The 56,366-nt window shown below is 62.4% G+C and carries 50 protein-coding genes and 3 tRNA genes (1 of these 53 cut by a window edge); 28 read left to right on the top strand and 25 right to left on the bottom strand.

Going from position 1 to position 56,366, the window contains the following annotated elements; all coding sequences use genetic code 11:
* Positions 1-298: the 5' portion of a peptidylprolyl isomerase gene (locus tag AC6I6U_RS26125; RefSeq protein ID WP_497878878.1), read on the bottom strand. The gene continues 206 nt to the left of window position 1, outside the view; 298 of the gene's 504 nt are visible here — the first part of the coding sequence; it begins with the start codon at positions 296-298; its stop codon lies off the left edge, out of view.
* Positions 299-541: 243 nt separating this feature from the next.
* Here AC6I6U_RS26125 and AC6I6U_RS26120 point away from each other — a divergent pair, with 243 nt between their 5' ends.
* Positions 542-2,239, top strand: coding sequence for a glutamine--tRNA ligase/YqeY domain fusion protein (locus tag AC6I6U_RS26120; RefSeq protein ID WP_497878877.1), 1,698 nt, complete (start codon positions 542-544; stop codon positions 2,237-2,239).
* 18 nt (positions 2,240-2,257) lie between these two features.
* Positions 2,258-3,640, top strand: a complete 1,383-nt coding sequence (gene cysS, locus AC6I6U_RS26115) for a cysteine--tRNA ligase (RefSeq protein ID WP_497878876.1) — start codon at positions 2,258-2,260, stop codon at positions 3,638-3,640.
* Between the two features lie 219 nt (positions 3,641-3,859).
* On the opposite strand, the gene folD is transcribed toward cysS, so the two are convergent.
* Complete coding sequence (gene folD / locus AC6I6U_RS26110) at positions 3,860-4,714, bottom strand: bifunctional methylenetetrahydrofolate dehydrogenase/methenyltetrahydrofolate cyclohydrolase FolD (RefSeq protein WP_497878875.1); 855 nt, start codon at positions 4,712-4,714, stop codon at positions 3,860-3,862.
* 288 nt (positions 4,715-5,002) lie between these two features.
* Between folD and AC6I6U_RS26105 the strand changes: the two genes are divergently transcribed.
* The 9 genes from AC6I6U_RS26105 (at position 5,003) to AC6I6U_RS26065 (ending at position 14,245) form a co-directional block, all read left to right on the top strand.
* A tRNA-Arg gene (locus tag AC6I6U_RS26105) sits at positions 5,003-5,079 on the top strand.
* Between the two features lie 33 nt (positions 5,080-5,112).
* Positions 5,113-5,188 (top strand) — tRNA-His (locus AC6I6U_RS26100).
* A gap of 58 nt (positions 5,189-5,246) precedes the next feature.
* A tRNA-Leu gene (locus tag AC6I6U_RS26095) sits at positions 5,247-5,331 on the top strand.
* A gap of 404 nt (positions 5,332-5,735) precedes the next feature.
* A complete protein-coding gene (tig, locus tag AC6I6U_RS26090; protein WP_497878874.1) occupies positions 5,736-7,046 on the top strand; it encodes a trigger factor in 1,311 nt (436 codons plus the stop codon).
* A gap of 87 nt (positions 7,047-7,133) precedes the next feature.
* Entirely contained in the window at positions 7,134-7,769 is a 636-nt protein-coding gene (gene clpP / locus AC6I6U_RS26085) for an ATP-dependent Clp endopeptidase proteolytic subunit ClpP (protein ID WP_497878873.1), read from the top strand.
* Between the two features lie 112 nt (positions 7,770-7,881).
* Positions 7,882-9,165 carry an ATP-dependent Clp protease ATP-binding subunit ClpX gene (gene clpX / locus AC6I6U_RS26080; RefSeq protein ID WP_497878872.1) on the top strand — a complete coding sequence of 428 codons (1,284 nt, stop codon included), beginning with the start codon at positions 7,882-7,884 and terminating at the stop codon, positions 9,163-9,165.
* Between the two features lie 160 nt (positions 9,166-9,325).
* A complete protein-coding gene (gene lon / locus AC6I6U_RS26075; protein WP_497878871.1) occupies positions 9,326-11,722 on the top strand; it encodes an endopeptidase La in 2,397 nt (798 codons plus the stop codon).
* A 149-nt stretch (positions 11,723-11,871) separates the two neighbouring features.
* Positions 11,872-12,144 carry an HU family DNA-binding protein gene (locus AC6I6U_RS26070; protein ID WP_003183171.1) on the top strand — a complete coding sequence of 91 codons (273 nt, stop codon included), beginning with the start codon at positions 11,872-11,874 and terminating at the stop codon, positions 12,142-12,144.
* Between the two features lie 241 nt (positions 12,145-12,385).
* Entirely contained in the window at positions 12,386-14,245 is a 1,860-nt protein-coding gene (locus AC6I6U_RS26065; protein ID WP_497878870.1) for a SurA N-terminal domain-containing protein, read from the top strand.
* Positions 14,246-14,366: 121 nt separating this feature from the next.
* Here the strand turns inward: AC6I6U_RS26065 and AC6I6U_RS26060 are convergent, their stop codons facing one another.
* The 7 genes from AC6I6U_RS26060 to gloB all read right to left on the bottom strand — a co-directional run bounded on the left by AC6I6U_RS26060 (position 14,367) and on the right by gloB (position 24,321).
* Positions 14,367-15,977, bottom strand: coding sequence for an ABC transporter ATP-binding protein (locus tag AC6I6U_RS26060; protein ID WP_497878869.1), 1,611 nt, complete (start codon positions 15,975-15,977; stop codon positions 14,367-14,369).
* A 1-nt stretch (position 15,978) separates the two neighbouring features.
* Positions 15,979-16,998 carry an ABC transporter permease gene (locus AC6I6U_RS26055; RefSeq protein WP_497878868.1) on the bottom strand — a complete coding sequence of 340 codons (1,020 nt, stop codon included), beginning with the start codon at positions 16,996-16,998 and terminating at the stop codon, positions 15,979-15,981.
* Position 16,999: 1 nt separating this feature from the next.
* Positions 17,000-18,073, bottom strand: coding sequence for a microcin C ABC transporter permease YejB (locus AC6I6U_RS26050; protein WP_497878867.1), 1,074 nt, complete (start codon positions 18,071-18,073; stop codon positions 17,000-17,002).
* 1 nt (position 18,074) lies between these two features.
* Positions 18,075-19,919, bottom strand: coding sequence for an extracellular solute-binding protein (locus AC6I6U_RS26045; RefSeq protein ID WP_497878866.1), 1,845 nt, complete (start codon positions 19,917-19,919; stop codon positions 18,075-18,077).
* Positions 19,916-21,745, bottom strand: a complete 1,830-nt coding sequence (locus tag AC6I6U_RS26040) for an extracellular solute-binding protein (protein ID WP_497878865.1) — start codon at positions 21,743-21,745, stop codon at positions 19,916-19,918. Before AC6I6U_RS26040 ends, AC6I6U_RS26045 begins: the two co-directional genes overlap by 4 nt.
* A 292-nt stretch (positions 21,746-22,037) precedes the next feature.
* Positions 22,038-23,441 carry a transglycosylase SLT domain-containing protein gene (locus AC6I6U_RS26035; RefSeq protein WP_497878864.1) on the bottom strand — a complete coding sequence of 468 codons (1,404 nt, stop codon included), beginning with the start codon at positions 23,439-23,441 and terminating at the stop codon, positions 22,038-22,040.
* 100 nt (positions 23,442-23,541) lie between these two features.
* Positions 23,542-24,321: a hydroxyacylglutathione hydrolase gene (gene gloB, locus AC6I6U_RS26030; protein ID WP_497878863.1), complete on the bottom strand. Its 780-nt coding sequence runs from the start codon at positions 24,319-24,321 to the stop codon at positions 23,542-23,544.
* A gap of 74 nt (positions 24,322-24,395) precedes the next feature.
* Here gloB and AC6I6U_RS26025 point away from each other — a divergent pair, with 74 nt between their 5' ends.
* The 5 genes from AC6I6U_RS26025 (at position 24,396) to AC6I6U_RS26005 (ending at position 29,414) form a co-directional block, all read left to right on the top strand.
* Positions 24,396-25,154: a methyltransferase domain-containing protein gene (locus AC6I6U_RS26025; protein ID WP_497878862.1), complete on the top strand. Its 759-nt coding sequence runs from the start codon at positions 24,396-24,398 to the stop codon at positions 25,152-25,154.
* A gap of 105 nt (positions 25,155-25,259) precedes the next feature.
* A complete protein-coding gene (gene rnhA, locus AC6I6U_RS26020; RefSeq protein WP_497878861.1) occupies positions 25,260-25,712 on the top strand; it encodes a ribonuclease HI in 453 nt (150 codons plus the stop codon).
* A complete protein-coding gene (dnaQ, locus tag AC6I6U_RS26015; RefSeq protein WP_497878860.1) occupies positions 25,705-26,448 on the top strand; it encodes a DNA polymerase III subunit epsilon in 744 nt (247 codons plus the stop codon). Before rnhA ends, dnaQ begins: the two co-directional genes overlap by 8 nt.
* A gap of 118 nt (positions 26,449-26,566) precedes the next feature.
* A complete protein-coding gene (locus tag AC6I6U_RS26010) occupies positions 26,567-28,822 on the top strand; it encodes an Orn/Lys/Arg family decarboxylase (RefSeq protein WP_497878859.1) in 2,256 nt (751 codons plus the stop codon).
* A gap of 31 nt (positions 28,823-28,853) precedes the next feature.
* Positions 28,854-29,414 (top strand): GNAT family N-acetyltransferase, encoded by a 561-nt coding sequence (locus AC6I6U_RS26005; protein WP_497878858.1) that lies wholly within the window; start codon positions 28,854-28,856, stop codon positions 29,412-29,414.
* Positions 29,415-29,417: 3 nt separating this feature from the next.
* On the opposite strand, the gene AC6I6U_RS26000 is transcribed toward AC6I6U_RS26005, so the two are convergent.
* Entirely contained in the window at positions 29,418-30,314 is an 897-nt protein-coding gene (locus AC6I6U_RS26000) for a LysR family transcriptional regulator (RefSeq protein ID WP_497878857.1), read from the bottom strand.
* 96 nt (positions 30,315-30,410) lie between these two features.
* On the bottom strand, positions 30,411-30,644 hold the full coding sequence (locus AC6I6U_RS25995; protein ID WP_497878856.1) for a hypothetical protein: 234 nt from the start codon (positions 30,642-30,644) through the stop codon (positions 30,411-30,413).
* 218 nt (positions 30,645-30,862) lie between these two features.
* Here AC6I6U_RS25995 and AC6I6U_RS25990 point away from each other — a divergent pair, with 218 nt between their 5' ends.
* Positions 30,863-31,420, top strand: a complete 558-nt coding sequence (locus tag AC6I6U_RS25990) for an NADPH-dependent FMN reductase (RefSeq protein WP_497878855.1) — start codon at positions 30,863-30,865, stop codon at positions 31,418-31,420.
* 58 nt (positions 31,421-31,478) lie between these two features.
* Here the strand turns inward: AC6I6U_RS25990 and phnX are convergent, their stop codons facing one another.
* On the bottom strand, positions 31,479-32,306 hold the full coding sequence (gene phnX / locus AC6I6U_RS25985) for a phosphonoacetaldehyde hydrolase (RefSeq protein ID WP_497878854.1): 828 nt from the start codon (positions 32,304-32,306) through the stop codon (positions 31,479-31,481).
* Between the two features lie 10 nt (positions 32,307-32,316).
* Positions 32,317-33,474: a 2-aminoethylphosphonate--pyruvate transaminase gene (locus AC6I6U_RS25980; protein ID WP_497878853.1), complete on the bottom strand. Its 1,158-nt coding sequence runs from the start codon at positions 33,472-33,474 to the stop codon at positions 32,317-32,319.
* A gap of 116 nt (positions 33,475-33,590) precedes the next feature.
* Between AC6I6U_RS25980 and AC6I6U_RS25975 the strand changes: the two genes are divergently transcribed.
* Positions 33,591-34,448, top strand: coding sequence for a LysR substrate-binding domain-containing protein (locus tag AC6I6U_RS25975; protein ID WP_497878852.1), 858 nt, complete (start codon positions 33,591-33,593; stop codon positions 34,446-34,448).
* 3 nt (positions 34,449-34,451) lie between these two features.
* Here the strand turns inward: AC6I6U_RS25975 and AC6I6U_RS25970 are convergent, their stop codons facing one another.
* Positions 34,452-36,302, bottom strand: a complete 1,851-nt coding sequence (locus AC6I6U_RS25970) for a type VI secretion system Vgr family protein (protein ID WP_497878851.1) — start codon at positions 36,300-36,302, stop codon at positions 34,452-34,454.
* A 216-nt stretch (positions 36,303-36,518) separates the two neighbouring features.
* On the opposite strand from AC6I6U_RS25970, the gene AC6I6U_RS25965 reads away from it, so the two are divergent.
* On the top strand, positions 36,519-37,223 hold the full coding sequence (locus AC6I6U_RS25965) for a YebC/PmpR family DNA-binding transcriptional regulator (RefSeq protein WP_497878850.1): 705 nt from the start codon (positions 36,519-36,521) through the stop codon (positions 37,221-37,223).
* 58 nt (positions 37,224-37,281) lie between these two features.
* On the opposite strand, the gene AC6I6U_RS25960 is transcribed toward AC6I6U_RS25965, so the two are convergent.
* Both AC6I6U_RS25960 and zapE read right to left on the bottom strand, forming a co-directional pair.
* Positions 37,282-38,589: a leucine-rich repeat-containing protein kinase family protein gene (locus tag AC6I6U_RS25960; protein ID WP_497878849.1), complete on the bottom strand. Its 1,308-nt coding sequence runs from the start codon at positions 38,587-38,589 to the stop codon at positions 37,282-37,284.
* A gap of 82 nt (positions 38,590-38,671) precedes the next feature.
* Positions 38,672-39,796, bottom strand: coding sequence for a cell division protein ZapE (gene zapE, locus AC6I6U_RS25955; protein ID WP_497878848.1), 1,125 nt, complete (start codon positions 39,794-39,796; stop codon positions 38,672-38,674).
* A gap of 294 nt (positions 39,797-40,090) precedes the next feature.
* On the opposite strand from zapE, the gene AC6I6U_RS25950 reads away from it, so the two are divergent.
* The 8 genes from AC6I6U_RS25950 to AC6I6U_RS25915 all read left to right on the top strand — a co-directional run bounded on the left by AC6I6U_RS25950 (position 40,091) and on the right by AC6I6U_RS25915 (position 47,273).
* Positions 40,091-40,627 carry a Csu type fimbrial protein gene (locus AC6I6U_RS25950; RefSeq protein ID WP_497878847.1) on the top strand — a complete coding sequence of 179 codons (537 nt, stop codon included), beginning with the start codon at positions 40,091-40,093 and terminating at the stop codon, positions 40,625-40,627.
* A gap of 235 nt (positions 40,628-40,862) precedes the next feature.
* Positions 40,863-41,375: a Csu type fimbrial protein gene (locus AC6I6U_RS25945; protein WP_497878846.1), complete on the top strand. Its 513-nt coding sequence runs from the start codon at positions 40,863-40,865 to the stop codon at positions 41,373-41,375.
* Between the two features lie 105 nt (positions 41,376-41,480).
* Complete coding sequence (locus AC6I6U_RS25940) at positions 41,481-42,008, top strand: Csu type fimbrial protein (RefSeq protein ID WP_497878845.1); 528 nt, start codon at positions 41,481-41,483, stop codon at positions 42,006-42,008.
* Positions 42,009-42,027: 19 nt separating this feature from the next.
* On the top strand, positions 42,028-42,564 hold the full coding sequence (locus AC6I6U_RS25935) for a Csu type fimbrial protein (RefSeq protein WP_497878844.1): 537 nt from the start codon (positions 42,028-42,030) through the stop codon (positions 42,562-42,564).
* Between the two features lie 5 nt (positions 42,565-42,569).
* Entirely contained in the window at positions 42,570-43,073 is a 504-nt protein-coding gene (locus tag AC6I6U_RS25930; RefSeq protein WP_497878843.1) for a Csu type fimbrial protein, read from the top strand.
* 35 nt (positions 43,074-43,108) lie between these two features.
* Positions 43,109-43,903 carry a fimbrial biogenesis chaperone gene (locus tag AC6I6U_RS25925; protein WP_497878842.1) on the top strand — a complete coding sequence of 265 codons (795 nt, stop codon included), beginning with the start codon at positions 43,109-43,111 and terminating at the stop codon, positions 43,901-43,903.
* 72 nt (positions 43,904-43,975) lie between these two features.
* Positions 43,976-46,285 carry a fimbria/pilus outer membrane usher protein gene (locus AC6I6U_RS25920; RefSeq protein ID WP_497883105.1) on the top strand — a complete coding sequence of 770 codons (2,310 nt, stop codon included), beginning with the start codon at positions 43,976-43,978 and terminating at the stop codon, positions 46,283-46,285.
* A 22-nt stretch (positions 46,286-46,307) separates the two neighbouring features.
* Complete coding sequence (locus AC6I6U_RS25915; RefSeq protein WP_497883104.1) at positions 46,308-47,273, top strand: Csu type fimbrial protein; 966 nt, start codon at positions 46,308-46,310, stop codon at positions 47,271-47,273.
* 13 nt (positions 47,274-47,286) lie between these two features.
* On the opposite strand, the gene AC6I6U_RS25910 is transcribed toward AC6I6U_RS25915, so the two are convergent.
* From AC6I6U_RS25910 to AC6I6U_RS25880, 7 genes are read right to left on the bottom strand one after another with little or no spacing between them, the layout of a single operon-like run.
* On the bottom strand, positions 47,287-48,339 hold the full coding sequence (locus AC6I6U_RS25910) for an ABC transporter substrate-binding protein (protein WP_497878841.1): 1,053 nt from the start codon (positions 48,337-48,339) through the stop codon (positions 47,287-47,289).
* A gap of 33 nt (positions 48,340-48,372) precedes the next feature.
* Positions 48,373-49,488, bottom strand: a complete 1,116-nt coding sequence (locus AC6I6U_RS25905; RefSeq protein WP_497878840.1) for an NAD(P)/FAD-dependent oxidoreductase — start codon at positions 49,486-49,488, stop codon at positions 48,373-48,375.
* Positions 49,485-50,840: an FAD-dependent oxidoreductase gene (locus AC6I6U_RS25900; protein WP_497878839.1), complete on the bottom strand. Its 1,356-nt coding sequence runs from the start codon at positions 50,838-50,840 to the stop codon at positions 49,485-49,487. The genes AC6I6U_RS25905 and AC6I6U_RS25900 overlap by 4 nt, the downstream gene beginning before the upstream one ends.
* Complete coding sequence (locus AC6I6U_RS25895; protein ID WP_497878838.1) at positions 50,837-51,127, bottom strand: (2Fe-2S)-binding protein; 291 nt, start codon at positions 51,125-51,127, stop codon at positions 50,837-50,839. Before AC6I6U_RS25895 ends, AC6I6U_RS25900 begins: the two co-directional genes overlap by 4 nt.
* Positions 51,128-51,134: 7 nt before the next feature.
* Positions 51,135-51,929 (bottom strand): ABC transporter permease, encoded by a 795-nt coding sequence (locus AC6I6U_RS25890; protein WP_497878837.1) that lies wholly within the window; start codon positions 51,927-51,929, stop codon positions 51,135-51,137.
* Entirely contained in the window at positions 51,930-52,805 is an 876-nt protein-coding gene (locus AC6I6U_RS25885; protein WP_497878836.1) for an ABC transporter permease, read from the bottom strand.
* Complete coding sequence (locus AC6I6U_RS25880; RefSeq protein WP_497878835.1) at positions 52,802-53,830, bottom strand: ABC transporter ATP-binding protein; 1,029 nt, start codon at positions 53,828-53,830, stop codon at positions 52,802-52,804. The genes AC6I6U_RS25885 and AC6I6U_RS25880 overlap by 4 nt, the downstream gene beginning before the upstream one ends.
* 244 nt (positions 53,831-54,074) lie before the next feature.
* Between AC6I6U_RS25880 and AC6I6U_RS25875 the strand changes: the two genes are divergently transcribed.
* A complete protein-coding gene (locus tag AC6I6U_RS25875) occupies positions 54,075-54,911 on the top strand; it encodes an IclR family transcriptional regulator (RefSeq protein ID WP_497878834.1) in 837 nt (278 codons plus the stop codon).
* A gap of 63 nt (positions 54,912-54,974) precedes the next feature.
* Here AC6I6U_RS25875 and AC6I6U_RS25870 read toward each other — a convergent pair whose 3' ends face one another.
* Together AC6I6U_RS25870 and AC6I6U_RS25865 are read right to left on the bottom strand one after the other, a co-directional pair.
* On the bottom strand, positions 54,975-55,724 hold the full coding sequence (locus AC6I6U_RS25870) for an anti-sigma factor family protein (RefSeq protein ID WP_497878833.1): 750 nt from the start codon (positions 55,722-55,724) through the stop codon (positions 54,975-54,977).
* Positions 55,721-56,227, bottom strand: coding sequence for a sigma-70 family RNA polymerase sigma factor (locus AC6I6U_RS25865; protein WP_497878832.1), 507 nt, complete (start codon positions 56,225-56,227; stop codon positions 55,721-55,723). The genes AC6I6U_RS25870 and AC6I6U_RS25865 overlap by 4 nt, the downstream gene beginning before the upstream one ends.
* Between the last annotated feature and the right edge of the window lie 139 nt (positions 56,228-56,366).

Here is a 56,366-nt window from a genome sequence, read left to right as displayed (position 1 = left end):
GCGCCGAAGCCGAATGCGGCTCCATGGTACGGGCCATGGCGATGCTGTACTTCTCGTTCGGCAGGCCGTTATCCGCTTCGTTCTGGATGCTTGGGCGCTTGTCTTTCTTTTCCTTCATGCCTGGCTCGAAACCGCCGCCCTGGATCATGAAGTTGCCGATGACGCGGTGGAACACGGTGTTGCTGTAGTGGCCGGCCTTGACGTATTCAGTGAAGTTGGCAACGGTCAGCGGGGCTTTCTCGGCGTTCAGCTCGAGAACGATTTCGCCGTGGTTGGTAGTCAGTTTGACTTGAGTCATGGTAGCTATCGCTCTGTTCAGGGAATTCGTGGAACTGCGGCTGGCCCTTGCAACGGGCGGCGCCACAACCTGGGCGGGGAGTTTAACGTGCTTGCCGGGCATTTCGAGGGTTTTTATACCGCCGGTATTAAAAGCAGCGGTTTTCCGGCTGGCCCTGTCAGGGGCTTGACAGGTTCGGCTATGATAGGAGTTTTGATTGACCCGGCCTATCCGGGCCACGCACTTGTTACGTCCAAGGATCTTATGAGCAAGCCCACTGTCGACCCTACTTCGAACGCCAAGACCGGCCCGGCTGTCCCGGTCAATTTCCTGCGCCCGATCATTCAGGCCGACCTGGATTCGGGCAAGCACACCCAGATCGTCACGCGTTTCCCGCCTGAGCCCAACGGCTACCTGCACATCGGCCACGCCAAGTCGATCTGCGTGAACTTTGGCCTGGCCCAGGAGTTCGGTGGCGTCACGCACTTGCGTTTCGACGACACCAACCCGGCCAAGGAAGACCAGGAATACATCGACGCCATTGAAAGCGACGTCAAGTGGCTGGGCTTCGAGTGGGCCGGTGAAGTGCGCTATGCCTCGCAGTATTTCGACCAGTTGCACGACTGGGCGGTCGAGCTGATCAAGGCCGGCAAGGCCTATGTCGACGACCTGACCCCGGAGCAGGCCAAGGAATACCGTGGCAGCCTGACCGAGCCTGGTAGGAACAGCCCGTTCCGCGAGCGTTCGGTTGAGGAAAACCTCGACTGGTTCGCCCGCATGAAGGCTGGCGAGTTCAAGGACGGCGAGCGCGTGCTGCGGGCCAAGATCGACATGGCGTCGCCGAACATGAACCTGCGCGACCCGATCCTCTATCGTATCCGCCATGCCCACCACCACCAGACCGGTGACAAGTGGTGCATCTACCCGATCTACGACTTCACCCACGGCCAGTCGGATGCCATCGAGGGCATTACCCACTCGATCTGCACCCTGGAGTTCGAAAGCCATCGTCCGCTGTACGAGTGGTTCCTGGACAACCTGTCGGTGCCATGCAAGCCGCGCCAGTACGAGTTCTCGCGGCTGAACCTGAACTACACCATCACCAGCAAGCGCAAGCTCAAGCAACTGGTGGACGAGAAGCACGTCAACGGTTGGGACGACCCGCGCATGTCGACCCTGTCGGGCTTCCGTCGTCGTGGCTACACGCCGAAATCCATCCGCAACTTCTGCGAGATGGTCGGCACCAACCGTTCCGACGGCGTGGTGGACTTCGGCATGCTCGAATTCAGCATCCGTGACGACCTCGACCAGAGTGCGCCGCGCGCCATGTGCGTGCTGCGTCCGCTGAAGGTGGTGATCACCAACTACCCGGAAGGCCAGGTCGAGAACCTCGAACTGCCGTGCCATCCGAAGGAAGACATGGGCGTGCGCCAGTTGCCGTTCGCCCGCGAGATCTACATCGACCGCGACGACTTCATGGAAGAGCCGCCGAAGGGCTACAAGCGCCTGGAACCAACTGGTGAGGTGCGCCTGCGTGGCAGCTACGTGATCCGTGCCGACGAGGCGATCAAGGATGCCGATGGCAACATCGTCGAACTGCGCTGCTCCTACGACCCGGACACCCTGGGCAAGAACCCCGAGGGTCGCAAGGTCAAGGGCGTGATCCACTGGGTGCCGGCAGCCGCCAGCGTCGAGTGCGAAGTGCGCCTGTACGATCGTCTGTTCCGCTCGCCGAATCCGGAGAAGGCCGAAGACGGCGCGAGCTTCCTGGACAACATCAACCCTGACTCCCTGCAGGTCCTCACTGGTTGTCGTGCCGAACCCTCGTTGGGCAACGCACAGCCGGAAGACCGTTTCCAGTTCGAGCGCGAAGGCTACTTCTGCGCGGATATCAAGGACTCGAAACCAGGCGCCCCGGTATTCAACCGTACGGTGACCCTGCGCGACTCCTGGGGTCAGTGATTCAGTCAAGGAATTAACGTGCTTACGATCTACAACACGCTCACCAAGAGCAAAGAAGTCTTCAAACCGCTGGATGGCAACAAGGTGCGCATGTATGTCTGCGGGATGACCGTTTACGACTTCTGCCACCTGGGCCATGGTCGCAGCATGGTCGCCTTCGACCTGGTGACCCGCTGGTTGCGTTTCAGTGGTTACGACCTGACCTACGTGCGCAATATCACCGACATCGACGACAAGATCATCAATCGGGCCAACGAGAACGGCGAGTCGTTCGAGGCGTTGACCGAGCGCATGATCGCGGCGATGCATGAGGATGAGGCGCGGCTGAACATCAGGAAGCCGGACATGGAGCCGCGGGCCACCGATCATATCGCCGGCATGCACGCGATGATCCAGACCCTGATCGACAAGGGCTATGCCTACGCACCGGGTAATGGCGACGTGTACTACCGCGTCGGCAAGTTCATGGGCTACGGCAAGCTGTCGCGCAAGAAGATCGAAGACCTGCGCATCGGTGCGCGGATCGAGGTCGACGAGTCCAAGCAGGACCCTCTGGACTTCGTCCTGTGGAAGGCGGCCAAGCCTGGCGAGCCGAGCTGGGAATCGCCGTGGGGCGCCGGGCGTCCGGGCTGGCATATCGAGTGCTCGGTGATGTCGACCTGCTGCCTTGGCGAGACCTTCGACATTCATGGCGGCGGCAGCGACCTGGAGTTCCCGCACCACGAGAACGAAATCGCCCAGAGCGAGGCGGCCACCGGCAAGACCTACGCCAATGCCTGGATGCACTGCGGCATGATTCGCATCAACGGCGAGAAGATGTCCAAGTCCCTGAACAACTTCTTCACCATTCGCGATGTGCTGGACAAGTACCACCCGGAGGTCGTGCGTTATCTGCTGGTGGCGAGCCACTACCGCAGTGCGATCAACTATTCGGAAGACAACCTCAAGGACGCCAAGGGTGCCTTGGAGCGTTTCTACCATGCGTTGAAAGGCCTGCCGAACGTACCGGCTACCGGTGGCGAGGCGTTCGTCGAGCGTTTCACCCAGGCGATGAACGACGACTTCGGTACCCCCGAGGCCTGCGCCGTGCTGTTCGAGATGGTGCGTGAGATCAACCGTCTGCGTGAGATCGATGTCGATGCGGCGGCCGGGCTGGCGGCGCGTCTCAAGCAATTGGCCGATGTGCTCGGTGTATTGCAGTTGGAGGCGGACGAGTTCCTGCAGGCTGGCGCCGAAGGCCGTGTTGATGCGGCGCAGGTCGAAGCGCTGATCCAGGCGCGCCTGGCGGCGCGGGCCAACAAGGACTGGGCTGAATCCGACCGCATCCGCGACCAGATCACCGCCATGGGTGTGGTGCTGGAGGACGGCAAGGGCGGTACGACCTGGCGCCTGGCTGACTGAATCGTGTGTTGAGTGAACAGAAACCCGCCTTGTGCGGGTTTTTGTTTGTGAGAATGGCGGTGTCCCCGTTCGCGGATAAATCCGGCTTCCACGGCAGTTGGCACCAGGCAGGTATTTTGTGTGCGCCGAAAATCTGTGGGGGCCGGATTTATCCGCGAACAGCGCCCCATAAACAACAAAGGCACCCGAAGGTGCCTTTGTCTTTACTGCTGTCGCTTGTCAGGCATGCAGCGATTCGGCCGCATACAGGGTGTTTTCCAGCAGGCAGGCGCGGGTCATCGGGCCAACGCCGCCTGGAACCGGTGTGATCCAGCCGGCGCGGGGCAGGGCAGTCTCGTAGACCACGTCACCGACCAGCTTGCCGTCTTCCTGGCGGTTGATGCCTACGTCGATGACGATCGCACCTTCCTTGACCCACTCCCCCTTGACCAGGCCTGGCTTGCCGGCGGCCACCACCAGCAGGTCGGCACGGCCAACGTGGCCGGCCAGGTCCTTGGTGAAGCGGTGGGTCACGGTCACGGTGCAACCGGCCAGCAGCAGTTCCATGGCCATCGGGCGACCCACGATGTTGGAAGCACCGACGATTACCGCATTCATTCCATACAGGTCGGTGCCGGTGCTTTCCAGCAGGGTCATGATGCCTTTCGGCGTGCAGGGGCGCAGCAATGGAATGCGTTGGGCCAGGCGACCGACGTTATAAGGATGGAAACCATCCACGTCCTTGTCTGGGCGAATGCGTTCCAGCAGCTTGGAGGCATCCAGGTGTTGCGGCAGCGGCAACTGAAGCAGGATACCGTCGATGCTTGGATCATCATTCAGGCGATCGATCAGTTCAGTCAGTGCCTGCTGCGTGGTTTCGCTGGGCAGGTCATAGGCTTGCGAAATGAAGCCGACCTCTTCGCAGTCCTTGCGCTTGTGCGAGACGTATACCTGGGAGGCAGGATCGCTGCCGACCAGAATCACTGCGAGGCCTGGCGTACGCAGACCCTGCTGGCGACGCTCGGCGACACGTTGAGCGATCTGCTGGCGCAGACGAGCAGCGATCGCCTTGCCGTCGATTAGTTGTGCAGTCATGACGCGTGATTAACCATCGAAAGGGGTGGAAAAAGAGCGCACATTCTCGCACGCCAGGGCGCGAGGGCAAAGGCGCTTGGTCTGGATATTCCCCTAACTCCTTTATATTTCTAAATTTTTTTCAAAAAAGAGTTGACGACCTTCCGACTCGTCTATAACATTCGTCGCACTTGTCGGGCACAGCCTAGCACTGGTTAAGAAGGTCGAGCTGAATAGGTGGATGTTAAGCCTAGCTCAGCAAGATTGAAGCTCTTAGTTTGTAGTCATAATAGAGTACAGATTAATAAGGCGCCCGTAGCTCAGCTGGATAGAGCATCCGCCTTCTAAGCGGATGGTCGCAGGTTCGAGTCCTGCCGGGTGCGCCATTTAGGCAGCTTTGGCACAAGTAACGCAATATGGTGGGCGTAGCTCAGTTGGTAGAGCACAGGATTGTGACTCCTGTTGTCGTGGGTTCGATCCCCATCGTCCACCCCATATTCGAATAAAGACGCCAGATTAATCATCTGGCGTCTTTGCTTTAACGGTTTGACCCGCGGACGTGGTGGAATTGGTAGACACACTGGATTTAGGTTCCAGCGCCGCGAGGCGTAAGAGTTCGAGTCTCTTCGTCCGCACCAAATTGGCTTCAAATACACAAGACGGCGCAGCACCTGAATAAGGGCTGCGCCGTTTTTGTTTCAGGCCTCGGTCGGTCTGGCGATGACGGTTGTCCAGGCGTCATGCCTGGTTGCGGTGTTGTTGCCGGATGCTGCCGGTTCTGTCGTCGGTCTGTTTGGCGGACTGATCGCCGGGGTATCGGTCGGCCGCCTTTTCTTTTTATGGAAAGGGCGACGATGGCTCTGGTGCGAGTGATTGCGTGTTGTCGGAAAAGGATGCCAACAGCCTGTTCCGACGAATAATTACCGGCTGTTTCCTGCTCGTTTTCAGCAGGGTGACTTCTTGAGTATGACCCACTAGAATGCATGCCCTTGCTTCTGAGGTCGGAAACGGCCGGCTAACGTCTGTGCAACGAGGAATATCCATGCAAGTTTCTGTTGAAAATACATCGGCTCTTGAGCGCCGCATGAGCATCACCGTGCCAGCTGAGCGCATCGAGACCCAGGTCAACAAGCGTCTGCAGCAGACTGCCCAAAAGGCCAAGATTGCAGGCTTCCGCCCTGGCAAGGTGCCAATGAGCGTGATCCGTCAGCGTTACGAAGCTGATGCCCGCCAGGAAGCGGTAGGCGACGTCATCCAGGCTTCCTTCTATGAAGCAGTGGTCGAGCAGAAGCTGAACCCTGCTGGCCAGCCTTCGGTAGAGCCGAAAGTGCTGGAGAAGGGCAAGGACCTGGAATACATCGCTACCTTCGAAGTGTTCCCTGAGTTCACCGTTGCCGGTTTCGACTCCATTGCCGTCGAGCGCCTGAGCGCCGAAGTGGCTGATGCCGATCTGGACAACATGCTGGAAATCCTGCGCAAGCAGAACACCCGTTTTGAAGTGGCCGAGCGTGCTGCTCAGAACGAAGACCAGCTGAACATCGATTTCGTTGGCAAGGTCGACGGCGAAGCGTTCGCTGGCGGCTCCGCCAAGGGCACCCAGCTGGTTCTGGGTTCCAACCGCATGATCCCTGGCTTCGAAGATGGCCTGGTGGGTGCAAAGGCTGGTGAAGAGCGCGTTCTGAACCTGACCTTCCCAGAGGACTACCAGAACCTGGACCTGGCTGGCAAAACCGCCGAGTTCACCGTGACCGTGAACAGCGTTTCCGCACCGACCCTGCCTGAGCTGAACGAAGCCTTCTTCGCCCAGTTCGGCATCAAGGAAAGCGGCCTGGACGGCTTCCGCACCGAAGTTCGCAAGAACATGGAGCGCGAACTGCGTCAGGCGATCAAGTCCAAGGTCAAGAACCAGGTAATGGACGGCCTGCTGGCTGCAAACCCGATCGAAGTGCCAAAGGCCCTGCTGGAGAACGAAGTGAACCGTCTGCGCGTGCAGGCTGTTCAGCAGTTCGGCGGCAACATCAAGCCTGACCAACTGCCGGCCGAACTGTTCGAAGAACAAGCCAAGCGCCGTGTTGTCCTGGGCCTGATCGTCGCTGAAGTAGTCAAGCAGTTCGATCTCAAGCCTGACGAAGACCGTGTTCGCGAACTGATCCAGGAAATGGCTTCTGCCTACCAGGAACCAGAGCAAGTTGTGTCCTGGTACTACAAGAACGAACAGCAGCTGAACGAAGTTCGTTCGGTTGTGCTGGAAGAACAAGTTGTGGATACTGTTCTGCAGAAGGCGAAAGTGACCGATAAATCGGTCTCCTACGAAGAAGCAGTGAAGCCTGCGGAAGCTCCACAGGCCGAATGATTTTCTGACTCGTTGGAAAATACACACCATAAGCCAGCCTCGAGCTGGCTTATGCGTATTCAAGACATGACTATTTGGGTGCAGAGCATGTTCCGTAATTCTTATATTCAGCAGAACTCTGATATCCAGGCCGCTGGCGGCCTGGTCCCGATGGTTGTCGAGCAGTCCGCTCGTGGCGAGCGCGCCTATGACATCTACTCGCGTCTGCTCAAGGAGCGAGTGATCTTCCTGGTGGGCCCGGTAGAGGACTACATGGCCAACCTGATCTGTGCGCAATTGCTGTTCCTTGAAGCGGAAAACCCGGACAAGGACATCCATCTCTACATCAACTCTCCAGGCGGCTCGGTGACTGCAGGCATGTCGATCTACGACACCATGCAGTTCATCAAGCCGAACGTGTCGACTACCTGTATCGGCCAGGCCTGCAGCATGGGCGCATTCCTGCTGACCGCAGGTGCCGAAGGCAAGCGTTTCTGCCTGCCGAACTCGCGCGTGATGATTCACCAGCCGCTGGGTGGTTTCCAGGGCCAGGCATCGGATATCGAAATCCATGCCAAGGAAATCCTGTTCATCCGCGAGCGCCTCAATTCGCTGATGGCCAAGCACAGCGGGCGTACTCTTGAAGAAATCGAGCGCGACACCAACCGCGACAACTTCATGAGCGCAACCGCCGCACGTGAATACGGCCTGATCGATGAAGTGATCGAAAAGCGCCCAGCGTGAAATAAGCAGCACAAAATAGGGGTGGTCGGCCGGTCCGATCACCTGCGGGCTTGAAAAAGCCCGCAATAGCCTTCATCTTGTGTTGCAAGCCTATCGGATTTGGATCGAACGAATGACTGACACCCGCAACGGCGAGGACAACGGCAAGCTGCTTTATTGCTCCTTCTGTGGCAAAAGCCAGCATGAAGTGCGCAAATTGATTGCCGGCCCCTCGGTCTTTATCTGCGACGAGTGCGTCGACCTGTGCAATGACATCATCCGTGAGGAGGTGCAGGAAGCACAGGCCGAGAGCAGCGCGCATAAATTGCCTTCGCCTAAAGAAATCAGCGGCATCCTTGATCAGTATGTCATTGGTCAGGAACGTGCCAAGAAGGTTCTGGCCGTAGCGGTGTACAACCACTACAAGCGCTTGAACCAGCGCGACAAGAAAAGTGACGACGTCGAACTCGGCAAGAGCAACATCTTGCTGATCGGTTCGACCGGCTCGGGCAAGACCCTGCTGGCCGAGACCCTGGCACGCCTGCTGAATGTGCCGTTCACCATCGCTGACGCAACCACCCTCACCGAGGCGGGTTATGTAGGCGAGGATGTGGAAAACATCATTCAGAAGTTGCTGCAGAAGTGCGATTACGACGTGGAAAAGGCCCAGATGGGTATTGTCTACATCGACGAAATCGACAAGATTTCCCGCAAGTCCGACAACCCTTCGATCACCCGGGACGTTTCCGGCGAAGGTGTGCAGCAGGCCTTGCTGAAGCTGATCGAAGGCACGGTCGCTTCCGTTCCGCCGCAAGGCGGTCGCAAGCACCCGCAGCAGGAATTCCTGCAGGTCGACACCCGCAATATCCTGTTCATCTGCGGTGGTGCGTTCTCCGGCCTGGAAAAGGTCATCCAGAACCGTTCCACCAAGGGCGGCATCGGCTTCAGTGCCGAAGTCCGCAGCAAGGAAGAGGGCAAGAAGGTTGGCGAGTCCCTGCGTGAAGTCGAGCCTGACGATCTGGTCAAGTTTGGCCTGATCCCGGAGTTCGTCGGTCGTCTGCCGGTTCTGGCGACCCTGGACGAGCTGGATGAGGCTGCATTGATGCAAATCCTCACCGAGCCGAAGAACGCCTTGACCAAGCAGTATGCCAAGCTGTTCGAAATGGAAGGTGTTGACCTCGAGTTCCGTGCCGATGCGCTGAAGTCCGTGGCCCGCCGTGCCTTGGAGCGCAAGACCGGTGCTCGTGGCCTGCGTTCGATCCTCGAAGGCATCCTGCTCGACACCATGTACGAAATCCCGTCGCAAACCGACGTGAGTAAAGTGGTGATCGACGAAAGCGTCATAGAAGGCAAGTCCCAGCCGCTGTATATCTATGAAAACAGCGAGCCGACCGCCAAGGCCGCACCTGACGCGTAAGTGTCGACGTGCGTGACCCGAAAAGGGGGCCCTAGGGCCCCCTTTTGCTTTTGCTGCTTTTGCGAAGAGAGGGCGCTTGTTTTTTTCCCAAGCAACCCCCATCTTGATTCCAAGCTTACTTTCCACCTTTCGGCCTTCGGGCCGCTGTAGAGGCGAAATCATGAAGACGACCATCGAATTGCCTCTCCTGCCATTGCGTGATGTCGTGGTGTATCCGCACATGGTTATCCCGCTGTTCGTGGGGCGCGAGAAGTCTATCGAAGCCCTCGAGGCCGCGATGACGGGCGACAAGCAGATCCTGCTGCTGGCCCAGCGTAATCCTGCCGATGATGACCCGGGCGAAGATGCGCTGTATCGGGTCGGTACCGTGGCGACCGTACTGCAACTGCTCAAGCTGCCTGATGGCACCGTCAAGGTGCTGGTAGAGGGCGAGCAGCGCGGTACCGTCGAGCATTTCAGCGAGGTCGATGGCCATTGCCGTGCACAGGTGGCGTTGATCGAGGAAACCGAAGCGCCGGATCGCGAATCCGAAGTCTTCGTACGCAGCCTTCTGTCGCAGTTCGAACAATACGTGCAACTGGGCAAGAAGGTACCGGCCGAGGTCCTGTCCTCGCTCAACAGCATCGATGAGCCCAGCCGCCTGGTAGACACCATGGCTGCGCACATGGCGCTGAAGATCGAGCAGAAGCAGGAAATCCTCGAAATCATCGAGCTGCCGGCCCGTGTCGAGCACGTGCTAGCGCTGCTGGATGCCGAAATCGACTTGCTGCAGGTCGAGAAGCGCATTCGTGGTCGCGTCAAGAAACAGATGGAGCGCAGCCAGCGCGAGTACTACCTGAATGAGCAGATGAAGGCCATTCAGAAAGAGCTGGGCGATGGTGACGAAGGCCATAACGAAATCGAGGAGCTGAAAAAGCGCATCGATGACGCCGGTCTGCCCAAGGACGCCCTGGCCAAGGCCCAGGCCGAGCTGAACAAGCTCAAGCAGATGTCACCGATGTCCGCCGAGGCCACCGTGGTACGTTCTTACCTCGACTGGCTGGTGCAGGTACCGTGGAAAGCCCAGAGCAAGGTGCGCCTGGACCTCAAGCGTGCCGAGGAAATCCTCGATGCCGACCATTATGGCCTGGACGAGGTCAAGGAGCGCATTCTCGAGTACCTCGCCGTACAGAAGCGCGTGAAGAAGATTCGCGGGCCCGTACTGTGCCTGGTCGGCCCTCCGGGTGTCGGCAAGACCTCCCTGGCGGAGTCGATCGCCAGCGCGACCAATCGCAAATTCGTGCGCATGGCCCTCGGGGGGGTGCGTGACGAAGCAGAAATTCGTGGCCATCGCCGGACCTACATCGGTTCGATGCCAGGAAGATTGATACAAAAAATGACGAAGGTGGGCGTACGCAACCCGCTGTTCCTGCTCGATGAAATCGACAAGATGGGCAGCGACATGCGTGGCGATCCGGCTTCGGCGTTGCTGGAGGTCCTGGACCCCGAGCAGAACCACAATTTCAACGACCATTACCTGGAAGTCGACTACGACCTGTCCGACGTGATGTTCCTGTGCACCTCCAACTCGATGAACATCCCACCGGCGCTGCTGGACCGGATGGAAGTGATCCGCCTGCCGGGCTACACCGAGGACGAGAAGATCAACATCGCGACGAAGTACCTGTCGCCCAAGCAGATCCAGGCCAACGGCCTGAAGAAGGGTGAACTGGAGTTCGAAGAGGATGCGATCCGCGACATCATCCGCTACTACACCCGCGAAGCCGGTGTGCGTGGGCTTGAGCGGCAGATTGCCAAGGTCTGCCGCAAGGCGGTGAAAGAGCATGCGGTGGAAAAACGCTTCTCGGTGAAGGTCACTTCCGACCTGCTGGAGCACTTCCTGGGCGTGCGCAAGTTCCGCTACGGCCTCGCCGAGCAGCAGGACCAGGTGGGGCAGGTGACTGGCCTGGCCTGGACCCAGGTGGGCGGCGAACTGCTGACCATCGAGGCGGCTGTGGTGCCGGGCAAGGGGCAACTGATCAAGACCGGTTCCCTGGGTGACGTGATGGTCGAGTCGATCACCGCGGCCCAGACCGTGGTGCGCAGCCGGGCCAAGAGCCTGGGTATCCCGCTGGATTTCCACGAGAAGCGCGACACCCATATCCACATGCCGGAAGGTGCCACGCCGAAGGATGGTCCTAGCGCTGGTGTAGGAATGTGCACCGCATTGGTGTCGGCGCTGACCGGCATTCCTGTGCGTGCAGATGTCGCCATGACCGGCGAAATCACCCTGCGTGGCCAGGTACTGGCGATTGGCGGCCTGAAGGAAAAATTGTTGGCCGCTCACCGTGGCGGGATCAAGACCGTGATCATTCCAGAAGAGAATGTGCGTGATCTGAAGGAAATTCCTGACAATATTAAGCAGGATCTTCAGATTAAACCGGTTAAATGGATTGACGAGGTCCTGCAAATTGCGCTGCAATACGCCCCGGAGCCCTTGCCAGATGTGGCTCCGGAGATCGTCGCGAAGGATGAGAAACGCGATTCGGATTCCAAGGAAAGAATCAGTACCCATTAGTAGAGATCTTGCCTGGGGGGCTTCCTTGACAGCTTTTTAGAGCCCTTGTTATAAAGCGGCACTTATTAAGTGGCTGTAGGCCATTCAGCACCCGTTTCAGATTCACCAAAAACTTAGAAACATACTCAATAGATATAAGGGGACTTAGAGTGAACAAGTCGGAACTGATTGATGCTATCGCTGCATCTGCTGATATCCCGAAAGCCGCTGCTGGCCGTGCGCTGGACGCAGTAATCGAATCCGTCACTGGCGCTCTGAAGGCTGGCGACTCCGTTGTACTGGTTGGCTTCGGTACTTTCTCCGTTACCGATCGTCCTGCTCGCACTGGTCGTAACCCTCAGACCGGTAAGACGCTGGAAATCCCGGCTGCCAAGAAGCCAGGTTTCAAAGCTGGTAAAGCACTGAAAGAAGCGGTCAACTGAGTTTCTTCAACGCCTTTGCCTACCCAGGTCGGGCTCGCTCCTGACCTGGTAGCGGAGCGGTAAATCGGTTGGCCGGGCCCACCAGGGCTGCTGACCTGTCATGCCGGGGTTGAATGATCGATCCTCGCCCGCTCCGCCAGTTACGAGAAGGCGCATCCTCGGATGCGCCTTTCTTCTATCCGGACTCTACCCACGCTCCACGGTTGTCCATTCTTGAGGTTCAACCGTTTCTGGGGGACGCATGCTGCAAAATATCAGGGACAATTCACAAGGCTGGATTGCCAAGACCATCATCGGCACCATCGTTCTACTGATGGCGCTGACCGGTTTCGATGCCATTTTTCGGGCCACCTCCACCAGTCAGGATGCGGCCAAGGTCAATGGTGAGGAAATCACCCAGAACGAGCTGAGCCAGGCGGTCGACATGCAACGTCGCCAACTGATGCAGCAACTGGGCAAGGATTTCGACCCAGCACTGCTGGATGAAAAAATGCTCCGCGAATCGGCTCTCAAGGGCCTGATCGATCGCAAGCTGCTGCTGCAAGGCGCTGAAAAGTCGAAATTCGGCTTCTCCGAAGCCGCGCTGGACCAGGTCATCCTGCTGACACCTGAATTCCAGGTCGATGGCAAGTTCAACTCCGACCGTTTCGACCAGGTGATTCGTCAGCTGGGCTACAGCCGTATGCAATTCCGCCAGATGCTGACCCAGGAAATGCTCATTGGCCAGGTGCGCGCCGGTCTGGCAGGCAGCGGTTTCGTGACCGATACCCAAGTGCAGGCCTTTGCCCGCCTGGAGAAGCAGACCCGCGATTTCGCTTCGCTGAATGTCAAGAGCGACCCGGCTGCCGTAAAGCTGACCGGTGATGAGGTCAAGGCCTACTACGACAAGCATGCCAAGGAGTTCATGACACCGGACCAGGTGGTCGTCGATTATCTGGAATTGAAGAAGTCGGCCTTCTTCGATCAGGTCAGCGTCAAGGATGAAGACCTGCAGGCGCTGTACAAGAAAGAAACCTCGAACCTGGCTGAGCAGCGCCGTGCGGCGCACATCCTGATCGAAGTGAACGACAAGGTCACCGATGCCCAGGCGAAAGCGAAGATCGAAGAGATCCAGCAGCGCCTGGCCAAGGGTGAGGATTTCGCGGCCCTGGCCAAGCAGTTCTCCCAGGACCCGGGTTCGGCCAACAACGGCGGTGACCTCGGCTACGCCGGCCCTGACGTCTACGATCCGGCCTTCGAAAAGGCGCTGTATGCCTTGAACAAGGATCAGGTATCGGGCCCGGTGCGCAGCGAGTTCGGCTACCACCTGATCAAACTGCTGGGCGTCGAAGCACCTGAAGTGCCGACCTTCGCCAGCCTCAAGGACAAGCTGACCCGCGAGCTGAAAGCCCAACAGGTCGAGCAGCGTTTCGTCGAGGCCACCAAGCAGCTCGAAGATTCGTCGTTCGAGGCGTCCGACCTGGCCCAGCCGGCCCAGGATCTGAACCTGAAGGTACAGACCACTGCGCCGTTCGGTCGTGAAGGTGGCGAAGGCATTGCGGCCAATCGTGCCGTGGTGACGGCTGCATTCAGCCCGGAAGTCCTGGACGAGGGGGCGAACAGCAGTGCCATCGACCTCGACCCGGATACCGTGCTGGTGCTGCGTGCGAAGGAACACCGCAAGCCTGAGCAACTGCCACTGGAAAGCGTCGACGCGAGCATTCGCAAGCAGTTGACCAAGGAGCACGCTACTGCGGCTGCCAAGGTCAAGGCCGACGAACTGATCGCCAGCCTGCGTGAAGGCAAGGCGCTGCCAGCTGGCCAGGCCTGGAAGGTGCAGGAAGCCGCCAGTCGTGGTCAGGAAGGCGTGGACCCGGCGGTGCTGCAGGCACTGTTCCGCATGCCCAAGCCTGTGGCCAAGGACAAGCCGACCTTTGAAACCGTCACCCTGGCCGATGGCAACCTCGTCATCGTGCGCCTGAGTGGCGTCAACGAGGGGGCTGCACCGACCGATCAGGAGAAGGCGTCCTATCGCCGCTTCCTCGCTTCGCGTATCGGCCAGCAGGACTTTGCCGCGTATCGCAAGCAGTTGGAAGGCGAGGCGGAAATCAAGCGCTTCTGAAGCCGCTGATATAGCTTTGCTGTAAACAGGAAGGCCGCTCAATCGAGCGGCCTTCCTGTTTCTGTCGGTCCAGATGTTGTGTTGAAGCGTCCGACTTGTTCGTGAAGAGTCCCTGCCAGGCCTACGAGGCCTTCTCGGGGGTAAGGAACGCAGCCTTCAGCAATTGCCGCGTGTAGGGGTGCTGCGGCGCCTCGAAGATCTCCCGTGCCGGCCCTTGCTCGACCACCTGGCCGTGCTTGACCACCATCAATTGGTGACTCAAGGCCTTGACCACCGACAGGTCATGGCTGATGAACAGATAGGTCAGGTTGTACTTGACCTGCAACGAGCGCAGCAACTCGACCACTTGGCGCTGTACGGTGCGATCCAGGGCCGAGGTCGGCTCGTCGAGCAGGATCAGTGCCGGCTTGAGCACCAGGGCCCGGGCGATGGCGATCCGCTGCCGTTGGCCGCCGGAGAACTCATGGGGATAACGGTGCCGGCTCTGCGGGTCGAGGCCGACTTCCTTCAGCGCGGCGATGATCGCCTGTTCCTGCTCGGCTGGCGTACCAATCTTGTGGATGCGCAGGCCTTCGCCGACGATCTCGCTGACGCACATGCGCGGGCTGAGGCTGCCGAACGGGTCCTGGAACACCACCTGCATTTCCCGGCGCAACGGGCGTACCTGTTGTTGCGACAGGCTGCTCAGCGTCTGGCCCTCGAAACGGATCTCGCCCTGGCTGCCGATCAGTCGCAGGATCGCCAGGCCCAGGGTCGACTTGCCCGAACCGCTTTCGCCGACGATGCCCAGGGTCTGGCCCTGGGGCAGGCTGAAGTTGATACCGTCCACCGCCTTGACGTGATCGACGGTGCGGCGCAGCAGGCCTTTCCTGATCGGGAACCAGACTTTCAGGTCCTCGACTTCCAGCAAGGGGGCGCCGACCTGGTTGGCCGCGGGCTCGCCGCGTGGTTCGGCGCTCAGCAGTTCACAGGTATATGGGTGCTGTGGCTTGCTGAACAACGCCTCGCAATCGGCCTGCTCGACGATGCGTCCCTGCTGCATTACACAGACCCGATGGGCAATCCGCCGCACCAGGTTGAGGTCATGGCTGATCAGCAGCAGGGCCATGCCCAGGCGTGCCTGCAGCTCCTTGAGCAGGTCGAGGATCTTCAGTTGCACGGTGACGTCCAGGGCCGTGGTCGGCTCATCGGCGATCAGCAGCTCTGGCTCGTTCGCCAGGGCCATGGCGATCATCACGCGTTGCCGCTGGCCCCCGGAGAGCTCGTGTGGCAGCGCCTTGAGGCGTTTGTGAGGTTCGGGTATGCCGACCAGTTCCAACAGCTCCAGAGTGCGTCGTGTGGCGACCTTGCCGGTCAAGCCCTTGTGGATCGCGAGGATCTCGTTGATCTGCTTCTCGATCGAGTGCAGCGGGTTCAATGAGGTCATCGGCTCCTGGAAGATCATCGCGATACGGTTGCCGCGAATATGCCGCAGGGTCTTTTCCTTGAGGGCCAGCATATCCTGCCCGGCGTAGCGGATGCTGCCGCTGGGGTGGTGCGCCAGCGGGTAGGGCAGCAGGCGCAGGATCGAGTGTGCGGTCACCGACTTGCCGGAGCCGCTCTCGCCGACCAGGGCGAGGGTTTCGCCCCGGCGGATATCGAAGCTGACACTCTCGACCACCCGCTGGCGGTGCTCGCCGACGACGAACTCAACGGCCAGGTCGCGTATTTCGATCAGATTGTCCTGGTTCATGTCATTTCCTCGGATCGAAGGCATCGCGGGCGGACTCGCCGATGAACACCAGCAGGCTGAGCATGATCGCCAGCACGGCGAACGCACTGATACCCAGCCATGGGGCCTGCAGGTTGGATTTGCCCTGGGCCACCAGCTCGCCGAGCGACGGTGCGCCTGGCGGCAGGCCGAAGCCAAGGAAGTCGAGGGCGGTCAGGGTGCCGATGGCGCCGGTGAGAATGAACGGCATGAAGGTCATGGTCGAGACCATGGCATTGGGCAGGATATGCCGGAACATGATCGCGCCGTTCTGCATGCCCAGCGCTCGTGCCGCGCGTACGTATTCCAGGTTGCGGCCACGCAGGAACTCGGCGCGGACCACGTCCACCAGGCTCATCCAGGAGAACAGCAGCATGATTCCCAGCAGCCACCAGAAGTTCGGTTGGACGAAACTGGCGAGGATGATCAGCAGGTAGAGTACCGGCAGGCCGGACCATATTTCCAGGAAACGCTGGCCGGCCAGATCGACCCAACCACCATAGAACCCCTGCAGGGCGCCGGCGATCACGCCGATGATCGAGCTGAGAATGGTCAGGGTCAAGGCGAACAGCACCGAGATGCGGAAGCCGTAGATCACTCGTGCGAGCACGTCACGGCCCTGGTCATCGGTACCCAGCAGGTTGTCCGTCGACGGCGGGGCGGGTGCCGGGACCTTGAGGTCGTAGTTGATGCTCTGGTAGCTGAAGGGGATCGGTGCCCATAGCACCCAGGCATCCTTGGCCTTCATCAGTTCACGGATGTAGGGGCTCTTATAGTTGGCCTCCAGCGGGAATTCGCCGCCGAAGGTGGTTTCCGGGTAGCGCTTGAGAGCCGGGAAGTACCAGCCGCCGTCGTAATGCACCACCAGCGGTTTGTCGTTGGCGATCAGTTCGGCACCGAGGCTGATGACGAACAGGCCGAGAAACAGCCACAACGACCACCAGCCGCGTTTGTTGGCCTTGAAGCGCTCGAAACGCCGGCGATTGAGGGGGGAAAGTTGCATCTCAATGCTCCCGATGTTCGAAGTCGATACGTGGGTCGACCAGGGTATAGGTCAGGTCGCCGATCAGCTTCACCACCAGGCCCAGCAGGGTGAAGATGAAGAGGGTGCCGAATACCACCGGGTAGTCGCGGTTGATCGCCGCTTCGAAGCTCATCAGGCCCAGGCCGTCGAGGGAGAAGATCACTTCCACCAGCAGCGAGCCGGTGAAGAAGATGCCGATGAAGGCGGCGGGAAAGCCGGCGATCACCAGCAGCATCGCGTTACGGAACACATGGCCGTAAAGCACGCGGCGTTGGGTCAGGCCCTTGGCCTTGGCCGTGATCACGTACTGTTTGTTGATTTCGTCGAGAAAGCTGTTTTTGGTCAGCAGCGTCATGGTCGCGAAGTTGCCGATCACCAGGGCTGTAACGGGCAGGACCAGGTGCCAGAAGTAGTCACGGATCTTGCCGAACACGCTTAGTTGGTCGAAGTTGTTCGAGGTCAGGCCGCGCAGCGGGAACCAGTCCAGGTAGCTACCGCCGGCGAACACCACGATCAGCAGGATGGCGAACAGGAACGCCGGAATCGCATAACCGATGATGATCGCCGAGCTGGTCCAGACGTCGAAATGGCTGCCATGCCGGGTCGCCTTGGCGATGCCCAGCGGGATCGACACGAGGTACATGATCAGCGTACTCCACAAACCGAGTGAGATCGATACCGGCATCTTCTCCTTGATCAGGTCGATGACCCTGGCATCGCGAAAGAAGCTGTTGCCAAAATCCAGGGTCGCGTAGTTCTTGACCATGATCCACAAGCGTTCCGGCGCCGACTTGTCGAAGCCGTACATGTGCTCGATTTCCTTGATCAGCGCCGGATCCAGGCCTTGTGCGCCGCGATAGCTGGAACCGGCGACCGAGACTTCCGAGCCGCCCCCGGCGATCCGGCTGGTGGCGCCGTCGAAGCCTTCGAGCTTGGCGATCATTTGCTCCACCGGGCCGCCGGGGGCGGCCTGGATGATTACGAAGTTGATCAGCAGGATGCCGAACAGGGTCGGGATGATCAGCAGCAGCCGCCGAAAAATGTAAGCCAGCATCTTATTGCCCCGCGCCTGTGCCGTGAGTGTTGTCCGGCGATATCACCGGCGTCGCGTCCGGCTTTATCCACCAGGTGGAGGTGCCGACATCGTAGGCCGGCGAGATTTTCGGGTGGGCGACGTGGTCCCAGTAGGCGATGCGCCAGGTCTTGATGTGCCAGTTCGGAATCACGTAGAAGCCCCACTGCAGCACACGGTCCAATGCCCGGGCATGATCGACCAGGCTCTGCCGCGAATCGGCGTTGATCAGCTCTTCCACCAGAGTGTCCACGGCCGGGTCCTTGAGGCCCATGGTATTGCGGCTGCCGGGCTTGTCGGCGCTGGCGGACATCCAGAATTCGCGTTGTTCATTACCTGGCGAGGTCGATTGTGGGAAGCTGCCGACGACCATGTCGAAGTCCCGCGAGCGCAGGCGGTTGATGTACTGGGATACGTCGACCCGGCGGATCACCAGGTCGATTCCCAGGTCGCTCAGGTTGCGCTTGAACGGCAACAGCACCCGTTCGAATTCGGTCTGGGCCAGCAGGAACTCTATGCGTACCGGCTTGCCTTCTGTGTCGACCATCTTGTCGTCGACGATATGCCAGCCGGCCTCGAGCAGCAGTTGGTAGGCTCGGCGTTGCTGGTCACGGATCATCCCGCTGCCGTCGCAGAGCGATGGCTGGTAGGCCTGGTTGAACACCTGCTCGGGAATCTTCCCGCGCAGCGGTTCGAGGATCGCCAGTTGCGCCTTGTCCGGCAGGCCGGTGGCGGCCATCTCCGAGTTCTCGAAATAGCTGCGGGTGCGGGTGTAGGCACCATTGAACAGTTGCTTGTTGCTCCATTCGAAGTCGAACAGCAGGCTCAGCGCCTCGCGGACACGAATGTCCTGGAACATCGGCTTGCGCAGGTTGTAGACGAAGCCCTGCATGCCGGTCGGGTTGCCGTTGGGTAGCTGTTCCTTGATCAGCCGCCCCTCGGCCACTGCCGGGGTGTTGTAGGCGTTGGCCCAGTTCTTCGCGCTCATTTCCAGCCAGTAGTCGAACTGCCCGGCCTTGAGGGCCTCGAGGGCGACGCTGTTGTCACGGTAGTAATCGGTGGTCATCACGTCGAAGTTGTAGAACCCGCGGTTGATCGGCAGGTCCTTGGCCCAGTAGTCCTTCACCCGCTCATAGCGCACCGAACGACCGGCCTTGACCTCGGCCAGCTTGTAAGGCCCGCTGCCGAGGGGGAACTCCAGGTTGCCCTTGTTGAAGTCTCGGGTGGCCCACCAGTGCTTGGGCAGTACCGGTAACTGGCCAAGAATCAGCGGCAGTTCGCGGTTGTTGGTGTGCTTGAACTTGAACAGCACCCGCAGCGGGTCTTCGGCGACCACCTCGGCGACATCGGCGTAATAGGCGCGGTAGAGCGGAGCGCCATCCTTGATCAGGGTCTCGAAGCTGAACACCACGTCTTCGGCACGCATCGGATGACCGTCGTGGAAGCGCGCCTCCGGGCGCAGGTAGAAGCGTACCCAGCTATTGTCCGGGGCTTTTTCGATCCTGGCCGCGACCAGGCCGTATTCGGTAAAGGGCTCGTCCAGGCCCTGGCGGGCCAGGGTGTCGTAGATCAGGCCGATACCGTCGGCCGGGACGCCCTTGTTGATGAACGGGTTGAGGCTGTCGAAGCTGCCGGAGGCCGATTGGCGGAAGGTCCCGCCCTTGGGCGCGTCGGGATTGACGAAGTCGACGTGCTTGAAGTCGGCGGGGTATTTCGGCGGCTCGTCGTAGAGGGTCAGGGCATGTTGTGGGGTGGCACCGGCGAAACCGGCGATTCCGATCGACAGCAGGCCACTGGCGCACAGCAGCAGGGCACGCAAAGGCATCATTGGGCTTTCTCCGAAGCTTTCATCCACCAGGCACTCAGGCCCAGGGTGTATGGCGGCGTGGTGACGAAGGCGAACCGGTTGCGGTAGGCCAGGCGGTGATAGTTGAGGTACCAGTTGGGGATCATGTAGTGCTGCCACAGCAGGACGCGATCCAGCGCGCGGCCCGCAGCCAGTTGCTCGTCTCGCGACTGGGCGGCGAGCAGGGCTTCGAGCAGGCGGTCGACGATCGGGTTGGCGACGCCGGCGTAGTTCTTGCTGCCCTTGACCGCGGCCTGGCTGGAGTGAAAGTACTGCCACTGTTCCAGGCCGGGGCTGAGCGTCTGGTCGAGGGTCATCAGGATCATGTCGAAATCGAACTGGTCGAGGCGCTGTTTGTATTGCGCCCGATCAACGGTTCTCAGGTGCGCTTCCACACCGATGCTGGCGAGGTTTTCGACGTAGGGTTGGAGGATCCGTTCGAGGTTCGGGTTGACCAGCAGGATTTCGAAGCGCAACGGTTGCCCGGCGCTGTTCAGCAGGCGCTGGCCGTCCAGTTTCCAACCGGCCTGCGCGAGCAGGCCGAGGGCGCGGCGCAGGGTTTCGCGGGGAATGCCGCGGCCGTCGGTACGTGGCAGGCTGTAGGGCTGGGTGAACAGGGCGGCCGGCAGTTGGTCGCGGTACGGCGACAGCAGTAGCCATTCCTGCCCGACCGGCAGCCCGCTGGCGGAGAACTCGCTGTTGGGGTAGTAGCTCAGGGTACGTCGATAGGCATCGTTGAACAGCGTGCGGTTGGTCCATTCGAAATCGAACATCATTCCCAGGGCCTCGCGCACCTTGTCCTGGGCGAAGGTGTTGCGGCGGGTGTTCATGAACAGCCCTTGGGTCTGCGTCGGGATCTGGTGGGCGATTTGCGCCTTGATCACATCACCACGCAGCACGGCGGGAAAGTTGTAGCCATTGGACCAGTTCTTCGCCTGGTGCTCGATATAGATATCGAACTCACCGGCCTTGAACGCCTCGAAGGCGACCTCGCTGTCCCGGTAGAACTCGACCTCGACCCGATCGAAGTTGTACTTGCCGCGGTTGACCGGCAGGTTCTCGCCCCACCAGTTCTTGACTCGTTCGAACACCAGTTGCCGGCCAGGCTGGACCCGAGTGATGCGATACGGGCCGCTGCCCAGCGGCGGCTCGAAGGTCGTGGCCTTGAAATCGCGGCCCTGCCAGTAGTGTTGCGGCAACACCGGCAATTCGCCGAGGCGCAGGATCAGCAGCGGGTTGCCCGAACGCTTGAACACGAAGCGAATCCGCTGGGGGCCGAGCACATCGACTCGGGAGACCTCCTGCAGGTCGGTCCGGTACTGCGGGTGCCCCTCCTTCAACAGCAAGCGATAGGAAAACGCTACGTCGTAGGCGGTAATCGGCGTGCCATCGTGAAAGCGCGCTTCGGGTCGCAGATTGAACACGACCCAGCTGCGATCTTCGCTGTACTCCAGCGATTGTGCGATCAAGCCATAGCTGGAGGTCGGTTCATCGCCAGACGGCGCATACTGGCCGGTGCCGACCATCAGGGTTTCGTTCAGCTCGTTGACTCCGTATTGCAGGAAGTTTGGCGTCGATACCGGGCTGGTGCCCTTGAAAGTATAGGGATTGAGCGTATCGAAGGTGCCGAAGGCCATCACGTGCAAGGTGCCGCCCTTGGGCGCGTCGGCGTTTACCCAGTCGAAGTGGGTGAACTTGGCGGGGTACTTGAGCGTGCCGAACTGCGCATAACCGTGGCTTTCGCTGATCGTCGCGCTTGCGGGAAAGCTCAAGGCCAGGCTGATGAAGAACGGAAGGAGGGGACGCATCAACTCAGGGAACCGATCCAGGCTGCTTGGGCTATATGGATCGTACCTTAACAGCTTGTATCGGTAGGAAAAAGACCACCGCTCTGGTGGGGAATTCTGGCTACGAGCAAGGCTTGAGTACCTTCTCGCAGCGACACGGCGTCCCGACAAACCGCTCCCACAGGGTGTCATACGCTTAATCTGTGCACGACTCGGCCAGTGTAGGAGCGGGCTCGCCCGCGAACCGCCAAAGGCGGCCATTCAAAGAAAATGGCGGGAGCCGTGCCCCCGCAGGTCATCTGCCATGTGCAGATCAGCGCGGCTGGGAAACAGTAAGGATCTGGCCTGGCTTCAGCGCCTGGCCGGTACGCGGGTTCATGCGCTTGAGGTGCTGCATTTCGACATTGAAACGCTTGGCGACAATATAGAAGGAGTCACCTTTCTGCACCTTGTAGGTAGTGGGAGCAGTCGACTTCTTGCTGACCGGCGCGCGAACGTTACCCTGCATGACCAGGGTCTGGCCGATCTTCAGCTTGTGCCCGGACAGCTTGTTCCAGCGCTGCAGTTCCTTGACATCGACCTTGTTGGCCTTGGCGATCGACGACAGGCTGTCGCCGTTCCTGACCTTGTAGCGACGGGCCGGACCATTGCTGGCAACGTTCTCGAAGACCGGTTTCTTCGGGCGCAGGCTCACCAGTTCCTCGGGCTTGAGGTTGGACAGGCTGGCGGTCAGCAACTGTGCCTTGGAACTCGGTACCAGCAGGTGTTGTGGCCCGTCGAGGGTCGCTTTCTGCTTGTAGGCCGGGTTCAGCTGGATCATCTCGTCTTCATCGATCTCGGCCAGGGCCGCGACCCGCGAAAGGTCCATCGGCTGGTTGACTTCGATGCTGGCGAAGTAGGGTTCGTTGGCGATCGGGTTGAGGTTGACGCCGTAGGCTTCCGGCGACATCACCACCTGGGACAGGGCCAGCAGCTTGGGCACGTAGTCACGGGTTTCCTGCGGCAGCGGCAGGTTCCAGTAGTCGGTCGGCAGGCCGAGTTTTTCGTTACGCTCGATGGCTCGGCTGACGGTACCTTCGCCGGCGTTATAGGCGGCCATGGCCAGCAGCCAGTCGCCGTTGAACATATCGTGCAGGCGGGTCAGGTAGTTCAGTGCGGCGAGGGTCGAGGCAGTGATATCGCGGCGCCCATCGTAGAAACGGTCCTGGCGCAGGTTGAAGTTGCGCCCGGTGGACGGGATGAACTGCCAGAGGCCGACCGCATCGGCACGGGAGTAGGCCATCGGGTTATAGGCGCTCTCGATGACCGGCAACAGCGCGAGTTCCAGCGGCATGTTGCGCTCTTCGAGACGCTCGACGATGTAATGGATATAAAGGGTGCCGCGTTCGCTGGCGTTTTCCAGGAACGATGGGTTGCTGGCGAACCACAGGCGTTGCTGCTCGATGCGTGGGTTCACGCCCAGGCCGTCCTGCAGCTTGAAGCCTTGGCGCATGCGTTCCCAGACATCCTGTGGCGGAGTCGGGTTGGCTTTCTCGCCGATCCAGATGGGCTTCTGCTTGATCCGGACGTTGAGGTTCGGCGCTGTTTCGCTGCCGCTGTCCGAGGGGTGATGCAAGCCTTGGCAACCCGCCAGAGTGGCGGAAACAGCCACGGCGACAGCCTGAGCCAATCGCGTCAATGTGCCTGAATTTATGGGTTTTCGGTTAGGTGACGACATTGGCTGGAAGGTAGTTCCGGGCAAAAATGTCGGGCGATTCTAGAAAGCGCTCAGGGTGCGGTCAACCATTGAGCATTTGCGTGCCGACCGCCTCCTTGTCTCAAAACTGGTCTTTCCAGGCTCGCAGGGCAGCAAAAACCTCACTTGGCGAGCGGTTGTCACGGCCGTTCCGTTCGTCCGCTTTTTCTTTAACAGATGTTTCGCCAACCCGCAGGAATGGGTTGGTACGCAGTTCCAGGGCCAGGTTGGAGGGCAGGCTGATCCGCCCGTCGGCCCGCCACTGGCTGACCTGTTCCAATCGTGCGGTGATAGCCAGATTGTCTGGCTCGACGGCCTGGGCGAAGCGCAGGTTGCCCAGGGTATATTCGTGGGTGCAGTAGACTGCGGTGTGGGCAGGCAGGGCTGCCAGTCGGCTCAGCGAGGCATGCATCTGCCCGGGCGTGCCCTCGAACAGGCGGCCGCAGCCGGCAGCGAACAGCGTGTCGCCGCAGAACAGCAGCGGGGCCGTTGCATCCACCTGATAGAAGGCTATGTGGCCCAGGGTATGACCAGGCACCGCGAACACCTGGAATGGCAGGTCGAGTATGCTGATCCGGTCGTTATCGCGCAGTGCCACGTCACGGGCCGGGATGTTTTCCTCGGCGGGGCCGAGTACCCGGGCACCCGTCGCCTGTTTCAGGCGCTCGACGCCGCCGACGTGATCGTGGTGGTGATGGGTGACCAGGATGTCCTCCAGTTGCCAGCCCGGATGGGCCTCCAGCCACGCCAGGACCGGCGCCGCGTCACCGGGGTCGACCACCGCGCAGCGACGCCGGGCGTTATCCTGCAGCAGCCAGATATAGTTGTCGGTGAACGCGGGCAGTGCATCGATCTGTATCATGTTGGAAGTCGCCAAGCGGAAAACATTGGCGCATCTTAGAGGCTGGTATGGCTCATGGCGAGTTGGAGCAAGCAATGACCGATAAAGCGTTCGCCCAGGCCGATCCTGAATGGCTGGCACTGATCAGCGCGGCCCGCGACTGGTTGTCAGGACCGCTGGGGAAACTGCTGCTCGATGAAGAGCGACGCATGCTCGACGAAGAGCTTGAGCGCTATTTCGGCGGTTACCTGGTTCATTACGGGCCATCTGCCGAGACGCCGCCGCAAGCGCAGCAGGTGCGCCGCAACGTGCGCCTGGGGGCGCCGCTGCCGGGGGTCGAGATCGTCTGCGAGGAGCGGGCGTGGCCGTTGAGCGAGCACGCGGCGGATGTCGTGGTGTTGCAGCACGGCCTGGATTTCTGTCTGTCACCCCATGGCCTGCTGCGTGAAGCGGCAGCCAGCGTGCGTCCCGGCGGGCACTTGCTGATTGTTGGAATAAATCCCTGGAGTGCCTGGGGGCTGCGGCATGTATTTGCCCACGACGCCTTGCGCCAGGCCCGTTGCATTTCCCCCTCGCGGGTTGCCGACTGGCTGAACCTGCTGGGCTTTGCGCTGGAGAAACGCCGCTTCGGATGCTATCGTCCGCCGCTGGCCTCGCCTGCCTGGCAGGCTCGACTGGCGGGCTTGGAGCGCATTGCCGGTGGCTGGCAGCTGGCCGGTGGCGGTTTCTATCTGTTGGTGGCACGCAAGATCATGATTGGCCTGCGGCCGGTCCAGCAGGTACGACGCGAGCCGGTCGGCAAGCTGGTGCCACTGCCGCTGGCCAAGGTCAACCGGCGCCCCAGTGAGCCCTAGCAGGCCAGCTCTCACAGAACTTATCAGCGGGTCGGCTCTGCCGGCCCAGGTGCCCTCGGCCCTTGACCGATGGCCCATAGAGCAATTTTCGATGGAAAGGTTGTAATGAGCGATACCGTTGAACTCTTCACCGATGGCGCCTGCAAGGGCAACCCTGGTCCTGGCGGCTGGGGCGCACTGCTGGTCTTCAAGGGGGTCGAGAAGGAACTCTGGGGTGGTGAAGCCAACACCACCAACAACCGCATGGAACTGCTGGGCGCGATTCGCGGGCTCGAAGAGCTCAAGCGGCCCTGCGAAGTGCTGTTGGTGACCGACTCCCAATATGTGATGAAAGGCATCACCGAGTGGATGACCAACTGGAAGAAGCGTGGCTGGAAAACCGCGGCCAAGGAGCCGGTAAAGAATGCCGACCTGTGGCAACTGCTCGACGAGCAGGTCAACCGCCACACCGTGAAATGGAAATGGGTACGCGGGCACATCGGCCATCCGGGCAACGAACGTGCCGATCAACTGGCCAACCGCGGCGTCGATGAAGTACGGGGAGTCAAGCATGCGTAGTGTCGTACTCGATACCGAAACCACCGGTATGCCGGTGACCGACGGCCACCGGATCATCGAGATCGGTTGCGTCGAAATCATCGGCCGCCGCCTGACCGGGCGGCATTTCCACGTCTATCTGCAACCGGATCGCGAAAGCGACGAGGGCGCGATCGGCGTCCACGGTATCACCGACCAGTTCCTGATCGGCAAGCCACGTTTCGGCGAAGTGGCCGATGAATTCTTCGAGTTCATCAAGGGTTCGCAACTGATCATCCACAACGCGGCGTTCGACGTTGGCTTCATCAACAACGAGTTCGCCCTGGCAGGGCTGCACGACCGCGCCGATATCAGCCAGCACTGCAGCGTTCTCGACACCCTGTTGATGGCCCGGGAACGCCATCCTGGCCAGCGCAACAGCCTCGACGCCTTGTGCAAGCGCTATGGGGTCGACAACTCCGGCCGTGAACTGCACGGCGCCTTGCTCGACTCGGAGATTCTCGCCGACGTCTACCTGACCATGACCGGTGGCCAGACCAGCCTGTCCCTGGCCGGCAGCACCGGCGACGGCGCCGGTGAAGGCGGGGCCGGGCAGGCCAGCGAAATCCGCCGGCTGTCGGCCGAGCGCAAGCCGGGCCGGATCATCCGCGCCAGCGACAGCGAACTGGCTGAACACCAGGCTCGCCTGGAAATCATTGCCAAGTCCGCCGGTGCACCGGCGCTCTGGACGCAACTGGCCGAAGCCGCAGCGCAGTAGAGGTTGTTTGTTACAAGAGTTCTCCTTTCTCTTCTTTCAACTTCACATGTAGGACAAACAGCTTCTACCCTGAAGGAACAGACGGGCGGTATCCCGTCGCTTCAGGACTGACAGGCCCATGTACAAGGATTTGAAGTTTCCGATCCTGATCGTGCACCGCGACATCAAGGCGGACACGGTCGCCGGAGATCGGGTACGGGGAATCGCCAAGGAACTCGAACAGGACGGTTTCAGCGTTTTCTGTGCCGTCGACTACGCCGAGGGCCGCCTGGTCGCCTCGACCCACCATGGTTTGGCCTGCCTGCTGATTGCAGCCGAGGGCGCCGGGGAAAACACTCACCTGCTGCAGAACATGGTCGAGCTGATCCGCTTGGCGCGGGTCCGTGCTCCCGACCTGCCGATCTTCGCGCTGGGCGAACAGGTCACCTTGGAAAATGCGCCGGCCGACGCCATGAGCGAGCTGAACCAACTGCGCGGCATTCTCTATCTGTTCGAGGATACCGTGCCGTTCCTGTCCCGGCAGGTCGCCCGCGCGGCGCGCAATTACCTGGATGGTTTGCTGCCGCCGTTTTTCCGGGCGTTGGTGCAACACACTGCCGACTCCAACTATTCCTGGCACACGCCCGGCCACGGCGGTGGCGTGGCCTACCGCAAGAGCCCGGTAGGGCAGGCGTTTCACCAGTTCTTCGGGGAAAACACCCTGCGCTCCGACCTGTCGGTGTCCGTACCGGAACTGGGTTCCTTGCTGGATCACACTGGCCCGTTGGCCGAGGCCGAAGCCCGGGCCGCGCGCAATTTTGGCGCCGACCATACGTTTTTCGTGATCAACGGCACGTCCACCGCGAACAAGATCGTCTGGCATTCGATGGTTGGCCGCGATGACCTGGTGCTGGTGGACCGCAACTGTCACAAGTCGGTGCTGCATTCGATCATCATGACCGGCGCCATTCCGCTGTACCTGTGCCCGGAGCGCAACGAGCTGGGGATCATCGGCCCGATTCCGCTGAGCGAGTTCAGTCGTGAATCGATCCAGGCAAAGATCGAGGCCAGTCCGTTGACCCGTGGGCGTCCGCCCAGGGTGAAACTGGCGGTTGTCACCAACTCGACCTACGACGGCCTGTGCTACAACGCCGAGCTGATCAAGCAGAGCCTGGGCAACAGCGTCGAGGTCCTGCATTTCGACGAGGCCTGGTATGCCTATGCGGCCTTCCACGAGTTTTTTGCCGGGCGCTACGGCATGGGCACTTCACGAACCCCGGACAGCCCGCTGGTGTTCACCACCCACTCGACCCACAAACTGCTGGCGGCCTTCAGCCAGGCGTCGATGATCCATGTGCAGGATGGTGGGGCGCGCCAGTTGGACCGCGACCGTTTCAACGAAGCTTTCATGATGCACATCTCCACCTCGCCGCAATACAGCATCATCGCCTCCCTGGACGTGGCCTCGGCGATGATGGAGGGGCCGGCGGGGCGCTCGCTGCTCCAGGAAATGTTCGATGAAGCGCTGAGCTTTCGTCGCGCCCTGGCCAATCTGCGCCAGCATATTGCCGCCGATGATTGGTGGTTCAGTATCTGGCAGGCTCCACGGGTGGAGGGTATCGACCGGGTCGAGACGCCGGACTGGTTGCTGGAACCGCAGGCCGACTGGCATGGTTTCGGTGACGTGGCCGAGGACTACGTGCTGCTCGATCCGATCAAGGTCACTCTGGTGATGCCAGGGCTCACAGCGGGTGGCGCCCTGAGCGAGCGCGGCATTCCGGCGGCGGTGGTCAGCAAGTTTCTCTGGGAGCGCGGCCTGGTGGTGGAGAAGACCGGTCTGTACTCGTTTTTGGTCCTGTTCTCGATGGGCATCACCAAAGGCAAATGGAGTACCTTGCTGACGGAGTTGCTGGACTTCAAGCGCAACTACGACGCCAACACCAGCCTGGCCAGTTGCCTGCCGTCAGTCGCCAGGCAGGGGCCGCAGCGCTACCAGGGCATGGGGCTGCGCGACCTGTGTGATCAACTGCACGGCTGTTATCGCAGTAATGCCACGGCCAGGCATCTCAAGCGGATGTACACGGTTTTGCCCGAAGTTGCGATGAAACCTGCCGATGCCTACGACCGCCTGGTTCGCGGCGAAGTCGAAGCGGTGTCGATCGATGCATTGCAGGGGCGGGTCGCGGCGGTCATGCTGGTACCTTATCCGCCCGGTATCCCACTGATCATGCCGGGCGAACGCTTTACCGAGGCGACCCGTTCGATCATCGACTACCTGGCCTTTGCCCGGGCGTTCGACAGTGGTTTCCCCGGTTTCGTCGCGGATGTGCACGGCCTGCAACACGAAGACAACGGTGATGGCCGCTGCTATACCGTCGATTGCATCAAGGAATGAGGACAGGACAGTTCGCCCTATGCATTTAGTCATGAACCCGAAAGACCCTGAAGTCTCGGTCCGGGTGGCCGACGAGGGCTTCTCCGAGTATATCTGGGGCAGCGATTTCAGCTTCGAGGTCAAGGCCTATGGCCGAGCCGAGATGGGCCGCAAGGTCGACCAGTGGCCGCTGACCGCAGTGGCCCCCTACCGCAAGTGTTATGGCATCGACCCCGAGGAGTTCGCCAGCTTTCGCGGCAAGGCGGACAGTGCGATCTTCATGGCCTACCTCGATGGCCGGCCGGCCGGGCATGTGGTGGTCAGCACCAACTGGAACGGCTTTGCCCACGTCGACGAGCTGGCGGTGAACGCCCGCGCGCGGCGTCACGGCGTGGCCAGGGCCCTGCTGGAGGAGGTGCGGTTCTGGAGCCTCAGGAAGAACCTGCCGGGCGTGATGCTGGAAACCCAGAACAACAACCTCGGCGCCTGTCGCCTGTACGAGCGTTGCGGTTATGTACTGGGCGGGATGGATCACCTGCGGTATCGCGGCATTGATGCCCAGACTCGCGAAGTGGCGCTGTTCTGGTACCTGCTGTTCGCGCCGCCGGCCTGAGGATCAGGCCGGCGCCAGCATGTTGCCGGCTTTCTCGCCGATGATTTCCAGCAGGGCCCTCTGCGCTGCCGAAGGCTCGCGCTCCTTCAGGGTCAGGGCATGCAGGGTGATGGGGACCGCCGGCGAGATCGGGCAGACATCCAGCCCACCCTCCCTGGCACCCACTGCGGTGAAGGGATCGACAATGGCCAGGCCTTCGCCGGCCTCGACCATGCTGCGCATCATCTGGTAGGTCTGGACCCGCGTCTGTACCTGGGGTGGCGGGCGCAGGCCCTGCAGCTTGCTGTCGAGCAGCAGGCTGAGGGTGTCCTGCTGTTCCAGGCCGATCATCGGTTGTCCTGCCAGCTCCTGCAGGGAAATGTACTTCTGTTTCGGTTGCAACCAGCCGTGGGGCGCGAGCAGTTGCAGCTTGCCCTGGGCCAGCGTCTCGCACTGGATCTGCGGGTGCTCGGGGTCGTGCAGGCTCAGGCCCAGTTCGATCTCGCGCAGCAGCAAGCCGCGGACGATATCACGGGTATGCTGGCTGGCCAGGGTGCACGGGGTATCCCGGAAGCGCCGGCGCAGGGCGGCGATGCCTTGCGGCAGCAGGTGCTGGGCGAGTGTCGGGGTGCAGGTGACGCGCAGCGGTGGCGCCTGGTGCTGGCGCAGTTCCGCGGCCAGGCGCCGCAACGGTTCCAGCTCGCGGTACAGGTGACTGATCTGCGGTTGCAGCTCGCGGGTTTCGCGAGTTGCCTGCATCCGCCCGCGGACGGTGGCGAACAACAGGAAGCCCAATTGTTGCTCGGCATCCTGCAGGGTGGCACTGAGCGTGGACGCCGGCAGTTGCAGCAACTCGGCGGCGGGGCCGAGGTTGCCGGTCTGCAGGATGGCCTGGATTGCTTCGATATGGCGTAGACGCATGCTTGAAGTCCATGTCCCGCACGGAAGAGGTCAGTGGACTGATCCTAACCCAAGTTGGCCGGCAAGACTGCAGGTCGGCGTGCGTTCAGCGGTGCGTCATGATGCGATGGTATCGGGTTCGCGAATGAGCGTGATACCGGACTGGACCAGCAGAAACTCGTTTTCGTCGAGTTTATTGACGCGATCGCCAATGGCCAGTTTGTAGGTGGTGACGGGCTCCGTGCCGGCCAGGCCCGCTTCCGAAGGCATGGATTCCTGGAACTCATGCACGGAATACACGCGTCCTTCGGCGTCCCTGGCATGAAATTGTCCGACGAGTACTGCGGCCATCTGTATTGAACCTCTGGAAATTAACTGCCGATTTGCGGCTCTGTAGACCGTGCCCGCCTCGGGGAAGTTTTATCCCTGGAAAAAAATAGTCATGTGATCTTGCCGGTTTCTGGTCGGGCAAGGGGCCATGTACCAAAGGCTACCGGGAAAAATCCGACAATTGCCGTGGCTGATCATCTATAACTAAAGCTCCCTTGTCTCGCATATCCGGAGTGTCCATGAGTAATGTCCATACCGTCGCCGTGCTGGTTGGCAGCCTGAGAAAAGAGTCGATCAACCGCAAGGTGGCGCTGGCCCTGGCTGATCTGGCGCCAGCGAACCTGAAGCTGGAGATTGTCGAGATCGGCGACCTGCCGCTGTACAACGAAGACATCGACGGCACGCCGCCAGCGGCCTACACCACCTTTCGCGAACAGGTCGCCGCGGCCGATGCGGTGTTGTTCGTGACCCCCGAATACAACCGCTCGGTGCCCGCGCCGTTGAAGAACGCCATCGACGTTGGCTCGCGGCCCTATGGCAAGAGCGCCTGGAGTGGCAAGCCGGGAGCGGTGATCAGCGTATCGCCGGGGGCGATCGGTGGCTTCGGTGCCAACCATCATCTGCGCCAGTCGCTGGTGTTTCTCAATGTGCCGTGCATGCAGCAGCCCGAAGCCTACTTCGGTGGTGCGGGCAGTGCATTCGATGAGGCGGGCAAGCTGTCGGAACAGAGCAAACCGTTCCTGCAGGGTTTCATCAATGCCTATGGGCAGTGGGTGGAACAGCACAAGAAGGCCTGATGGTTTTGGGGGGAGCCAGCGATGCAGGTCACGCCCGTGACCAGCATCGTTACAAGAATCAGCAGCCTTGCGGCAGCTCCCCATTCGCCAGGCGCTGGTTGATCGCTGCAACCACTGGCGGCAGTTCGTTGAGGGTGTCGATCAGGTAATGCGGGCGTGAGCCCTCGAACAGGGTATGGATACGCTGGCGCTCGGCAGCGAGACTGGCGCTGTCCAGGGCCTGGTAGGCCGCGTAGTCGAGCCCCAGGGCATTGCCGGAGCAGACCAGGGCGACGGTCCACATGCCGGCACGCCGACCTTCGAGAATCCCCGGCACCGTATCGTCCACCTTCACGCAAGCCGCGACATCGTCGATGCCCAGCGCGATCACGTTCGCCAGGGCCTGGGCCGGCCATGGGCGACCATTGGGCACTTCATCGGTGGCGACCACATGGTCGGCCACATAACCATTGCTTGCCGCGAGTTCGACCACCTTGGCCATCACTTGCGCCGGGTAGCCGGAGCACGAACCGATCTTCAGGCCCTGACTGCGCAGTTCGGCGATGGTGTCCAGCGCACCGGGAATCAGCGCCGAATGTTCGGCGATCTTTTCGATCTGCAGCGGCATGAAGCGCTGGTAGATCGCGGTCACATCCACGTCGCTGGGCGTGCGCCCGAACACCTTGCGGTAGCGCTCGGCGATCTGCGGTTGGTTGCACAGGGTGCGGATGTGATCCCACTTGCCCATGCCCATGGGGCCACGTGCTTCTTCGATGGAAACCTGCACGTCGAATTCGGCAAAGGCTTCGACGAAGATCTGGGTCGGGGCGAACGAGCCGAAGTCGACGACGGTGCCGGCCCAGTCGAGGATGGCCGCTTGCAGTCGGGTCGGTTGGGTGTAGTTCATGGCGGTTACCTCAAGCACGGAAGTGGGTGTCATGGGTGGGCGTGACAACGCCCGGAACTCGGATGGTCGCTACGCCCATCTCGACCAGTGCCTCGCCGATCGCCTGGACCGCGGCCTGCATGTCGTGGCGGGTGACGTCGCCGATGCAGCCGACGCGGAAGGTGTCGACCTCGGTCAGCTTGCCTGGATAGAGAATGAAACCCTTGGCCTTGACCCGCTCATAGAGCGTCTTGAAGTCATAGTGCGGGTCTTGCGGCGCATGCACGGTAACGATGATCGGCGCCTGGATCGCCTGTGGCAGGAAACTGCGCAGGCCGAGTCGGTCCAGTTCTTCGAGCAGCACCTGGCAGTTTTCGGCATAGCGCCGCTGGCGCGCCGGCTGGCCGCCCTGTTCCTCATATTGCAGCAACGCCTCATGCAGCGCTGCGACCACATGGGTTGGCGGCGTGAAGCGCCATTGGCCAGTGCGTGCCATGTAGGTGTGTTGGTCATGCAGGTCCATCGCCAGTGAATGCGAGTTGCCGGCCGCTGCGGCCAGGCTGGCTTTATGGGCCAATACGAACCCCATGCCCGGTACGCCTTCCAGGCATTTGCCCGAGGCAGCGATCAGGGCATCGAACGCTACCAGGCGGGCGTCGATGGGCAGGGCGCCGAAGGCACTCATGGCGTCGATGATCAGGCGCTTGCCATGGCGAGCGACGACCTCGGCGATCTGCTCCAGCGGGTTGAGGATGCCGGTGCTGGTTTCGCAGTGGATCAGCGCGACATGGCTGATCATCGGGTCGGCGAGCAGCCGCTGTTCCACCTCGGCCGCATTGCTTGGCTGGTCCTCGGCGCCTTCCAGGGTGCAGAAGGCCCGGTCCAACACCGAGCAGATGGTCGCCAGGCGCTTGCCGTAGGCGCCATTGACCAGCACCAGAACCTTGCCGCCACGCGGTACCAGGGTGCCGATGGCGGCTTCCACGGCAAAGGTCCCGCTGCCTTGCAAGGGCACGCAATGATGGCTGTCGGTGGCATGGGCGATGGCCAGCAGGCGTTCGCAAACGCTGGCGGTCAACTGGTTGAAGCGCTCGTCCCAGGAGCCCCAGTCCAGCAGCAGCGCCTGGCGGGTGCGGGCCGAGGTGGTGAGCGGGCCAGGGGTCAGCAGGAGGGGGGCGGCGGTACTCATGGGGGATTTCCTTGCAGCGCTGGTCATTGACGGGATACACGGCATAAATTGCGGTTTGCCTTGTTATCAATCAAATTGTTTGTTGTTATGCGAGCTATAAGTGAGGCCGATAGACAATGAACCTGTTTCAACTCCGTGCATTCGATGCCGTGGCCCGTGAGGGCAGTTTCACCCGCGCCGCTGCCCGGCTGTTCATCAGCCAGCCGGCGGTCACCGGGCACGTCAAGGCCCTGGAGGAGCATTACCAGGTCACGTTGTTGCGCCGCACGGCACGACGGGTGGAGTTGACGGAGCAGGGCATTCGCCTGGCGGCGATCACCCGGGCGATGTTCGGCCTGGCCGAAGAGGCGCGGGTCATGCTCGAAGCCAACCGGCAGTTGCTCACCGGACGCCTGGAGGTCGCGGCGGACGGCCCGCACATGGTCATGCCGATGCTTGCCCGGCTGCGTGAGCGTTATCCGGGAGTAACCGTCAACCTGCGTCTGGGCAATGCCCAGGAAACCTTGGCGGCGTTGCTCGCCGAGCATGCCGATGTTGCCGTGCTGACCGAGGTCGAGCCACGCAAGGGCCTGCACCTGCAGCCGCTGAGCGAGTCGTGGATCTGCGTCCTGGTGCCTGCCGGGCATCCCTGGCAGGACGAGTACGAGGGTGTCGCATTGCAACGCCTGGACCAGACGATCATGGTGTTGCGCGAACCCTCGTCGATCACTCGTCGGACGTTCGACCAGGCCTGTGGCCAGGCTGGCGTCAGCCCACGGGTGCTGCTGGAACTGGACAGCCGCGAGGCGGTGACCGAGGCGGTGGCGGCCGACCTGGGGCTGGGTATCGTCTCGTCCCTTGAAGTCAGCCACGACCCACGGGTCCGGGCCATACCGCTGGTCGGCGACGGGCTATGCAACCGGCATATGATCGGTTGCCTGGAGCGGCGCAGTGAATTGCGCCTGATCCAGGCGTTCCTCGGGCTGCTGGCATGACCTTCAGGTCGGTCCGGAGGGTTTGATCAGCCATTCGTAGACGCTGCTCAACTCGCCAGGACAACTGTCGGGACTGGTGTTCAGGCTGTTCTGCAGGAAGTCCCTGCGCTGGGCGGGACTCCAGCGTTGCTGAATGTACTCGTGCACGGCCAGGCATTGGCCAGGGTAGAGCAGCCAGAGTTGCTCCGGCGTGTCAGCGAGTTCCAGCGCCAACCGATGCCGCTGGTAGGGGCTCAGTACGGCCATGCCCTGGGCGTTGCTGCGGCCTTCGAGCAGGATGTCATCGCGGCCCAGGCGCGCCAGCTCCTTGAGACCTGGGCGGGGCATGCGCACGATGTACCAGACGCTATTGCCCAGGCAGTGCCCGGACTGTTGCGGCTGCTCATGGAGATAGATTTGTCCGGCCCGTTCCGTTGTGTCCGGCGCGAGGCATTCGGCCGGGCACTGCGGTGCCGATTGCGGGTCCGCCCGCACCGGAGCGGGCGGTGGCAGGCCTGCGTTCCGATTGTCGAGGAAACCGCAGATCACCAACTGATCGGGATCGTGGTCGAGGCATTCGATCAGCACCTGGCTGCCTACTGCCGGTGCCTTGCCTTCAATGGCCAGGGGAATCCAGCAGCCGCGAGGGGCGTCCGGCGCATGCAGGGCATCCTGCAACCGGACATGCAGGCGCCCCTGGGAGTCGGCTTGTGCCGACTGCCCGTGTGGGCCAAGGACGATGCCGATCTGGTAGTCCCGTGGCTTGGCGCGAGGCTCGCGCAAAGCCGGGCGAAAGGGGGTGGCCCAGGGAATGGCCCTGAAGCGATTGTGATAACCCTGGAGTTCATGCTCTTCGTCCCGGTGCCGGTTTTGCCCATGCTCGTGGTCCACCCATTGTTCGCCCCAGTGCTGGACCTCGGTGATCAACCATTGGTCGTTGAGAGCCTGGCGTGGGTGATCGCCCAGGTTGCGCACGTCGGCACAATGCAGTTCGCCGAGATTGCTGCTGCCATGGATTTGCCGGCTGTCGCAGCGCAGGCGTTCCAGGGCACGTCGACTGCATTGCAGCTCGTGGCGTTGCCTTGGATCGGTGATTGGTGAGTGCACGCCGTGCAGTCCGGCCTGGTTGGCTGCGCCATCGCTGTTGGGCATCGCGTAGCGGAGTGTGGTTGCCCAGGGGAGGCTGCCCGTCCTGGTCGGTCGCCGGTGCTCGATGGGGGCTGGCAGTGCATGTCGCTCATGCAACTGATGGATGGCTCGCTGACCGCCGTGTGGTGCTGCGCAATAGCGCAGCACGCCGGGGTGCTCGGGAAACGCCTGGGGATCTTCGGCGAAGACCACGACATGCTGCCGGTGACTGTGCTCGAAGTGGTAGTGGATGCCTTCTTCCTCGCACAGTCGGTTCAGCCACTGCAGGTCGTTCTGCTCATGCTGCTGGCAATACGGGCGAGGCGGGTAGGTGCCTTGGCCAAGTTCGAGGCGATAGTCGGCCGGTCCGAAGCCGTTGCTGGCGAGCAGTCGCGCGAGTATCTCGGGGACGCTCAAGTCATGGAAGGCCCGGCCCCTGTTGCTTCGCTCGAGCAGTGCCAGGCGAGGGCCCAGTACCACCTGGTAGTGACACCGCCCGGGGTTCAGGTAGCAACTGCTGATTTCATGGATTATTCCATGGACGCCTTCCCCGGCGTGCCCGAAACCCAGGAATGCCGGTTGTTGCAGTAGCGCCGGCAGGTCCAGTCCCGAGTCCTCGCCCAGCAACTCGACCTCGAAGCGGTAGGGCTGGTTCAGGGCTTCGCGCCCGCTGAAGCGAATGACCTGCAGGGGCGCGGGAAGGGAAGCAATTGCCAGTGAGATCAGTCGTGCCTTGTCCTGAGCCATTTCATCTCTTTGTGTCGGGGACTTTACGACAGAGGGTACGAAATGCTGGAGATATCTGGGCACGGCAAAACGGCTTTTGGGAAATTGCCTACGATGATCCGGGCATAGTCGTAGCGATTATCAGGTTTTGGTCGATCAGTGACTTTTTGCCGTATAAACTGCGCGCAAAGCGTCGGCCAATAGATGTCACGACGCCACTGATCGAGAGAGTGAGTAATGGGCGCACAGTGGAAGGTTAAACACAAAGAGGCGGCAGCCAACGCCAAGGGCAAGCTGTTCGGCAAGCTGGTCAAGGAAATCACCATCGCCGCGCGCAATGGTGCGGACATCTCCACCAACGCGCACCTGCGCCTGGTGGTCGAGCAGGCAAAAAAAGCCTCGATGCCTCGCGATACCCTGGAACGTGCGATCAAGAAAGGTTCCGGCCAGTTGGGCGAAACCGTGCAGTACCACCGTGTGACCTACGAAGGCTTTGCCCCGCACCAGGTGCCACTGATCGTCGAGTGCGTCACCGACAACATCAACCGCACCGTGGCGGAAATCCGCGTAGCCTTCCGCAAGGGCCAACTGGGTGCTTCCGGTTCGGTGGCCTGGGACTTCAACCACGTCGGCCTGATCGAAGCCTCTCCGGACAGCCCGGATGCCGATCCGGAAATGGCGGCCATTGAGGCCGGTGCCCAGGATTTCGAACCGGCTGAAGAGGGCGCGACCCTGTTCATCACCGAGATCACCGATCTTGATGCGGTGCAGAAGGCCTTGCCGGAACAAGGTTTCACCGTACTGTCGGCGAAGCTGGGCTATCAGTCGAAGAACCCGGTCAGTGGCCTGACCGACGAGCAGATGGCTGAAGTCGAAGCGTTCCTCGAAGGCCTGGACAACCATGACGACGTGCAGGACATGTTCGTCGGCCTGGCCGGCTGATCCAGATCTTCTGCGCGCCTGTTCGCGGCGGACCGCCGCGAACAGGGCCACACTCAACCTACAGCAGCGCGCAAATCTCCTCGAACCCCGGTCGTTCCAGCACATCCGGTTGAATGCAGCGCTCCTGCAGAGCCTGTAGCGACTCCCGTACCCCAGGTTCGAACTCCCCGTCGACCCGTTCCAGCAATTCCCCCAGCAGAATCCCGAACGCCCGCACTTCGATCCGCTGCAATGCACGGGTTTCCAGGCTGTCCGTCGGCGAGTGGAATGACGCCGCGCCAAAATCGCCCAGCAGGCAGTCGCCGTCGGCGTTGTAGAGAATATTGTGGCCATACAGGTCGCCATGGCACAGCCCCAGCCGATGCAGGTGCGCACCTACCGAGGCGATGCCACGCGCCATGCGCAGTGCCTGCCGTGGACTGAAGCGGGTAGCGTTGCGATACACATCCCGGCTGCATGAGTCGAGGCTGGGCAGGGCGGCGAGGTTGGCGAACCGGGGATCGATCAGTTCCATGACCAAACCGGCCTGTTCGTCGGGATGGCCGCTGATGCGACCTTCGACCCGGATCAGGTTCGGGTGCAGGCCGGCGGCGATGCAGGCGTTCATTTCGTTCAGCGGCGAGCCGTCGCTGGTCATGCTGCCCTTGTACAGTTTGACCGCCACCGCCTTGGCCGCCGCTGAAGGACGGTTCCACAGGGCCTGGCTGATCACCCCGGAGGCGCCTTCGCCCAGCCGCTGTTCGAGCTGCAACTGCGCCCAGTCGATGTACGGCGTGGTGTCGCCGGCCAGCACCTCGCCGGTGTGATCAAGCCGCGGGTTGCCGGCATAGGCGATCCAGGCCAGGCTGGGCAGGGTCAGCAGCCACCGTGGCAACTCCTCCAACTGGTTGGCGGCGATCCGGATCAGTTCCAGGTTGTGGCAGTCGACCAGGGTCGTTGGCAGCTTCTGCAGACGGTTGCCGGCGAGCATCAGCTTCTGCAGCAGCGGCCGGCGGCCCAGCTCGTCGGGCAGTTCGGTGATGCGGTTGTCGGTCAGGATCAGCCAGCGCAGCAGGGGTGGCAAGCCTGCGGCCGGTACGTGCTCGATGCGGTTGGCCTTGAACGCGACCATGCTCAGTTGGGCGCATTGGCCCAGGCAGGCGGGCAGCGCGGTGAACAGGTTGTCGGAACAGAACAGGATGCGCAGGTGGGGCAGGCGGTGCAGGTCTTCCGGCAGGCTGTCCAGCCGGTTGCCGCTCAGGTTGAGAATTTCCAGGGAGTCGGCCAGTTGGAAGATTTCCCGGGGAAACTCGGTCAGCCCGCAGGACAGGTCGAGTCGCTTGATGCCGGCCAATTGGCCGGCACGCAGTTGATCAAGGGTGTGCATGAGCGGGCGTTCCGTACGGTCGCGATCATCGAAAAAGGCCGCCATGATAGCTGCCTGGACGCGACCTTGCTCGCCGGTGCGCTCAGGGACCGATTTCCACCAGTTGCCCCAGCCGGCTGCGGGTCCGTGCGAGATCGATGGCATTGCCGCCCAGGCTTTCGCGCAGGGGCCGTGCGCCGATCAGTTGCAGCCGCTTGTCCTGGTCGTAGAGCACGTCGATCAGGTTGATGAAGCGCTGTTGGCTGGCGATCGGGCAATCTTCCAGGCTGGGCAGTTCGTCGATGATCCAGGTGTCGAAACGGCGGCACAGTTCCAGATAGTCCATGACCGCCGTGGGTTCTTCGCACAGGTCGGCAAATTCGAAACGTACGCAGCGGTCGTGGTTCTGCCGCACCTTGAGTTGTCGCGTACCCACCCGCAGCGGGCTGGGTGGCGTTCCCCGTTCTGGCAGTTGCAGGGCCTGGCGTTGTTCGGTGCTGCCGGGCCAGATGTACTGCCCGTGAGTGAACTGCTGCTGTGCATGGCTGGGCGCCAGGCTTCGGTAGTCGTGGGGGCCGCCGACCTCCATGACCTCCATCCGCGCATTGATCAGGTCGATCACCGGCTTGAACCGCGCGTGATAGAGCGGATTGGGCAGCAGGCCCTCGGGCGGATAGTTGGAGGTCACCACCAGCAGCACGTGGCGCTGGAACAGCGCCTTGAACAGCCGGGTGATCAGCATCGCATCGCCGATGTCATGGACATGGAATTCGTCGAAGCACAGCAACCGGCAGCCAGCGAGCAGTTCGTCCAGGGTGGCGCCCAGTGCATCCGGATTCTCGCGATGCTCGAACATGCCCTGGTGCAGTCGGGCGAAGAAATCGTGGAAGTGCAGGCGCTGTTTCTCGGCAAGCGGCACGGCCTGGAAGAAGCCGTCCAGCAACCAGCTCTTGCCCCGGCCTACTGCGCCGTGCAGGTACAGGCTGCGCAATTGCCCAGGGGCGCCGTGCAGCAATGCCGTGGCCTGTTGGGCCATGCGCTCGATGACCCGCTGCTGGCTATGGCTCAGGGTGTATCCCTGGTGGCTGGCCTTGCGCTGGAAGTATTCGGGTACGTCGGGGTGCGGGGTAACGGCGCCCTGCTTGTCAGGCGAAATCTTGCCGAAGAAACGGCGCAACGCCGGCCAGCGGGACTTCCTGCCTTGGCGGTGGATGGGGGTAACGGCCAACGGAGAAAATCCTCCATGGGTGAATGGGCCAAGCGTCGCAGCCGGCTTGGCTGCACTGACGCTATCTTGCCGGGGGCCTGATCATTTCACCAATAGAAAATCGCGCGGCCAGTCATCTCCGAAATGGATAGCAGCTCGTCGGCATCTGCATGAAAAAGAATGCAGGCACATGGCCACCTAGTTTATTCTGGCGCTGTATCTTCATTCCTCAATTTCTTCGTCTAGGTCCCCGCCGCTCAAATGGATTGAGCCATTGAGCGGAGCCCCGTGCGAATGTTCAACGGGACTGGCCACATGCACTCCATCTGTCGACTGCTGCTGACCCTGGGCGCCTGCCTGCTGAGTGATCACGCCTTTGCTGCGGTCAATGGGCAGATCGAGGCCCGACTGGTCATTACCGCTGGCTGCCAGGTCAACGAGGGCGCCGTGCAGGGCGCGTCCAACTCAAGTACCGCCAGCCTGGACTTCGGCAGCCAGGGGCCGACCTGGAGCGCGCCGTTGAGCACCCGCCTGGGGAGTGGCAATGGCAACCTGGCGGTCGCGTGCAGCTCGCCAGCCAACAATCCCACCCAGTTCACAGTCACCATCGACGGTGGCACCCAGGGCGACGGCAACGTCCGTTACCTGAGCAACGGCACCCAGCGTGTCCCGTATCACCTGTCCGTCGACGAGGCCGGGAGTGATCGGTACCCCATCGGCCAGCAGCGTACTTTCAACGCGGGTACGGGGGACTGGATGGCTGTCCCGATCCATGGCGCGCTCCTGGCCAATACCCGGGCGCTGCCTGCGGGTACCTATCGTGACACGGTCACTGTCACCCTGAACTGGTAAAATGGTTCACCTCCCGCCACGTCCCTGTCTTGCCGGCTGAGCAACGCCTGCCAAGCATTGGATCCAATGCTCGATAAAGCCTTTCTCGATAAAAACATCGGGATATAGAGGCAATTGCCAGGAAAAGTATTACAAGTCACTGCAACGTTTCCGTCTTAATTTGCAGCTTTTTCCTTCAATGCTAGGCTGATATCAGCAAGCCACCCCGGAAAGGATCGAGGTTGTGAAGGGACCCATGGTTTTGGCAGTCGCGGGCGCGCTGTGCTGCGTTCCGGCATCGGCCGCGCAGCTCCAGGTGGAGGTGCGGGTCAATGTCATGCGCGGCTGTCAGTTGATCGATGCGCCGCGCGAATCGGGCGTTGACCAATTGGGTGTGCTCGATTTTGGCAATACCGCCCGCCTTGATGACCGTGGCGGCCCCTTGGGCGCCTCCCTGACCAATGGTCGCTTGCCCCGCCTGGAGTGCAACCCCGATACGCCTTACCAGGTCCGTATCGACGGTGGACTGCATGGCGGCGTCGGCGAGGTGCGTTACCTGGCGGGTGCAGACCGCAGTACTCTGATTCCCTACCGGCTTTACCGCGACGCCGCGCGGCGCATCGCGTTGCCGGTGAACGAGCCGGTGAGTGGCGTCGTCCCCGACACGGGGTCGGTGGAATTGCCGTTGTACGCGCGGATCGAGCCACTGGCGCAGATACCGCGGGCCAGCCGTTATAGCGATGTGTTGAAGGTGACCGTCACCTGGTAAGCGTGGACATGCAGCTCTCTGCCGGGCGGAGCCGGGCAGGAAAGGGAATGTCGCCCCTCGATGGGCGGCCAATCGGTTGTCTCCTGATGGAAGTGGGATTGGCATATGAAGCACCACAACCGCGCAGTGCTGGCTCTGGGGCCCCTGCTGTTCCTGGCGAATGACGCCGGGGCGGCGATGGTGACCGGGAGCATCCAGGCCCAGATGATCATCTCCCCCGCCTGTGAAGTGAGCGCTGGTGCCGACTCCATGTCCGGCAGACTGGGCCAGCTGAATTTCGGCAACCAGGGGCCGACCTGGACCGGCTCGATCAACGCCAATATCCAGAACAGCGGCGCCACCCTGCACGTAGCCTGCAATGCCTCGGTCAGCGGTTTTACCGTGACCATCGATGGCGGCGTCAACGGCGACGGCAATACCCGGCGCCTGAGCAACGGCAACCGGACCATCGCCTACCAACTCACCGTCGATCCCGAAGGCAACGATACCTACCGGGTCGGAGAGCAACGCAATTTTGCTGTCAGTGCCGATGTCCGGAGCCCGATCCCGGTATTTGGCATCGTGGTGGCAAATACCAACGCACTGCCGTCTGGTACGTACAGCGACACGCTGACGGTCACGTTGGACTGGTAACTCAATGGAGGAGAGCATCATGCCGCAATTTGCTTCGCGTCTCGCTTTATCAGTATTGAGCCTGACCCTGGCCGCCAGTGCCCATGCCGCGACCACTGTCACCGGACAGATCACCTCTACCCTGACCCTGACCAGCAGTTGTGCGGTCAACGGTGCCACCGGGGCTTCCAACCTGAACTTCGGTACCCTGAACTTCGGTACCGCTACCAGCCTGTTCAGCCAGGTCGGCATCCAGTTGCAGGCTTCGGGCGGTGGCGCGGTGGCGATCCAGTGTTCGGCGGGCGTCACGCCGACAGTCACCGTCCAGAGCGGCCTGCATGACGGTGCCACCAGCGGTGGCACCCGGGCCCTGGCCGATGGCGCGGGCAACTACGTGCCCTATGACCTCTATACCGATTCGGGGCTCAACAACCTGCTGAGCAATACCGGGATCATCAACCTGGCCACCAGCACCGGTGCGCTGCAGACCATCAACCTCTGGGGCAAGGCGGTCGGCAAGCCTGGGCTGCCGGCCGGTACCTACACCGACACCATTTCCGTGCAACTGAGTTTCTGAGAGCCGTGGCCCGACATGGATACGTCGGTGCGTTGCTGCTAGCCGTTGCGAGCAGCCAGTCGCTGTCGCTGGCAGCGGCGCCGGGTACGACTTTCCAGGTTACGGCCAGCATCGTTCCGGGGTGCCTGGTAGTGGGCGGGGGTTCCAACTACGGCAGCCTGAACTACGGCAGCTACTCGGCCTTGACGGTCGGCCCGGTGTCGACCGCACTGGCCAGCGGCGTGCAATTGCAATGCACGCCGGGCGTGACCCTGACCATGAGCGTCGATGGCGGCCAGAACAACAATGGCGGCCGCAACCTCAAGCTCAACAGCGGCACTGCACGGCTGGCCTATCAACTGTACAGCGATATCGGCCTGAGCCAGGCCTTGGGGATCGGCCAGAGCATCAACGTGGCCTACAGCAATGCGAACAATATTCGCCTGCCGATCTACGGCAGGGTGGTGTTACCAGGCACTCAACCGGCGGGGACCTACAGCGATGTGGTGCAAGTGCAGTTGACCTGGTAGGGGGCGTTTCACCTGAAGGAACAAGGAGCTTTTGTATGCATTCACCCTCCCGGTGCCGGCAGGCCGCCTGTTACGGGCTGCTGGCAATGGCCTTGCTCGGGGCGAGTATCGCCCAGGCGGCGAGTTCGGTACTGATCTGGCCGATCGACCCGGTGCTGGAGGCCGACCAACAGGCCAGTGCACTGTGGCTGGAGAATCGCGGCAATGACACGGCGAACCTGCAGATCCGGGTGTTCGGCTGGACCCAGAGCGGCTTCGACGACCAGTACCAGAACCAGCGCGAGGTCATCGGCAGCCCGCCGGTGGCACGTATCGAACCGGGGCAGAAGCAATTGGTGCGGCTGACCCGCACCGGCCAGTTGCCGCCAGGGATCGAGAAGGCCTACCGCATCATCATCGACGAGATTCCGGCGGCGAAGCGGCCGGAAGAGGTAGGGGCCGATGGCAAGACCTCGGCGGCGATCCAGTTCCAGATGCGCTATTCGGTGCCGCTGTTCGCCTACGGCGCGGGCCTGTGGAGCAAGGAGGATCCCAGCCGTCCCCGCGATCCGAAGGGCGCCGGGGTGCCGGAGTTGAGCTGGCGCAAGGTGGCCGAGGGTGGGCGTTCCTTCATCGAGATCCGTAACCGTGGCGCGGTGCATGCGCGCCTGACCGAAGTGACGATCAAACAGAACGGCCAGGTGCGGCCGGTGGCCGAGGGCCTGCTGGGTTATGTGCTGCCGGGCGCGACCATGCGCTGGCCGGTGCCCGAGCCAGTGGCCAGCGGCCAGGAGCTGCTGCTGCGGGTCAACGGTGCGCCCCAGGCCCAGAGCGTCAAGGCCGGTCAGTGATGAACCGCGCGTGACGAACAGGGAGTAGCTCGAGTGTCGGTTCGTCGAATCCAACGCTGGCCATGGGGCGCCATGGGCTATTGCTGGCTGATGCTGGTTGCGGCATCCGAGGCTGGCGAGCTACCGCCTCCGCCGACCAGCCTGGAGGCGATGCCCGATGCGCAGTTGTACCTCGAGTTGCTGGTCAACCAGATGGACACCGGCAAGGTCATCATCGTCGAGCAGCGGGCGGGGCGGCTGTTCCTGCCCGCCGCCGACCTGCAGGCGGTCGGCATGAAACTGCCAGCGCCGGTCGCCGCCGAAGTGGCCCTCGACCAGGTGCCGGGCCTGCACAGCGACTACGACAGCCAGGGTCAGCGCCTGCTGCTGAGCGTGCCGCCGGACTGGCTGCCGGCGCAGTTTCTCGGCAAGCGCCAGGCCTACCCGCGCAACCAGGCGCTGACCAGCTTCGGCGCCATGCTCAACTATGACCTGTACCTCAACGATACCGACGATGCCGGTACCTACCTGGCCGCCTGGAACGAACTGCGGGTGTTCGACACCTGGGGTACGTTGTCCAATACCGGGCAGTATCGACGCAGCTTCGGCGTCAACGCCGGCAATGGGTTGAACAACGGCTACCTGCGCTACGACACCACCTGGCGCTTCTCCGACGATGAGCGAATGCTCACCTACGAGGCTGGCGACGTGGTCAGCGGAGCCTTGCCCTGGACCAGCTCCGTGCGCCTGGGGGGTGTGCAGTTTTCGCGGGACTTCGGCGTGCGCCCGGACCTGGTGACCTACCCGTTGCCGCAGTTCGCCGGCGAGGCGGCGGTGCCGTCCTCGGTGGACCTGTTCATCAACGGCTTCAAGTCGTCCAGCGACAACGTGCAACCCGGGCCCTACACCCTGACCAACATTCCCTTCATCAACGGTGCGGGCGAGGCGGTGGTGGTGACCACCGACGCCCTCGGCCGGCAGGTTTCCACCACGGTGCCGTTCTATGTCACCAGCACCCTGCTGCAAAAGGGCCTGACCGACTTCTCGGTGGCGGCCGGTACCCTGCGCCGCGATTACGCCCGCCGGGACTTCGGCTACGGCCCGGGCGTCACCTCCGGCAGCCTGCGTTATGGCGTCAGCGACAGCTTCACCCTGGAAAGCCACGCCGAGGCCGCCAGCGACCTGACCCTCGGCGGCATCGGCGGTAACCTGCGCCTGGGCAACTTCGGGGTGCTCAACAGTGCCATCAGCCAGAGCCGGTTCGACGGTCGCGCTGGCCAGCAGTTGAGTCTCGGCTACCAGTACAGCAGTCAACGCTACAGCCTGTCGTACCAGCGTCTGGAACGGCGCGACCAGTATGCCGACCTGTCGGTTGTCGACAGTCCCTACGTCAGCCTGAGCAAGCGTAGCCAGCAGGTGACGGCCAGTGTCAACCTCGACAGTTGGGGCAGCCTGGGTGCCGGCTATTTCGACATCCTCGCAGCCGACGACTCCCGCACCCGCCTGGTGAACCTGACCTGGAGCCGCTCGCTGTGGGGCGGCAGCAGTTTCTACCTGTCGGCCAACCGCGAGGTCGGCGACAGCAACTGGGCGGTGCAGGCCCAGGTGGTGATTCCCTTCGACCTCAGCGGCAACCTGAGCATGAGTGTCGAGCGCAGCACCAGCGGCCAGACCCGCGAGCGGGTCAACTTCAGCCGGGCCGTGCCGACCCAGGGTGGCTTTGGCTACAACCTCGGCTATGCCCATGGCCAGGGCCCGGATTACCGCCAGGCCGACCTGACCTGGCGCCTGCAGTCGGTGCAACTGCAGGCCGGTGTCTACGGCAGTAGCGACGCCGAGACCCGCTGGGCGGACGCCAGTGGTTCGCTGGTGTGGATGGACAGGCAGGTGTTTGCCGCCAACCGGATCAACGATGCCTTCGTGGTGGTCAGCACCGACGGTTATCCGAAGGTCCCGGTGCGCTACGAGAACCAACTGGTCGGCGAGACCGACAGTTCTGGGCGGCTGCTGGTGCCCTGGAGCAGCGGGTACTACAGCGGCAAGTACGAGATCGATCCGCTGAACCTGCCGGCCGACGTGCGCAGTCCCAAGGTCGAGCAGCGCGTCGCGGTGCGTCGCGGCAGCGGCTACCTGCTGCAGTTCCCGCTGACGCGAATCGTCGCCGCCAGCATCGAACTGGTCGACGCGGGCAACCAGCCGTTGCCGCTGGGGGCCAATGTCATTCATGAGCAGAGCGGTACGGCCGCCGTGGTCGGCTGGGATGGCCTGGTTTACCTGGAAAACCTGGCGAAGCAGAACTCGCTGAAGGTGACTCTGGCCGATGGCAGTCAGTGCCAGGTGCAGTTCGCCCTGCCGGAATCCGCCGAACAGGTGCCGCTGATCGGGCCGCTGGTCTGTCGCTGAACAGGGAGGGTATCAGGTGAGAATGCGTAGTGTGCTGTTGGGTGTATTGGCGAGCGGTCTGGCGAACCAGGCCCATGCCCTGTGCTCTACCGTCGCCACGACTCCGGCGGGGTTTGGCGCGGTCAGCTCGATCCTGGCTCGGACCACGGTGCAGTCGACCTCGACCGCCAACGCCGGATTGCGCTGCACCGGTTCGTTGCTGAGCCTGCTGTCGCTCAATGATCACGTGTATGCCACGGTCACTTCGACCACCAGCGGCATGGTCGGTCCGACCGGTGACATCATCACCTACAACATCTACGCCACCAACAACACCGGCGCCGCCTACGTGGTGAATCGTGGCACCCAGTACGATTTCGCCCGCAACAGCATCCTCGACCTGCTGGGCTTGCTGGGCAGCATCACGCCCAAGACGGTGCCGATCTACTTCGGCACGATCACCGGCAACAATGTCGCGGCGGGGACCTACACCGAAACCCTGAGTATCTTCTGGGACTGGAACTACTGCTCTGGTATCGGTGCCCTGGGGGTCTGTCTCGGGCGGGACATCAATACGGGTACGGCGACCCTCACGGTGAGCATGACGGTCAACAACGATTGCACGGTGACGGCGCCGAACATCAGCTTTGGCGGTGCACCAGTGGTCAGTGCCTTCAGTACGGTCAACCAGAGCGTCAACATTTCCTGCACCAAGGGCACGCCCTATACCGTGGGCCTGGATGCAGGGCAGAACGCCAGCGGTGGGCGCCGGCGCCTGGTGTCGGGGGGCAACTTCCTGGCCTATGACATCTTCAAGAGTGCCGGCACCACGGTGTGGGGCAGCGTGGGCTCGGCCCGGCGTTCCAGTACCGACGCCGAGGTCAATCCGGGCAATGGCCTTGGCGTCGGCAGCCAGGTGTTCAACTACAACGCCAAGGTCTATACCGACCAGGCGACACCAGCGGCCGGCAGCTACCTGGACAACGTGATCCTCGACGTCGGGTTCTGAACCGGGCAGTTGATTAGCGCTCGATGCTGCGGTTCCAGCGGGCGTTCCACTCCGGACGCAGCAGGTTGACCTGGTCCCAGTCGATGGCCACGGCGGTTTCCAGGTATTGCTTCATCGCCTCGACCTGGCCACGGGTCCGGTCGGTGGTCGGGGTATTGGGGTTGGACGGGATCTGGTCGCCATCCTCCAGCGCCGCCGCCTGGGCCTCGGGGGTCAGCAGGAACTCGGCAAGTTTCTGTGCCAGCGCCGGCTGGTTGTTGTTGGCAATCGCGCACTCGGCGACGTTCAGCACCACCGCGCCCTCCTTGGGCTGCGCGTATTCCACCGGGATGCCCTTGAGCTTGAGCGCTGTAACCTGGGTTGGCGTCAGCGGGAACAGCGCCGCCTCGTCGGTCTGGACCATCTCCGAGAGCTTGGCCGAGCTCGGGATGTATTCCAGCACGTTGCGTCCTACGCTGTCTGGCCAGGCCTTGAAGCCCGGATCGACATGGGTCTCGTCGCCGCCCTTGAGCCGGTTGAACATCAGGAAACCGTGCAGGCCGAACGTCGACGATGACATCGACTGGAACACCAGCTTGTCCTTGTACTTGCTGTCCGCCATGTCCAGCCACGAGGTCGGCGCGGACCAGCCCTTTTCCTTGAACAGGCGGGTGTTGTAGGCCAGGCCTGTCACCCCGAGGCTGACGGCTACCGCTTCGTCCTTGATCCGGCCCTTGGCCGGGATCTGCGCCAGGGTCGGGTTGTCCTGCAGCTTGCTGCACAGGCCCATGGAGATCGCCCGGTACATGATCCCGTCATCGAGGAAGATCACGTGCAGTTGCGGGTTGTCCTTGCTCGCCTGGACCTTGGCGAGGATGTCGGCGGAGGTGCCGGGGACGATCACCACCTTGACGTTGTTGGCCTTTTCGAAGGGCGGCAGCACCTTGTCGGCATACAGCCGTTCCATGGTCCCGCCATTCATGCCCAGGTATAGCGTTGGCTCGGCCTGAGCCGGAGTGGCCAGGAGCAGGGCAGCGAGAGGCAGGCAGGACAAACCGATCAGGGCATTGCGTGGGGCATTGTTCATGGCGCGATCTTCCTCTGGGTTCTGACGGCCCGCTCAGGCGGCGGGAGTGGCTTGGAAACGTTGGATGGAAAAGGCTTCGATCGGTGTCGGCGACTGGCCCTGGCAGACCAGCTCGGCGAGTACCTCGCCCACCGCCGGGCCGATCTGGAAACCCGCCCCGGCAAAGCCGAAGGCGTGCAGCAGGCCGGGTTGGGTCGCGCTCGGGCCGATGACTGGCTGGCGATCGGGCAGGTAGCCTTCGGTGCCGCTCCAGGTACGGATCGCCTGGGCACCTTCGAGAAACGGATAGAGTTCGACGGCCTGGCGCAGAATTTCCAGGACGGCACCCTGTCCTGGCCGGGCCCGGGCGCTGTCGAGAGCAAAGCCCTGGCCGCCGCCGAGGACGCAGTTGCCACGGCTGACCTGGCGGGCATAGATGCCTCCGCCTTCGACGCCGGTACTGGCGTCCATCACCTGCGGCAACGGCTCGGTCACCAGCATCGCCGGATGTCCGGAGTGGATCGGTACGGTCTCGCCGAACTGCGCGGCGAGGGCGCCGGCCCAGGCCCCCGCGCAATTGAGCAGCCAGGCCGAGCGGATCTCCAGGCCATTGGCGGTCTGCAGGATAAAGCGTTGGCCATCGTGCTCGACCCGGCTGACCTCGCTCTGCTCCAGCACCTTGGCGCCGAACTGGCGCGCGGCGCGGGCAAAGGCCGGAGACACCAGGCGCGGGTTGGCGTGACCGTCGTCGGGGCAGAGCGAGGCGCCTTCGGCGATCCGTCCGACCCAGGGAAACCGGCGGTGTAGCTGCTCGCGATCGAAAATCTGCAGATCGAGCCCGAACCCCTGGCTACTCTCGGCGTAGGCTTGCAGCGCAGCCAGGTCGTCGAGGCTGCGGGCCAGCTTGAGATGTCCGGAGCGCTGGTATTCGCCGTCGATGCCGATCAATTCGGGCAGGCGGCTCCAGATCCCATGGGCCCGCTGGGACAGTGGCAACTGCGACAACGGCCGGCCCTGGCGCCGCACGCCGCCATAGTTCACCCCGCTGGAATGGCTGCCGCAGAAGTCCCGCTCCAGCAGCGCCACGCTGCGGCCCTGGCGGCTCAGGGCCAGCGCCGCCGAGGAACCGACGATGCCACCGCCGAGAATCGCCACCTCGACTTCGATCATGGCGTGACCTCCAGCCCGAACGGCAGCGGCTTGATCGGTGCCTGGGCGCGCAACCGACCGATGGCCTCCAGCGCCAGGCCGCTCTCGCAGGCAATGATCTCCGCCGCCGCGGCACCGCAGATCCGCCCCTGGCAACGGCCCATTCCGACCCGGCAATGGGCCTTGACCCGATTGATCTCCCAGTGTCCCTCGCGAACCACTGTACGTACCTCGCCGACCCGCACTTCCTCGCAGCGGCAAAGCATCAGTTCATCCGGGGCGTTGCGCGCCCAGTGCGCAGGGAAGGGGAAGGCATTCTCCAGGCCTTGGCGGAACTGGCCGATGCGCGCCAGGCGCTTTTCCAGGTCGGCGCTTCGGTCGGGGTCGACGCTGTAGCTTCGGTCTTCCAGAAGTGCCAGGGCGGCGCGTTCGCCAGCCATCTCGGCGGCATCGGCGCCCATGATGCCGGCGCCGTCGCCAGCCAGGTAAATGCCTGCGACGCTGCTGCGCCCGGCATGGTCTCGGTCCGGTAGCCAGCTGCGGTTCAATGGGTCCCAACCGAACCGGCAACCGAGCAGATCGGCCAATTGGGTTTCACTGCGCAGGCCGTGGGCAAATGCCACGGCATCGCACTCAAGCGATTGCGATCGGCCAGGCTGGCTCCAGTGCACCGTAGCTATCCGTCGTTCACCCTCGATCCGCTGCAACTGCGCGGCCTGGTGCACGGCAACGCCATGGGCACTCAACCAGCCACGGTAATAGAGACCCTTGGCGAGGGTCAGTGGTTGCTTGAGCAGTCCCGGCATGGCCTTGCATTGCTCGCTGAAGGGGGAGCTGTCGAGCACTGCCACGACCTTGGCCCCGGCCTTGGCGTACTGATAGGCGACCAGGTAGAGCAACGGACCATTGCCGGCGAACACTACCCGCTCGCCGATGGCGCAACCCTGGAACTTCAGGGCGATCTGCGCTGCGCCGAGGCTGTAGGCCCCTGGCAGGGTCCAGCCGGGCACCGGCAGCACGCGGTCGGTGGCACCGGTGGCGACGATCACCGACGAATATTCGAGGTGCTCGGCGCGGCCCTGGCGGAGCGTATCGAGGGCGCCGTGTTCGGCATTCCACACCAGGGTCTCGGGGCGATAGTCGAGCTGCTCGCGCAGCTCATCGAGGGTCTGGTGGAGGGCGCTGGCCTTGCCGGCCTCGAAGCCATATAACTGCTCGGGTGGGCGGCGGAAGTTCTCAGGTTGGCGCCGATAGATCTGTCCGCCACCACGGGGCGACTCATCCAGCAGGATCGGCCGCAGGCCATGTTCGAGCAACGTCTGGGCGGCGCGAATCCCGGCCGGCCCGGCACCGACGATCAGTATCGGCTTCATGGTTTCGGCCCTCCTTCACGGCTTACCTGCTGTCCGGCTTCAAGCATCGTCGAGCAGGCGCGCACCCGGCGCCCGTCGGCCAGGCGGACCCAGCAGTCCTGGCAGGCACCCATCAGGCAGAAGCCCGCGCGGGGCTCGCCGCTGAAGTCGCTGTGACGCAGGTGCTCGCCGGCGGTGAGCAGCGCGGTCAGCAGAGTGTCGCCCTGCAGGCCGCTGGCCGGCTGGCCGTCGAGGGTGAAGTCCAGGGCCGGGCGTTGGGCTTCGGCCAGTCGTTTCAGCAGCGCCATAGCAGCCTCATTGTTTGCCTACCAGGACCCGATCGAGGCCGTAGACCCGGTCGAGCAGAATCATCGTCAGGGCGGTGAGGGCGATCACCAGGGCCGACACCGCCGCCATCATCGGATCGATGGACTCGGTGGCGTACACGTACATGCGCACCGGCAAGGTCTGGGTTGCCGGGGAGGTGACGAAGATCGACAGGGTCACTTCGTCGAAACTGTTGATGAACGCCAACAGCCAGCCACCGGCGACGCCGGGCAGGATCATCGGCAGGGTGATCTGGAGAAACAGCGTGAAGCGCCCGGCACCGAGGGACTCGGCGGCCTGCTCGGCGCTGCGGTCCAGGCCGATGGCGGCGGCCAGCACCAGGCGCAGCACGTAGGGGGTGATCACCAGTACATGGGCCAGGATCAGCCAGTTGAAGCTGCCGTTGACCCCCATCAGGGCGAACAGCCGCAGCAGCGCTACCCCGAGCACCAGGTGCGGAATGATGATCGGTGAGAGAAACAGACCATTGAGGAAATCCCGCCCAGGGAACTGGTGGCGAGTCATCGCCAGGGCGGCCGGCACCGCGATCAGGGTCGCCAGGCTGGCGGCGCTGAAGGCCAGCAGCAGGCTGTTGTAGAACGCCTGGACGAAGTCTGCGCGCTCGAACACCGCCTGGAACCAGCGCAGGGAAAAGTGGGTGGTCGGCAGGCTCAGGGTATTTTCCGGGGTGAACGCCACCAGGCACACCACCAACAGTGGCGCCAGCATGAACACCACGATCAGGCTATGGAACAGCAGGGCCAATGGGCCGTTTCTGGACATTTACGCGGCCCCCAGGGATTTCTTGTAGCGACGTTCGATCATCCGGTTCCACGACAGCATGATCAGCAGGTTGAGCAGCAACAGCGTCACGGCGATCGCCGCGCCCATCGGCCAGTTGAGCTCCGACAGGTACTGGTCGTAGACCAGGGTCGCAACCATCTTCAGCCGGCGCCCGCCCAGCAGGCCGGGGATGGCGAAGGAACTGGCGGACAGGCCGAACACGATCAGCGTGCCGGACAGCACGCCGGGCATGACCTGCGGCAGGACCACCAGGCGCATCACCTTGGCCTGGCTGGCGCCTAGGGACAGCGCGGCCTGTTCGGCGGCCGGGTCGAGTTTCTGCAACGAGGTCCAGACCGGGATGATCATGAACGGCAACATCACATGGACCAGCGCGACCACCACCGCGAACGGCGTGTAGAGCAGCTTCATCGGTGCCAGGCCGATGGCCTGCAGGCTCTGGTTGACCAGGCCGTCGGCGCCCAGCAGCAGGCTCCAGCCGAAAGCCCGCACCACCACCGAGATCAGCAGCGGGGTGAGGATCAGGATCAGGAAGATCGAGCGCCAGGGGCGACCCATGCGGCTGAGGATGTAGGCTTCGGGAACGCCGATCAGCACGCAGAGCAGGGTGGTCAGGCCGCTGATCCAGAAGGTGCGCAGGAATATCTCGTAGAAATACGGGTCGCTGAGCAGCGCGCCGTAGTGCTCCAGGGTGTAGGCACCGTCCTGGACGCCGCTCTGGTAGTCGAAGACGTTCAGCGACAGCACCGCGGTCAACCCCAGCGGCAGCACCAGCAGGCCGAGATACAGGGCAAGCGCCGGTGCCGACAGCAGGTAGCCATGTCGCCCCTGGCGCATCCGCGCCAGCAGGCTCATGCCGGCACCTCGCAAGGCTCCAGCACCCGCAGCAATTCGGCGGGCCAGTCCAGGCCGACCGCGCCGCCTTCCTCCAAGGGTGGCGAACCGTCGTTACGGCGCACTACGCTGAGTTCGCCGAGGGCGGTATCGATGCGGTACAGCCACTGGCTGCCGAGGAAAAAACGCGTGACGATCCGTCCCTGCAAGCGTCCGCTGCCAGCGGCCAGCAGGTCGATCTTTTCCGGGCGCAGGCTCAGGGTCAGCGCACCGTCACCCGGCGACTGGCGGACCTGCGGGCAGCCGCTGGCATCGGGGTCGCCCGGCAACAGGTTGGCCTTGCCGACGAAGCCGGAAATGAAGCGGGTACGTGGGTGTTCGTAGAGACGATAGGGCTCGTCGACCTGGGTGATGCGCCCGGCCTCCATCACCACCACGCGGTCGCTGATGGACAGCGCTTCGGCCTGGTCGTGGGTGACCATGAGCGTGGTGATGCCGACCTCGCGCTGGATCCGGCGAATCTCGAACTGCATTTCCTCGCGCAGGTTGGCGTCGAGGTTCGACAGCGGTTCATCGAGCAGCAGCACCGGCGGTTCGATCACCAGCGCACGGGCCAGGGCCACCCGTTGGCGCTGGCCACCGGACAGCTCGCGGGGATAGCGTTCGGCATGCCGCTCCAGGCGTACCAACTGCAGCACCGTCGCCACTCGACGTTGGACGTCGGCGGCTGGCACCTTGCGCATGCGCAGGCCGAAGGCGACGTTGTCCTGGACGGTCATGTGGGGAAACAGCGCGTAGCTCTGGAACATCACGCCCAGGCCGCGGCTGCTGGGCTTGGCGTGGGTGATATCGCGGTCGTCGAGCAGTATCCGTCCGGCGCTGACCTCGACGAAGCCGGCGACCATCTGCAAGGTCGTGGTCTTGCCGCAACCGGAAGGGCCGAGCAGCGAGACGAACTCGCCCTTGTCCACCGCCAGGTTGGTCGCGACGACCGCTTCGAGGGTGCCATAGCGCTTGCACACGCCTTCAAATCGTAGAAAGGCCATAACTGCGTTCCACCTTTGGTTGTTGTGCGCGGCGAGGCGCACGTTTCTTGTCATGGGCAGAGACGAAAGGGCATTACGGGGTGCGTGGTGCTCGACCGATGTCGGCTACCGATGTTGTTCGAATCGCCCCTTGTGGACGCAGAGTAGGACGAAGCCTAGGATGTGGGAAAGAGTGAATTTCACTGAAAGAATGATTATTTTCGATTTCATTCACTCAGCAGATTTCTAGTTGAGAAAAGCCAATATGAATTCCACTGAACGGAATGAAAAGTCGAATGAGGTCGGTGTCGGTGCTGTCTCCCGACTGTTTGCAGTGTTGCGCAGCCTTGGCGACTCGCCGGAGGCGGGGGAGCGAGTCACCCAACTGGCCGAACGTATCGGCCTGTCCCAACCCACCACCCATCGTTTGCTGCGCAGCCTCATGGACGAAGGCATGGTCGAGCAGGATGCGCGCAGCAAGCGTTATCGACTGAGCCTGGAGTTCTTCGCCCTGGCGGCCCGGGCCGGGCGCAGCGGCAATCTGCGCGAGCTGGTGCGCCCGGCGCTGTTGCGGCTGTCGGCTTCGCTGGGTGATTCGCTGTTCCTGCTGGCGCGCAGCGGTTTCGATGCGATCTGCCTGGATCGCAGCGAGGGGCCGTTCCCGATCCGTACTTTCACCGGTGATATTGGCGGCCGCGTGGCCCTGGGCGTGGGGCAGGGGAGCCTGGCGATTCTCGCGTTCCTGCCGGAAGACGAGCGGGAGACGGTAATTCGCTACAACCTGCCACGACTGCGGGACTTTCACCTGTACGACGAGGTGTTCCTGCGCTCGGAAGTCGAGAACGTGCGCACGCTTGGTTATGCCGGGCGCAACACTGGAGTGTTGCAGGGCATGGCCGGGTTGGCGGTGCCGATCCTCGACCGCGATGGCCGGGCGGTCGCGGCGTTGAGCGTGGCGACCATCACCGATCGCCTCGGTCCGGACCGTTTGCCAACGGTGGTAGAGTTGCTCAAGCGCGAAGCCGCGGCAATCGGTCCGCGGATCAATCCGTTCGATCCGCTGCTGCGGCGGCCTTCGCAGATATTCGGGGCTTCGCAATAGCGGTTGTGCTGGTTTCTGCGTTGATCTTGAGCTCGAACCGGATCACCTGAAGCATCCGATCCGCTAGAACTGCGTGGTCTGCTGCAGCACCTGCGCTGCAGGTGTATCGGCTGGCGCCACCATGGCGTAGTTGTAGCCCGGGCCGGACCAGTACTCGGCCTGCAAATCGCCGTCCCGTCTGTGGCCGCGTTCGAGCAGGTGGTTCTGCGGTCCAGGCGGGCGCATGTAGTAAGTGATCTTTCGCCCTTGCGAATCGGCATACAGGACCATCGCCGCTGCACCCTGCTCGGTGCTCAGCAGGCGCGCGCTGACCGGCCTGAAGCCGGCGTTGTCCAGGTTCGGCAGGCGATTGGCTCGGGTGAAGTAGCGGTCGAGCCAGCCCTGAAGGTCGCCGTTCTGCTCGACCTTGAAATCTGCCGGCAGGATGTCCTGGCTGGCGAACATGCGATAGGCCTGCACCGCGTCGGCCATCGGCAATGGCGTCGGCAGTGTCAACTGGCGGGCCTGCCAGCCGCTCACGCCGCCGACACTCACCGCGATCAGCAGCACCGCCGCGCTGGCCAGGTAGCGTCGTGAGCGTTCACCTCGACGCCGACGAATGGCCGCCGGATCCAGCTCGGGATTGGCCGGCATTTGCAGCGCGCCGCCCAGGGCCGCGCGCAGGTGCTGGGCGTCCTGTTGCCAGTCACGGACCTGGCGGGCCACCTCGGGGTGGCTGGCGAGGTAGGTGTCCATCAATTGCCGGTCGGTATCGCTGAGCCGGTGGTCGACGTAGGCGTGCAGGTCGCGTTCGCTGGGAGGCATGGTGATCATTTCAGTATCCGCAGGGAAGGGCTGTTGATTTCGCCGTCGCTGAGTTGACGCAGGGCCTGGCGGGCGCGGGACAGGCGCGACATCACGGTGCCGATGGGCACGTCGAGGATTTCGGCGACTTCCTTGTAGCTCAGGCCCTCCACCGAGACCCAGAGCAGCAGTGCGCGCTGTTCGACCGGCAGGCGTTCGAAGGATTCCAGGGTCGATTGTGCCACCACCGTGCGCTCCACCGAAGGCTCGCTGTCGTCGCGACCGGTGAAGAATTCCAGCATCCGCGCATAACGGCGCTGGCGCCGGTGGGAATCAAGGAACTGCCGGTAGAGGATCGAGAACAGCCAGGCGCGCAGGTCGCCGTCGGGGCGCTTCTTGCCCCAACTGGACAGCGCCCGCTCCAGGCTGGCCTGGACCAGGTCGTCGGCACTGCTCGGGTTGCGGGTCAGCGACACGGCGAAGCGTCGCATGCGGGGGATCAGTTCACGTAGCTGTTCATCGAGATCGTTCATGGAAACCTGCTGGGGCCTGGCCAGTCACTACGCTGGTTGCAGGAAGACGTCCGTGGCTGAAGGTTATTCCAGACGGCGGAAAAACAATTATCAAAAAAAATTATCGAGGCCCTGGAATAACCCATGACGGCCTGCGTCC

The organism is Pseudomonas sp. UTLPPB19802 (genome assembly GCF_059730225.1).
This window is presented reverse-complemented; position numbering and strand designations above follow the sequence as displayed.

Excerpts from the sequence above, each read along its gene's own strand:
- AC6I6U_RS26120 (WP_497878877.1), top strand. The coding sequence starts at position 542 with ATGAGCAAGCCCACTGTCGACCCTACTTCGAACGCCAAGACCGGCCCG.
- folD (WP_497878875.1), bottom strand. The coding sequence starts at position 4,714 with ATGACTGCACAACTAATCGACGGCAAGGCGATCGCTGCTCGTCTGCGC.
- tig (WP_497878874.1), top strand. The coding sequence starts at position 5,736 with ATGCAAGTTTCTGTTGAAAATACATCGGCTCTTGAGCGCCGCATGAGC.
- clpP (WP_497878873.1), top strand. The coding sequence starts at position 7,134 with ATGTTCCGTAATTCTTATATTCAGCAGAACTCTGATATCCAGGCCGCT.
- clpX (WP_497878872.1), top strand. The coding sequence starts at position 7,882 with ATGACTGACACCCGCAACGGCGAGGACAACGGCAAGCTGCTTTATTGC.
- lon (WP_497878871.1), top strand. The coding sequence starts at position 9,326 with ATGAAGACGACCATCGAATTGCCTCTCCTGCCATTGCGTGATGTCGTG.
- AC6I6U_RS26065 (WP_497878870.1), top strand. The coding sequence starts at position 12,386 with ATGCTGCAAAATATCAGGGACAATTCACAAGGCTGGATTGCCAAGACC.
- AC6I6U_RS26060 (WP_497878869.1), bottom strand. The coding sequence starts at position 15,977 with ATGAACCAGGACAATCTGATCGAAATACGCGACCTGGCCGTTGAGTTC.
- AC6I6U_RS26055 (WP_497878868.1), bottom strand. The coding sequence starts at position 16,998 with ATGCAACTTTCCCCCCTCAATCGCCGGCGTTTCGAGCGCTTCAAGGCC.
- AC6I6U_RS26050 (WP_497878867.1), bottom strand. The coding sequence starts at position 18,073 with ATGCTGGCTTACATTTTTCGGCGGCTGCTGCTGATCATCCCGACCCTG.
- AC6I6U_RS26045 (WP_497878866.1), bottom strand. The coding sequence starts at position 19,919 with ATGATGCCTTTGCGTGCCCTGCTGCTGTGCGCCAGTGGCCTGCTGTCG.
- AC6I6U_RS26040 (WP_497878865.1), bottom strand. The coding sequence starts at position 21,745 with ATGCGTCCCCTCCTTCCGTTCTTCATCAGCCTGGCCTTGAGCTTTCCC.
- AC6I6U_RS26035 (WP_497878864.1), bottom strand. The coding sequence starts at position 23,441 with ATGTCGTCACCTAACCGAAAACCCATAAATTCAGGCACATTGACGCGA.
- gloB (WP_497878863.1), bottom strand. The coding sequence starts at position 24,321 with ATGATACAGATCGATGCACTGCCCGCGTTCACCGACAACTATATCTGG.
- AC6I6U_RS26025 (WP_497878862.1), top strand. The coding sequence starts at position 24,396 with ATGACCGATAAAGCGTTCGCCCAGGCCGATCCTGAATGGCTGGCACTG.
- rnhA (WP_497878861.1), top strand. The coding sequence starts at position 25,260 with ATGAGCGATACCGTTGAACTCTTCACCGATGGCGCCTGCAAGGGCAAC.
- dnaQ (WP_497878860.1), top strand. The coding sequence starts at position 25,705 with ATGCGTAGTGTCGTACTCGATACCGAAACCACCGGTATGCCGGTGACC.
- AC6I6U_RS26010 (WP_497878859.1), top strand. The coding sequence starts at position 26,567 with ATGTACAAGGATTTGAAGTTTCCGATCCTGATCGTGCACCGCGACATC.
- AC6I6U_RS26005 (WP_497878858.1), top strand. The coding sequence starts at position 28,854 with ATGAACCCGAAAGACCCTGAAGTCTCGGTCCGGGTGGCCGACGAGGGC.
- AC6I6U_RS26000 (WP_497878857.1), bottom strand. The coding sequence starts at position 30,314 with ATGCGTCTACGCCATATCGAAGCAATCCAGGCCATCCTGCAGACCGGC.
- AC6I6U_RS25995 (WP_497878856.1), bottom strand. The coding sequence starts at position 30,644 with ATGGCCGCAGTACTCGTCGGACAATTTCATGCCAGGGACGCCGAAGGA.
- AC6I6U_RS25990 (WP_497878855.1), top strand. The coding sequence starts at position 30,863 with ATGAGTAATGTCCATACCGTCGCCGTGCTGGTTGGCAGCCTGAGAAAA.
- phnX (WP_497878854.1), bottom strand. The coding sequence starts at position 32,306 with ATGAACTACACCCAACCGACCCGACTGCAAGCGGCCATCCTCGACTGG.
- AC6I6U_RS25980 (WP_497878853.1), bottom strand. The coding sequence starts at position 33,474 with ATGAGTACCGCCGCCCCCCTCCTGCTGACCCCTGGCCCGCTCACCACC.
- AC6I6U_RS25975 (WP_497878852.1), top strand. The coding sequence starts at position 33,591 with ATGAACCTGTTTCAACTCCGTGCATTCGATGCCGTGGCCCGTGAGGGC.
- AC6I6U_RS25970 (WP_497878851.1), bottom strand. The coding sequence starts at position 36,302 with ATGGCTCAGGACAAGGCACGACTGATCTCACTGGCAATTGCTTCCCTT.
- AC6I6U_RS25965 (WP_497878850.1), top strand. The coding sequence starts at position 36,519 with ATGGGCGCACAGTGGAAGGTTAAACACAAAGAGGCGGCAGCCAACGCC.
- AC6I6U_RS25960 (WP_497878849.1), bottom strand. The coding sequence starts at position 38,589 with ATGCACACCCTTGATCAACTGCGTGCCGGCCAATTGGCCGGCATCAAG.
- AC6I6U_RS25950 (WP_497878847.1), top strand. The coding sequence starts at position 40,091 with ATGCACTCCATCTGTCGACTGCTGCTGACCCTGGGCGCCTGCCTGCTG.
- AC6I6U_RS25945 (WP_497878846.1), top strand. The coding sequence starts at position 40,863 with ATGGTTTTGGCAGTCGCGGGCGCGCTGTGCTGCGTTCCGGCATCGGCC.
- AC6I6U_RS25940 (WP_497878845.1), top strand. The coding sequence starts at position 41,481 with ATGAAGCACCACAACCGCGCAGTGCTGGCTCTGGGGCCCCTGCTGTTC.
- AC6I6U_RS25935 (WP_497878844.1), top strand. The coding sequence starts at position 42,028 with ATGCCGCAATTTGCTTCGCGTCTCGCTTTATCAGTATTGAGCCTGACC.
- AC6I6U_RS25925 (WP_497878842.1), top strand. The coding sequence starts at position 43,109 with ATGCATTCACCCTCCCGGTGCCGGCAGGCCGCCTGTTACGGGCTGCTG.
- AC6I6U_RS25920 (WP_497883105.1), top strand. The coding sequence starts at position 43,976 with ATGGGCTATTGCTGGCTGATGCTGGTTGCGGCATCCGAGGCTGGCGAG.
- AC6I6U_RS25915 (WP_497883104.1), top strand. The coding sequence starts at position 46,308 with ATGCGTAGTGTGCTGTTGGGTGTATTGGCGAGCGGTCTGGCGAACCAG.
- AC6I6U_RS25910 (WP_497878841.1), bottom strand. The coding sequence starts at position 48,339 with ATGAACAATGCCCCACGCAATGCCCTGATCGGTTTGTCCTGCCTGCCT.
- AC6I6U_RS25905 (WP_497878840.1), bottom strand. The coding sequence starts at position 49,488 with ATGATCGAAGTCGAGGTGGCGATTCTCGGCGGTGGCATCGTCGGTTCC.
- AC6I6U_RS25900 (WP_497878839.1), bottom strand. The coding sequence starts at position 50,840 with ATGAAGCCGATACTGATCGTCGGTGCCGGGCCGGCCGGGATTCGCGCC.
- AC6I6U_RS25895 (WP_497878838.1), bottom strand. The coding sequence starts at position 51,127 with ATGGCGCTGCTGAAACGACTGGCCGAAGCCCAACGCCCGGCCCTGGAC.
- AC6I6U_RS25890 (WP_497878837.1), bottom strand. The coding sequence starts at position 51,929 with ATGTCCAGAAACGGCCCATTGGCCCTGCTGTTCCATAGCCTGATCGTG.
- AC6I6U_RS25885 (WP_497878836.1), bottom strand. The coding sequence starts at position 52,805 with ATGAGCCTGCTGGCGCGGATGCGCCAGGGGCGACATGGCTACCTGCTG.
- AC6I6U_RS25880 (WP_497878835.1), bottom strand. The coding sequence starts at position 53,830 with ATGGCCTTTCTACGATTTGAAGGCGTGTGCAAGCGCTATGGCACCCTC.
- AC6I6U_RS25875 (WP_497878834.1), top strand. The coding sequence starts at position 54,075 with ATGAATTCCACTGAACGGAATGAAAAGTCGAATGAGGTCGGTGTCGGT.
- AC6I6U_RS25870 (WP_497878833.1), bottom strand. The coding sequence starts at position 55,724 with ATGATCACCATGCCTCCCAGCGAACGCGACCTGCACGCCTACGTCGAC.
- AC6I6U_RS25865 (WP_497878832.1), bottom strand. The coding sequence starts at position 56,227 with ATGAACGATCTCGATGAACAGCTACGTGAACTGATCCCCCGCATGCGA.